Origin of the sequence: Streptomyces fildesensis, assembly GCF_016107395.1 — a bacterium.
In the GTDB taxonomy this organism is placed as follows: Bacteria; Actinomycetota; Actinomycetes; order Streptomycetales; family Streptomycetaceae; genus Actinacidiphila; species Actinacidiphila fildesensis.
This window is the reverse complement of sequence record NZ_JAAIKO010000054.1, coordinates 1-44,059: the sequence shown is the minus strand read 5'-3', so window position 1 is coordinate 44,059 and position 44,059 is coordinate 1. Positions and strand designations below refer to the sequence as shown.

Below are 44,059 nucleotides of genomic sequence, written 5' to 3'. Positions count from 1 at the left end.
GGCCAGCCGGAACAACCTCGCCAGCGCCTACCAGGCAGCGGGGAACCGGGCGCGAACGATCCCGCTACTGGAGGCCGTCCTTACCCAACGCGAGCAAATACTGGGCGACACCCACCCCGACACTCTGACCAGCAGGAACAACCTCGCCAGCGCCTACCAGGCAGCGGGGAACCTGGGACGGGCGATCCCGCTACTGGAGGCCGTCCTTACCCAACGCGAGCAAGTACTGGGCGACACCCACCCTCATACTCTGGCCAGCAGGAACAATCTCGCCAGCGCCTACTACGCGGCGGGAGACCTGGGGCGCGCGATCCCGCTGTACGAAGAAGCGCTCGCCCAATCCGAGCAAGTACTGGGCGATACCCACCCCAACACTCTGGCCAGCAGGAACAACCTCGCCAGCGCCTACCAGGCAGCGGGGAACCGGGCGCGAGCGATCCCGCTACTGGAGGCCGTCCTTACCCAACGCGAGCAAGTACTGGGCGACACCCACCCCGACACTCTGACCAGCAGGAACAACCTCGCCAGCGCCTACTACGCGGCGGGAGACCTGGGGCGCGCGATCCCGCTACTGGAGGCCGTCCTTACCCAACGCGAGCAAATACTGGGCGACACCCACCCCGACACTCTGACCAGCAGGAACAACCTCGCCAGCGCCTACTACGCGGCGGGAGACCTGGGGCGCGCGATCCCGCTACTGGAGGCCGTCCTTACCCAACGCGAGCAAATACTGGGCGACACCCACCCCGACACTCTGACCAGCAGGAACAACCTCGCCAGCACCTACCAGGCCCTCAGAGCCACGGAAGCAGAAACCCACCTGCGGGAGACGTCCGATGACGGGTGAATCCAGGCGGGCCAGAATTGTCATTGTTGAACTTAGCGAAAACGACACAACAAACATCTCCGAGCTGATTCATGAAATTTCGTCGCGAGCCCCTCTGGGTGCGCTCATAATACAAGAGGTGAAACACATGGGAGATACGTACAATGTTTCTGGGCAGGCGGGAAACGTTGGGCCGGACGGGAGTGCCGAGGGGAATTATTTCCACCAACGGGGATCTGGGTCAGAGTCAAGCGTCGATCTTGCACAACTAGTGATTCAGCTGAAGTCTCTGCGATCGGCGATGAAGAGCGAGGCGAGCACGCCCGAGCACGACATGTCCGTTGGCTCAATCGCCCAAGCGGAAGTGACAGCCTCACAGGGTGACGCGGAAAATACGCTCTCACACCTGAAATCCGCTGGAGAGTGGGCCCTGAAAGTGGCTAGGAGAATTGGAGTCGAGGTTGCCGCCCTGGCCATTGCGCATTCGCTCGCAGGCGGATAGGGGAAATCTTCAACATTTCCCCATTGTAGGGAAATTCCAGATTGCACATCTTGCCTCCATATTCACTCGTTGGCAGTTGGTGATGCAATGAATTCGAGTGGCAGGGCGGAGGGAATAGAAATGGAGATTAGTGAGCTAGCGGAACAGGCTGGGCCGTATCTAACGGCGGCGCTAGGTGCCTACGGCGTGGGAATCCTCCGCCGAACTGAGGACCCGGCGGTGAGCGCAACCGCGAACGTCGGACGTCGGATGCTGCATGTGATTTGGCACGGCCTCGACGCGCGGGGCCGGGCAGCGCTGGATGCCGCGGTGCGGGACGCGGTCTTGGAGCCGGACGACGCAGACGCAGCGGGGGCGTTGCGGCAACAGATCAAACGGGCCCTGCGAGAGGAGCCCGAACTGCTCTGGGAACTGTCTAGCTTGCTGCCTGTCGGTGGGTCCGTAACAGTGGTGGCGTCTGGTAACCGTGCCATCGCGGCCCACACGATCGGTACCGCGATCACCGGCGACAACATCACAATCCGGCCGTGAGGCAGCTCGGCCTCTACTCGCTCCATCAGGGCCCCAGTCTCAGTTTCCGTCTCATTCAGCTTGGTTCGCGGGCGTTCAGGACAGGCCGGAAGCCGGTACCGATAGAGCCGCCAACCTCGTGCGAACGCAGATGAACAGCCTCGTACACCAGGTCGTGCAACATCAACAGACTTGGAAAGCGTGTTGGCTCCGGACCGGTGCATCCCTTGGTAGCGCGATTTTGGCCCCGCGCGGGCGAGGTGTGGATCGATACGCCCATCAAGGCGGCTCAGGTGTCGGATGCCGCAGTTCGATGCCCGATGGCGGCCGTCCCTGACGATGGGTTCGCTGGGCCGTCTGTGGGCCGTCCGGGGACGGCCCAGCACGACCGACAACGACCGATGCCGACCGGGAAGCGGTGAGCTTCGCCGGTCGGCATCGGGGTGTTTGTGCAGCTAGATCCAGGAGTCGAACCACATCCGCGCCCGCCAGGCGTCCATCGAGATGGGCATGCCCGTGTAGATCGGGAAGAAGTAGATGAAGTTCCAGACAATCAGCAGGACGAGTGTGCCCGCGCCGACCGCGCCCCACATCCGGCGGCGTTCGTCGGAGCCCGGGGGGCCGAGGATCGCGCCGATCATCATCGCGACGGCGAGGCAGAGGTAGGGGACGAAGGCGACCGCGTAGAAGAGGAAGATCGTGCGGTCCTGGTACATCATCCAGGGCAGCCAGCCGGCGAACGCGGCGCACAGGATCGCGCCCGCCCGCCAGTCGCGGCGGAAGCCCCAGCGGTAGAGCAGGTACAGCAGCGCGAAGCAGGCCGACCACCACAGCAGGGGGGTGCCGATGGCGAGGATCTCGCGGGCGCAGCCCTTGGCCGCGGTGCAGCCGGCCTCGCCGTTCTTCGGCGACTCGTAGAAGTAGGAGACGGGCCGGCCCAGGACCATCCAGCTCCACGGGTTCGACTGGTACATGTGCGGCGTGGAGAGGCCGATGTTGAACTGGTAGACCTGGAACTCGTAGTGCCACAGGCTGCGCAGCGCGTCCGGCATCCACGTCATGTCGAACTGGTGCAGGTCGATCCGGCCGATCAGCGGCAGTTTGATGTGGTCGGGGGACAGGCCCTTGCGGTGTGCCGCCCAGTCCCGGCCGTAGCCGCCCTTGGTCACGAACCAGCCGGTCCAGGAGACCAGGTACGTGCCGATGGCGACGACCACGACGGACAGGAACGCCCAGCCGGTGTCCTTGCGCAGCACCGCCACGTACGGGCGCCTGGCGCCGGCGACCCGGCGCGAGCCGGCGTCCCACAGGATGGTCATCAGCCCGAACGCCGCCAGGAAGTACAGACCGTTCCACTTGCTCGCGCACGCCAGGCCCAGGAACAGCCCGGCCGCGAGCCGCCACGGCCGCCAGCCCATGCTGCCGCGGTCCCCGACCCGGCGGTCCGGGCGCGCCACACCGTCCTCGCCGACCGGCAGCGCCGCCGCCAGCCGGGCCCGCGACCAGTCGCGGTCCACGACCAGACAGCCGAACGCGGCCAGCGCGAAGAACATGATGACCAGGTCGAGCAGGGCCGTACGGCTCATCACGTAGTGCAGACCGTCCACCGACAGCAGGAGGCCGGCCAGGCAGCCCAGCGCGGTGGAACGGAACAGCCGGCGGCCGATCCGGCACACCATCAGCACCGACAGGGTGCCGAGCAGCGCGACCATGAACCGCCAGCCGAACGGGTTCAGGCCGAACAGCTGCTCACCGACCGCGATGACCCACTTGCCGACCGGCGGGTGCACCACATAGCCCGGATCGCGCGACAGCGGGATGATCTGGGGATCGGCCAGGATCTGCGCATTGGAGATCTTGCCGTCGGTCCAGGTGCCCTCGTAGCCGAACTTGAGCAGCGACCACGCGTCCTTCGCGTAGTACGTCTCGTCGAATATCACCGCGTGCGGGGTGCCCAGGTGCCAGAAGCGGATGAGGCCCGCCATCAGCGCCACGAGCAGCGGACCGCCCCATCCGGTCAGCCGCGCCACCCTCGACGCCGCCGCCTGGCCCAGGCCCAGCGAACCCCAGAGCCGGGTCCCGGGCTCCGGGAACGGCACCACGAGGCGGTCGCGGACGTCCACGTGCGGCCGGTCCGTATAGCCGAAGCGGCGCAGCCGTCGCTGCCATGCGCTGGGCTGCGGCTCCGGGTGGAGGAGGCCCTCGTCCCGCTCGGCCTGAGTCGCGGTGTCACTGGTCACCGGGCCATCGTAGGGATGTCGCATGCCGGTTCGGGTCCCGGGCATGCGGATTCCACCCTCGAACCCACCCTCCGATGACAGGAAGCCGCCCTTTTCCCCTTTCCTGTGCGTTTCCTGTCAGCGGTTCAGCCCCTGGGGGCACCTCCCAAGGGTGGCTGGGGGAGTTCGAGGCGACCGTTCGGCCCGGCCGGCGTTTGGCGGCCACGGTCAGGGCTGCCTGCGTCCCACCCCGTTTTTTCAGCCCGGCCGGCGTTCGAGGCCACTCCACCCCCACCCCCAGGCCGCCCGCCGATTGAGGGCAAAGGGCGGGCGGGTGGGAAGCTGGACCCGTGACTAGCTCAGCGGCAGGCGTAGGCGTACTGGTTCTGGCGGGGACCCCCATCGGCGACATCCAGGACGCGCCACCGCGCCTCGCCGCCGAACTGCTCGCGGCGGAAGTGATCGCCGCGGAGGACACCCGGCGGCTGCGCCGGCTGACGCAGGGCCTCGGCGTGCACACGACCGGCCGGGTCGTCTCGTACTTCGAGGGCAACGAGAGCGCCCGCACCCCCGAGCTGGTCGAGGCGCTGGAGAACGGCGCCCGCGTCCTGCTCGTCACCGACGCGGGCATGCCGTCGGTCTCCGACCCCGGCTACCGGCTGGTGGCGGCGGCCGTGGAGAAGGGCATCAGGGTCACGGCGGTGCCGGGCCCGTCGGCGGTGCTGACGGCGCTGGCGCTCTCCGGGCTGCCCGTCGACCGGTTCTGCTTCGAGGGCTTCCTGCCGCGCAAGGCGGGGGAGCGGCTGGCGCGGTTGCGCGAGGTGGCCGACGACCGTCGCACCCTGGTGTATTTCGAGGCGCCGCACCGGATCGACGACACGCTGGCGGCGATGGCTGAGGCGTTCGGTCCCGACCGGCGCGCGGCGGTGTGCCGTGAGCTGACGAAGACGTACGAGGAGATCAAGCGCGGCCCGCTGAAGGAACTGGCCGCCTGGGCGGCGGAGGGCGTGCGCGGCGAGATCACCGTCGTCGTGGAGGGCGCCCCGGAGCGGGGGCCGTCGGACCTCGGCCCGGCCGAACTGGTGCGGCGGGTGATGGTGCGCGAGGAGGCCGGGGAGCGCCGCAAGGAGGCGATCGTGGCCGTGGCGGCGGAGCTCGGCCTGCCGAAGCGCGATGTCTTCGACGCGGTGGTGGCGGCGAAGAACGCGGCCAAGGCGGCGGAGAAGGGGCCTGGAGCGCCTGCGGGGGCCTGAGAACCGGACCCCCGCGCGCCTCCCCGTCCTACTGACCCATGACGTACTTGACCGTCGGACCGGCCGTCCAGCCGCCGTCCACGGCGAGCTCGGCGCCCGTCACGTACGAGGCGGAGTCCGAGAGCAGGAAGATCACGGCGCCCGCGATCTCGTCTGCCTCGCCGACCCGGCCCATCGGGGTGTTCGGGAAGTTGCCCTCGCCCCGCTGGATGCCGACGGACGCCGTCATGGCCGTGTACGTCATACCGGGGTGGACGGAGTTGACGCGGATGCGGGAGGTGCCCAGCTCCACCGCGCCGATCTTGGTGAGGCCGCGCACGCCCCACTTGGACGCGCCGTAGCCCGCGGTGAGGGCGATGCCCATGAGCCCGGCGGCGGACGAGATGTTGACGATCGAGCCCGCGCCGCGCTCCTTCATGGCGGGGATCACGGTCTTCATACCGATGAAGACGCCGGTGAGGTTGATGTCGAGGACGTTGCGGAAGTATTCGACGGAGGCGTCCTCGATGAACTTCCCCTCGGCTATCCCGGCGTTGTTGACGAGGCCGTCGACGCCGCCGAACTCGGTGACCGCGAAGTCCGCGACCGCCGCCCAGCCCTCCTCCGACGTGACGTCGTGGTGCAGGAAGCGGGCCCGGTCGCCGAGCGCGGCGGCGGTGGCCCTGCCGTCCTCCTCCAGGACGTCGGTCAGGACGACGTTGGCGCCTGCCGCGACCGCCTGACGGGCGGTCTCGGCCCCCAGGCCGCGGGCCGCGCCGGTGATGATGACGGTCTTGCCGGTCAGGTCGTTCATTTTCAAGCTCCCTGTGGAGTCGGGGTCGTCGTTGGAGGAGTGGCGTCGGTCTCGGGGTCGGTCCGGGGTGCGGACGCGGTCTCGGGGACGGGCGCGGGCGCGGTCTCGGGGACGGTCTCGGGCGCGGGCGCGCGCAGCATGGCGGTGGTCATGCCGACGAGGTCGGCGAGGAACAGCGGCTCGTCGGTGAGGGTCCGCGTGCCGTCGAGGTACTGGCGGGCCCGGTCGCCCAGGGCCGCGCCGATCAGGGTGAGCGCGAGGTCGAGGCGTTCCAGGCGTACGGGTTCCGGCAGCCCGTCGAGGCGGTCCTCGATGAGGCAGATGAGCCGCCAGTAGCCGGTGCCGGCCAGCGTCGGATGCGGGGTGCGGGTGCGTACCCCGCTCTCGTGGCTGAGCTGTGCGGAGATCAGCAGGCAGTGCCGTCCGCCGTCGGTGGCGAGCTCGGTCGCCTCGGCGTCGACGAGCGCGGCGACCAGCGCACGCAGGTCCGGCCCGGGGGCCTCCCGCGGGTCCGGCCCCGGGGCCGCGTCCGCGAGCAACTCGGCGAGCCGTGGTGCGAGCGCCGCTTCCGTCCGGTCCTGGCGGCCGGCCATGACGGCGTCGAGCAGGCCCTGCCGCGATCCGAAGTGGTACTGCACGGCGGAGGGGTTGGACTGGCCCGCGAGACGGGTGATGTCGCGGGTCAGCGCGCCGTCGACGCCCTTGAGGGCGAAGAGTTCCCCGGCCGCGCGGAGCAGTTTGCGGCGGGTCTCGGGTCCGGATGTTCTCGCCATGGGAACATGCTAATGCACAGCATTATTAAGTGTCGTGACGTACGTCACGTGCCTAAACTCGGACGAGGGCAAAGCAAAGTAGCGCACTACCCACTTACGGCCCAAAACTGCCCCAAGAGTCGTATACCCCTGCTGCGGTATCGGCCGGAAAGGCGTTCGCTGGTAGTGGGAAGACCCGCTCCGGACGCCTCGTCCGGAGGGCAACAGGAGCTGCCATGAGCGAGATCGTCGGATCCGACACCACCGTCTCCGAGGCGTACGCCTTCGCGTGCCTCAATTGCGGCCACGGCTGGGAGCAGTCGTACGACATCGAGCACCATGTCGACGCGAAGGGTCAGCCCTTCGTCACCTACACGACCGCCGGCGAGAAGGTGCCGTCCCCGCTCACCCGCCCGACCTGCCTGAACTGCGGAGGGCACAAGGTGCGGATCATGCGGTCGGGTCAGGTCTCCGATGTGATGTCGCTGTGGAACACCCCCACGGGCGAGCGTGCCGTGCACCGCACGCACCACTGGTCCCTCCTGCACCGGCTGCACCGCAAGCACGGAGAAGCCGACACGGCCTGACGGCGGTCTGACGCCGGGCCCGTCTGAATCCCCGGCCGGCCTGACCCCGGGCCGTAAGCGCCGACCCCCTGTCCGCCCGGCCTCCCGTCCCGCCCGCTCCCCGGGTCTCCATAGGATCGGGGCATGTCCCCGAAGAACGAGAAGTCCGCGGCCCCGCCGGTGCCCGAGCCGCTGCGGGTCCCGGTCGCCGACTCGCACACCCACCTCGACATGCAGGAAGGAACGGTCGAGGAATCGCTGGCCAAGGCCGCCTCCGTCGGGGTCACCACCCTCATCCAGGTCGGCTGCGACCTGAAGGGCTCGCAATGGGCGGCCGACACCGCCGCCCAGCACCCGAACGTGTGGGCCACCGTCGCCCTGCACCCCAACGAAGCGCCCCGGATCGTCCACGGCGATCCGGACGGCTGGTCCCGCCAGGGCGCCCGCACCCCCGGCGGCGACAAGGCCCTGCGGGACGCCCTCGACCGGATCGCCGCGCTCGCCGCGCTTCCCCAGGTCCGCGGCGTCGGCGAGACCGGCCTCGACTACTTCCGCACCGGCCCCGAAGGCGTCGAGGCCCAGCAGTACTCCTTCCGCCGGCACATCGACATCGCGAAGGGCGTCGGCAAGGCGCTCGTCATCCACGACCGCGAGGCGCACGCCGACGTGCTGCGCATCCTCGACGAGGAGGGCGCGCCCGACACCGTCGTCTTCCACTGCTACTCGGGCGACGCCGCCATGGCCCGGATCTGCGCCGACAAGGGCTACTACATGTCCTTCGCCGGCAACGTCACCTACAAGTCCGCCCAGGACCTGCGGGACGCCGTCGCCGTGGCCCCGCTCGACCTCCTGCTGGTCGAGACGGACGCGCCCTTCCTCACTCCGGTGCCGTACCGCGGTCGGCCTAACGCGCCGTACCTCATTCCGGTCACTCTGCGGGCGATGGCCGCGGCCAGGCAGCTCCCCGAGGACGAGCTGGCGTCCGCCATCGGGGCGAACACGGCGCGGGCCTTCGGCTACTGACGGCCGCCGCCATCCCCGTCGGCCCCGCAGGCCTCCCCGTCGCCCCCCCGTCGGCCCTCCGGCCGACACCCGTCCCGAAACGCGTGATCACGACACAGCGTGCCCGGATGGTTTTGGAGAGTGACGAAACGTGGGCTAGGGTCCCGGTCCGGATCGGGGACCGTCGGACCTGTGGAGTCGTCGTGAGCAATGCGCAGGGCACCCACCGAGCAGCACGCGGTGCGGCGACCCCCGTGCCGGGGGTCGTACCGGAGGCCGCGGGCACCCGGCTGCCGCACCAGTCCGACTGGGACGCCGTACCGAACTCGTCGTGGGCCGACGAGGCGGCGGCGACCGGCTGCCTTCCGCTGATCCCGGAGCAGGAACCGGCGCCCGCGGCAGCGCCGGTCGGCGCCAGGACCGCCGCGCGCCGCGCCGCCAGGAACGGCAGACGGCCGGAACCGGCGTCCGCGGCCTCTCCCGCGGGAGGTTCCCGGCGCGATTCCCGCCCCGACTTCCGGCCCGACTCCCTGCGCAAGCTGCTGCCGCAGGCGCTCGTCGTCGCGTTCCTGGCGGGCGGGACCGTCGCGTTCCTCGCCGGTGACAAGGACGTGCAGCTCACCGTCGACGGCGAACCGCGCACCCTCCACACCTTCGCCGACGATGTCGGGGAGGTGCTGGCGCAGCAAGGCGTGACCGTGGGCGAGCACGACCTCGTCGCGCCCGGCCCGCAGGCCGAGCTGCACGACGGCGACCAGGTCGAAGTCCGTTTCGGCCGTCCCGTCACGCTCACCCTCGACGGCCACCGCCGCCTGCTGTGGACCACGGCGGACACCGTCGACGAGGCCCTGCGGGAGCTCGGCGTCCGCGCCGAGGGCGCGCATCTGTCCGCGTCGCGCGGCTCGTCCATCGGACGGCACGGCCTCGACCTGGACGTACGCACCGAGCGGACCGTCACGCTGCTCGCCGACGGCCGTGAGCGGACGGTACGCACCAACGCCGCCACCGTCCGCGAGGTCGTCGCCCAGTCCGGGATCACCCTGCAGAACCAGGACACGACCTCCGTCGACCCCGAGAGCTTCCCCCGCGAGGGCCAGACCATCTCGGTGCTGCGCATCTCCGGCACCGAGGAGGTGCGCGAGGAGCCGGTGCGGTTCCGCACGGAGAAGCACAAGGACGCCAAGCTGTTCCACGGCACCGAGGCCGTCGATACTCCGGGCAAGGCGGGTGTCCGCCGCGTCACGTACGCCTTCCGGACGATCAACGGGGTGAAGCAGCGGCCCAGGATCATCCGCTCCGAGATCGTCAGGGAGCCCGTCACCCAGGTCGTCCGGATCGGCACCAAACCGCTGCCGACCTCGGTCGCCGGGGCCGACGGCCTGAACTGGCAGGGCCTCGCGCACTGCGAGGCCGGCGGCCGCCCGCACGCGGTCGACCCGTCCGGCACCTACGGCGGCCTCTACCAGTTCGACACCCGGACCTGGCACAGCCTCGGCGGCAGCGGCCGCCCCCAGGACGCCCCCGCGGGCGAACAGACCTTCCGCGCCAAACGGCTCTACATCCAGCGCGGCTCCAGCCCGTGGCCGGTCTGCGGGCGCAAGCTCGGCGGCTGAGCGGTGGCCCGGCCGCTGGTCCGCGCGGCCGGGGCACGGCTCGAGGGCGGCTGCCGGGCCCGTACGCTGAGTACGTGAGCACCACTGAGCCCGACGCACTCCTCGGTCCCGCCGACATCCGCGAACTGGCCGCCGCGCTGGGCGTACGCCCCACCAAGCAGCGGGGCCAGAACTTCGTCATCGACGCGAACACGGTGCGGCGCATCGTGCGGACGGCCGGCGTCCTGCCGGACGACACCGTCCTCGAGGTCGGACCCGGCCTCGGATCGCTGACGCTGGCGCTGCTGGAAGCGGCCGACCGCGTCACGGCGATCGAGATCGACGACGTGCTCGCGGGCGCGCTCACCCCCACCATCGTGGCACGGATGCCTTCCCGGGCCGACCGGTTCGCGCTGGTGCACAACGACGCGATGCAGGTCACGGAGTTGCCGGGGCCGCCGCCGACCGCGCTGGTCGCGAATCTGCCGTACAACGTGGCGGTGCCGGTGCTGCTGCACATGCTCGCGACGTTCCCGACGATCGAACGCACCCTCGTCATGGTCCAGGCCGAGGTCGCGGACCGGCTGGCCGCCAAGCCCGGCAACAAGGTCTACGGCGTGCCCTCGGTGAAGGCGAACTGGTACGCGGACGTGAAGCGCGCCGGATCCATCGGCCGCAACGTCTTCTGGCCCGCGCCGAACGTCGACTCCGGTCTGGTCGCGCTGGTGCGCCACGAGCCGCCGCCGACCACGGCCACCCGGCGCGAGGTCTTCGCCGTCGTCGACGCGGCCTTCGCCCAGCGCCGCAAGACCCTGCGGGCCGCGCTCGCCGGCTGGGCCGGCTCGGCTCCCGCCGCCGAGGCCGCGCTCGTCGCGGCGGGCATCTCGCCGCAGGCGCGCGGTGAGGCACTGACGGTCGAGGAGTTCGCGGCCATCGCCGAGCACAAGCCGGTCGCGGCCGTCGTGGCGGAGGACAAGCCGGCCGCGGACGTCGTGGTGGAGGACGAGCAGTGAGCGTGCCCGCCGCCGCGTCCGCCTCCGTCACCGTCCGGATCCCCGCCAAGGTCAACGCGCAGCTGGCCGTCGGCGGTCTGCGGCCCGACGGTTTCCACGACCTGGCGAACGTGTTCCTCGCCGTGGGCCTGTACGACGAGGTCACCGTCACCCCCGCCGACAGCCTGCGGATCACGGCGTCCGGCCCGGACGCCGCGGAGATCCCCCTGGACGGCACGAACCTGGCCGCCCGGGCCGCCGTCGCGCTCGCCGCGCGGCACGGCATCGAGCCCGCCGTCCACATCCACATCGCCAAGGACATCCCCGTCGCGGGCGGCATGGCGGGCGGCAGCGCGGACGGGGCGGGCGCACTGCTCGCCTGCGACGCCCTGTGGGGACTGCACACCCCGCAGGCCGAACTCCTGGACATCTGCGCCGAGCTGGGCAGCGACGTGCCGTTCAACCTGATCGGCGGCGCCGCGCTCGGACGCGGCCGGGGCGAGATCCTCACCCCGCTCGACGTGCGGGGACCGTTCCACTGGGTCTTCGCCGTCGCGGACGGCGGTCTGTCGACTCCGGCCGTCTACCGCGAGTGCGACCGGCTGCGCGAAGCGTCCGGCACCGGCGCCACCACGGCCGACATCGCGGACCCCGAACCGGCCCCGGCCCTGCTCGAAGCCCTCGCCTCCGGCGACCCCGCCGCACTGGCCGCCGCCCTGGGCAACGACCTCCAGCCCGCCGCCCTCTCCCTGCGCCCCGCCCTCGCCGACACCCTCCGCGCGGGCACCGGGGCCGGCGCCCTGGCCGCCCTGGTCTCCGGCTCGGGCCCGACGTGCGCCTTCCTGGCCGCCACCCCCGAAGAAGCCGAGAAGATCGCCGAGGCCGTCCTGGCCTCCGGCACCTGCCGTACGACCCGGGTCACGACGTCCCCGGCCCCGGGGGCGACGATCCTGCCCGCCTGACGCTGCCGGGTGTGGAACAGCCGGTGCTGGAGGGGGCATGTAACGCTTTCGGGCGGCCGAGCCAAGTAGAGATGTAAGGCATTGCTCGTCCGTTCAAGGAGTCGTCCGTGAAAGCGGAGCATTCAGCAGCGCCACCCGTGCGTGATCCGGTCGGGTTCGCCGTGTTCTACCAGCAGCAGTTCGACACTGTGCTCGGTTTTGTCACCCGGCGCACCGACAGCCCGCACCTGGCCGCGGACCTGACCGCCGACATCTTCCTGACGGCGCTCGAACAAGCGCACACCTACGACGCCCGCCGCGGCGCACCGGTCGCCTGGCTCTACGGCATCTCCCGCAACGTCCTGGCCGCCCACTTCCGGGGCAGTGCCCGCGAGCGGCAGGCCACCGCCCAGCTCGCCGGCCGGCGGCTGCTGGACGACGAGGACGTCAGCGCGATCGAGGGCCGTATCGACGCCGCCCGCGACGCCCGGCAGCTGGCCGCGCGGCACGCCGCCCTGTCCGAGCCGCTGCGCGCGGTGCTGGACCTGGTGGCCCTGGACGGACTGACCACCCGCGAGGCCGCACAGGCCCTGGGCATCAGCTCGGCCGCCGCCCGGGTGCGCCTGCACCGCGCCCGCATGGCCCTGCAGCGCGTCGACACCAAGACCACCTCATCCCTGCACGCTGTCTCGGAGGCCCACTCATGACCACCCCCGTGCACTTCCAGCAGCAGCTCGCCGAGGAGCTCACCGCCCGCGCCGCGGCCCTGCCGCCCGTGGCAGCGGTGCCGGTGCGGCCGCGCCACACCCGGCGGATCGCGGTCACCGCGCTGGGACTGGCCGCAGCCGCCACCGCAGTGATGCTGATCCCGCACTCGGCCGGTACCACCGACACCCCGCAAGCCGGAACGGGCCAGAGCACCGCCCAGGTCCCGGGCGGTGCGCCGGTCCTGAGCAACGCCGCCTACACGGTGGTTCCGCGCAAGGACGGGACCGTCAGCATCCAGGTGACGGGCGCTGAGGTGTCCGGGCTCCAGGCGGCGCTGCGCAGCCTGGGTGTGCCGGCCGTGGTCCTGCGGGCCTCGGAGTCCTGCCACGCCAAGGTCCGCACCGACAACGCCAACCTCGAGACGGTCTCCTCGCAGGATCCGAAGAACGGACGCGTGATGGTGATCCGGCCCAGCGCCATCCCGCACGGGGACTCCCTGGTGCTGGTGCAGCCCTCCCTCAAGGGTGTCCTGCACCCGGACAAGATGTACTCCATGGAGGTCATGCTGTCCCCGGGCGAGCCCAGCTGCTTCCCCGCCTCCCAGAGCAGCATCGGCGTGGGCTAGAGACTGTCCCGCCCCGTCCGGACCCGGTCGTACCGGGTCCGGAGGGGGCGCGCACCGAACAAGGGGCCGCGCCCGCATCCCCCGCACCTGAGAAGCCGCAGAGGATCACAGCCATCACAGCCACCATGCGAACAGGATCCGATCCGGGCCATGGCGCGGCGCCCGGACACCTCCGGCGTCCCGCGGTCCGCACCATCGGCCAGGACGCGCGGGGCACGACCGTCGTCGAGTTCCACGGCGAGATCGACATCGCAACCACCGGCGAGAGCGACCAGCACCTGGACGCGGCAACCGCCCGCAGCGCTCCGTCGGTGCTTGTCGACCTGCGCGGGGTGACCTTCATCGACAGTGCCGGGCTCGGCCCCATCTGCCGGGCCTGGCGCCGAGCCGTGGACCGCGGCGGCGACCTCACCCTGCTCTGCACCGACACCAGGATGCTCACCATCCTGCGGCTGACGGGCGTGACCCCCGCCATCGCCGTCACCCGCTCCTCCCCTGGGATGGCCAACCGGCCAGGGTGCGAAGCGAGCTGATGGAGCCTCAGCCGTAAAGCTCCATCACCAGTGCCCACACCGTGAACTGCGCTGCCATCGCGATCACCCACAGGACCGGTCGCCACGGGCGGCGGGACATCGCGCCGTAGCTGCCCACGGCTGCTGCCGCCAGGGCGACAACCATCGGCCCGAGGGACAGAACGTCCCTGCCCCAGCCGTTGCAGAGGGCGTGGTCGCCCGGATCGCATTCGTTCCCGGCGGACAGGCCCATCAGCGACACGGCGGTCAGCCCGACGAGGGAGCACAGACAGACGACCGCCACACCCAGTACCCGGACACCCTGCTCGACGATCTCTCTGTGCGTCACGTGCGGCACGGTAGCGGTTCGCCCTGACGTCACGCCACGAGTTCGAACGGGTGTCAGGTCTCACCCGGATCGTCGGGGCGCCGCCGCAGCGCGATGAACACCCGCCACCGGTGCAGGAAGGATTCCAGCGCGGCGGCACTGCCCGTCCGTTCCGCCTCCTGCCGCGCGGCGCTCAGTTCGCGGTCGAACCGATCCGCCGCGGCGAGATCCAGCCCGCTGACGGTCACCCGCAGGGCCGCCTCGACGAGCGGATCGCCGGGTTCCGCCATCAGGCGGCCAACTCGAACCACAGCAACTTCCCGCACACCCCGAACACTTCCTCGCCGAGCGCGTACCCGCCCCACCGGTCCGCGCACTCCCGCACGAGCAGCAGCCCCCGCCCCCGCTCGGCGCACTCGGGCGGCCCGGGCGGGTGCAGTGCGCCGCGAAACGGCGGCGGAATCGTCGGGTTGGTGTCCCACACACCCACCCGTACGTGCGTGGTGCGCGGATTGCTCAGCCGGATCCACGACGGCCCGTCGGAGTACAGCAGCGAGTTGGTCACCAACTCGCTCGCCAGTAGCTCGGCCACGTCGGTGACCTGCGGGATCCCGTACGTCAGCAGCACGGCTCGCACCGTCGCCCGCGCGATGCGGACGGCTCTGCCGTCGTGCGGGAGTTGGAGGGTGTACGTCCAGAACTCGTCGGGGTGCGGCGTGTTCGCCGCTACGTTGTTGTCGTTGTGCATGGGGGACCGCCTCCGGTCGGGTGGCCCGGTGGCGGTGTCGCCCCTGGCGGGGCGGTGCTCTTCCGGCGCCATCGAGTGGCATGCGTCACACTGTAGGACGTTAACTGTGAAGTATTCGGCGATTCACTTGAATATATTCAGGATGCGCTCGTGTGGGTGACCCGCCGCACTGTGCACGGATCGAGGAGGGCGCAGCGATGCCACCCAGCAGTACTCCGACGTTGCGACAGCAGCGTCTCGGCGCTGAGCTGCGCAAACTGCGTGAGCGCGCGGGGTTGTCCGCGACGGCCGCCGCAGCCCTGTTCGGCGTCAACCAGTCGCGCATCAGCAACATCGAGTCGGGCCGGCACCCAGTGAGTGCCGACCGGGTTCACGCGATGGCCCGTGGCTACAACTGTTTCGGTGAGGACCTGATCGAGGCGCTTGTTGCGATGACCGGGAAGCGCCCGCGCGGCTGGTGGGAGGAGTACCGGGAGACCTTCCCCGTCGGGTTGCTCGATCTGGCGGAGATGGAGCACCACTCAACAGCGATCCGGGTCGCCGTGGCGATCCACATGCCGGGTCTGCTCCAGACCGTTGATCACGCCCGCGCGACGATTTGCCAGAGTGTCCCCGCGCTTCGGCCGCATGAGGTGGAGCACCGGGTCTCGTTCCGGATCAAGCGGCAGGCGATCCTGTTCCGCGACGAACCGGTCTCGTACTCCGTGGTCATCCACGAGGCGGCGCTGCGGATGGGGCTGGGCGGGCCCGACACGGTACGAGCGCAGCTCGCTCACCTCATCGAGATGAGCGAGCACGACCACATCTCCCTCGTGGTGATCCCGTTCGGTAGTGCGTCCTTCACACCATCCGGCCAGCCGATCACCTACGCCTACGGTTCCGTGCCGCAGCTGGACACCGTGGAACTCGACACCGATCACAGCTGCGAGTTTCTCGACGCGGAGGCGCTTCTACAGTGGTACCGGTCCGTTCTGGACCGGATGGAGGGGTCCGCGCTCAAGCCCGACAGGTCGCGCGACTTGATTCGCCGCATCGCACAGGAGAGCTGAGGAGCGCGCATGCCCACGATGGACTGGCAGAAGTCCTCGTACAGCAATCAGGGGGCGAACTGCCTCTACATAGCCCGCACCTCCGACGGAACGATCCGCCTCCGTGAGAGCGACGACCCCGACGTGATCCTCCGCACCACCCCCGCCGCGCTCCGCGCGTTCCTCCAGGCCCTGAAGGCCGGGGCGGACCGGTCCTAGGACGAGGCCAGTGTCGCGTTGATGATCCAGACCACCAGGAGCAGGACCAAACCCAACGTGGCGGCCACCGCCGTGCCGTTGCGGCGGAGGGTGCCGAACAGGCCGGCCGTCACGATCAGTGGGGCGGCGATCTGGGGGAGCAGGACGATGAGGTTCTGGCGGGCGGGGTCGCAGATGCCCTCGTGGGAGTCCGGGAAGCACGAGTCGCTCGCCATGACGAAGATGGGCGCGAGCAGGTAGGTGAACAGGCCGGCGACGACGAGCAGCACCGCGAGCAGCCCGCGGACCAGTGGGAGCGGGGTTCGTGCGGCCGGTGTGCTCACGGGGATGGTCATGCCGATGACGCTAGGGCGCAACCGGGCGGGCGGCATGAGCGGGGCTACTCACCCCGGGGTGAGTAGCCCCGCCTGCGGCATTCCTGGGGTGCAGTCAGCGGACGGTGGGGACCGGCGTTCCCGGCGTGCGTAGCCAGACCTGCTGGCCGCCGGTCTTCGTCACGGTGAGGCCGAATTCGTCGCGCTCCGGCCGGCCGTTCTCCAACCACCAGGAGTAGGCGGTCCCGACCTCGTCCCAGAGGCGGCGTGGGCCGTACTGATCCACCTCGAACGACGTTTCGCCGGGTACGTAGTCGATGGAGGCCCAAGATCGCCGGTCGTCGGGTCTCGTCATCGAGATACACGGTGGGAGAGCCGCCGGACTTGCTCTCCGGGTCCTTGCCGAGCAGGTGTAACGCCATGGTGTCCTCCGCTGGCGAGCCGGATGGGATCGCTGCCAACGAGCTTGCACCGCGCCCACCGGCGCGCGACAGCAACTTGCGCGAACTTGCTCGATCAACTTCGCGCGGCGGCAGTTTCGCGCGGCGGCAGCGAGCGGCGGACCGCTCCTGCCTGCGAGTGGCACACCGGGTGACCGAAAACACACGCTGTGTGGTGCTACCGGCAATGGATGCGGGCGGAGGGGGTGGTCGGTGGTGGCGACTACCCTGGGAGATCGATCGTTCCGCACCAGCATGGAGTAAAAGTGGCCGTCAACCTCGTCAACGTCGAGGCCGTAGGAAAGGTCTACGGCACCCGGGCGCTGCTCGACGGTGTTTCCCTCGGCGTTTCGGAGGGCGACCGTATCGGGGTCGTCGGCCGTAATGGTGACGGGAAGACGACCCTGATCCGGATGCTCGCGCAGCTGGAGGAGCCGGACACCGGGCGGGTCACGCATGTGGGCGGGCTGCGGCTCGGGGTGCTGACGCAGCACGACAGCCTGGACCCGAAGGCGACCGTCCGGCACGAGGTGGTCGGGGACAAGGCGGACCACGAGTGGCTCGGGGACGCGAAGATCCGCGATGTGCTGACCGGGCTGTTCGGCGGGCTGGACCTGCCGGGGTTCCCGCAGGGGCTGGACACGGTGATCGGGCCGCTGTCCGGTGGTGAGCGGCGCCGGATCGCGCTGGCGAAGCTGCTGATCGACGAGCAGGACCTGGTCGTGCTCGACGAGCCGACCAACCATCTCGACGTCGAGGGCATCGCCTGGCTGGCCGGCCACCTGCAGACCCGGCGCTCCGCGCTGGTCTGCGTCACTCACGACCGGTGGTTCCTGGACCAGGTCTGCACCCGGATGTGGGACGTGCAGCGCGGTGACGTGCACGAGTACGAGGGCGGCTACAGCGACTACGTCTTCGCGCGGGCCGAGCGCGACCGGCGGGCGGCCACCGAAGAAGGCAAGCGGCAGAACCTCATGCGCAAGGAGCTGGCGTGGCTGCGCCGCGGCGCCCCGGCGCGGACCAGCAAGCCGCGCTACCGCATCGAGGCCGCGAACGAGCTGATCGCGGACGTGCCGCCGCCGCGCGACAGTGCCGAGCTGATGAAGTTCGCCAACTCCCGGCTCGGCAAGACCGTCTTCGAGCTGGAGGACGTGACGATCCAGGGCGGCGACAAGGTGCTGCTCAAGCACCTGACGTGGCAGCTGGGTCCGGGCGACCGGATCGGCCTGGTCGGGGTGAACGGCGCGGGCAAGACGTCGCTGCTGCGGGCGCTGGCGCAGGCCGCGTACTCGCACGGCGACGACCAGCCGCCGGCCGGGAAGATCGTCGTCGGCAAGACGGTGAAGCTCGCGTACCTGTCGCAGGAGGTCAGCGAGGTCGACCCGACGTGGCGGGTGCTGCAGGCCGTGGAGAGCGTGCGGCAGCGCGTGGACCTCGGCAAGGGCAAGGAGATGACGGCGGGCCAGCTGTGCGAGCAGTTCGGCTTCTCGAAGGAGAAGCAGTGGACGCCGGTCGGTGACCTGTCGGGTGGTGAGCGGCGCCGGCTGCAGATCCTGCGGCTGCTGATGGACGAGCCGAACGTGCTGTTCCTCGACGAGCCCACCAACGATCTCGACATCGAGACGCTGACGCAGCTGGAGGACGTGCTCGACGGATGGCCCGGTTCGATGGTGGTCATCAGCCACGACCGGTTCTTCCTGGAGCGCACGACCGACAACGTCTGGGCGCTGCTCGGCGACTCGACGCTGCGGATGCTGCCGCGCGGGGTCGACGAGTACCTGGAGCGCCGCCGCCGTATCGCGGCGGACTCGGCGCCCGCGCCGGTCGTGTCGAAGGGCAAGGCGGCGGGAGCCGCCGGGTCCCGGGACGAGCGGGCGGCGAAGAAGGAGCTGCAGAAGGTCGAGCGCCGGCTCGACCGCATCGGCCAGGAAGAGGCCAAGGTGCACACGCAGATCGCGGACAACTCGACGGACTTCGACCTCGTCGCCAAGTTGGACACCCAACTGCGCGCGCTGCGCGACGAGCGCGACGAGCTGGAAATGCGCTGGCTGGAGCTGGCGGACGACGAGTAGGGCGGCCGGAGCTGTCGACGCCGGGGCGTGCGCGCCCCGGCGTGTGGGGCTTGTAGCGGGCGCGTAACGGTCGTGGACCGGCAGGTGGGGCGGCAGGGACGCAGTGATAGAAAGAGAACTCCCGCTTACCTGACCCTTACTGGTATTGCCTGAATGAGGACCTGCTGATGACGCAGCCGCCCCCGCCGCCCGGCAACCCGCCCAACTTCGGGAAGCCCGAGGGCGCTGTGCCGCCTCCGCCTCCCCCGCAGGGTCCGCCGCCGCAGGCGCCGCAGTACGGCTACCCGCAGCAGGGGCCGCCGCCCGCGCAGCAGTCGTACGGGTATCCGCCGGCCCCGCCCGCGGGCCAGGTGCCGGACAACCCGTACGCGCAGCCGGTCCCGCCGGGGCAGAACCCGTACGCGCAGCCGGCGCCGCAGCAGCCCGAACAGCCGCAGCCGCAGTACGGCTACCCGTCGCAGGGGCAGCCGCCCGGCCAGCCTCCGCAGACCGTCTACACGCAGCCCGGTGGCTACACCCAGCCCGGCGGGTACCCGCCGCAGGGTGGCGGTCAGGGCGGCGGCAACAGCAAGATCGTCATGATCGTCGCCGCGGTGGTCGCCGCGGTGCTGGTCATCGGTGGTGGCGTGTACTTCCTGACCAAGGGCGACGACGGCGACAAGAAGCCGATCGCGGACAAGACCTCGGCCGGTGCCAACGGCGGCGCCAGCGGCGGCAACGACGGCAAGCCGACGGGCGTCATCAACGCCAAGGTGGGCTGGAGCAAGACCGCCACGCGGCCGCCCGTGGACGAGATCACCGCCCGGGTGCCCAACACCTGGTTCAGTGGCGACACCGTCGTCAAGACGCTGCCGGACTCCGTGAAGGGGTACGCGCTCAGCGGCGGCGCGGAGAAGTGGTCGATCCCGATCACCGGCAAGTCCTGCCCGGCGTCGGACGACGTCTCCGACAACCGGGTCGCGATCCAGTTCGGCGCCAACTGCGAAATGCTGATGGCCGTCGACATCTCCAAGGGCACGAAGCTCTGGGAGGTGCCGCTGCCCATCGCGCCGGGTTCGAGCAGCTCCACGTTCCTCTACTCGACGGTCGCGGTCAGCGGCGATGTCGCGGCGATCTCCTGGCTGCACGGCTACGCCGGGTACAAGCTCAGCACCCATGCGCAGATCTGGGCGCCCAACCCGGCGTCCAGCTGCCAGGACAAGAGCTACGCGGGCGGCAAGCAGCTCGTCGTCTCGGTCGAGTGCGGCAAGGACGTCTTCGTCCGGGGCATCGACACCACGACCTACAAGACCAGCTGGTCCTGGCAGGTCTCGGCGGGCACCGAGCTCTCCAGCATCGTGTCCACCGACCCGGTGGTCATCGGTATCGGCGCCACCAACAGCCTGATGTCCGACCTCATGTACCTGGAGGGCGGCAAGCTCGTCGGCCACACCTCACTGGGCAACGGCGGCTATCAGGGCAACTACGGGATCCACTGCCGGATCGCCGGTGAGGGCCCCTGCTTCAACTTCGCCATCCAGGGCACGACGCTCTACACCCCGACGAAGTCGCACAAGGCGGACGGTGGCGCCTACGGCCAGACCAACGAGATCGCGGCCGTGGACCTGAAGACCGGCAAGCCCCTGTGGACCGTCAAGCCGGCCGTCTCCGGCGAGTCGACCGTGGTCGGCATCGAGAACGGCAAGGTCATCGCGTACCAGGAGTCGGGGTACGACAAGCCCGGCGGCCTCTACGCGATGGACCCGACGACGCAGAAGAACACGCCGTACATGGTGTTCAGCGCCGACACGAAGAAGACCGAGAACGAGTTCCTGGACACGTACCGCTACACGTGGCTGCACAACGGGCACTTCTTCCTCACCGGCGTCACCGTCTCCGCCCGGGACTCGCTGTCGGCGCTGGTGATCGCGGACTTCAGCTGAGCCACCGGCCGGGGTAAAACCCCAGTACCGCACTGACGGGCCCATAACGAGACACCTGTCCCGTTGTGGGCCCGTCCTGTGCACGATGAGACGCCCGGGTGTGAACCGGCCATCAATGACGGGTATTTCGGAATTGAGGGGTGCTTCTTACCGGTAAGGGGCGCGCCGCGTCGAACAAACGTGTAGCTTCCGGGGCTAGGGCCTGTCCGGCCGATCATGGGCGGTCCAGACGTCGTCTGGTGCGGTGCCTCGCAAGGCGCCGGAGCACCCGCATACCGGTTGTATATGGGTGTTTCGGCAACGCCGCGAGGGGCCGTGCCAGGCGGCGGAGGGGCCGTTCGTGATCGGCCGGACAGGCCCTGGACCCGGGCCCGCTGTGGGTCAACCGCCGGGACAACGGGCGGGCCGTGCGCTACGTACAAGTGGGGGCAGGACGTGGAGCCGCCGGGACCGGTCCCGATCGGTCCTCAGGGGGATAGGGGAACGCGACATGGGCGTACGTCTTGTCGTCATCGACGACCACCGGCTGCTGGCGGAGGCGCTCGCCTCGGCACTGAAACTGCGCGGGCACCGGGTGCTCGCCGCAGCCTCGCCGGCGGCGGGGGCGGCGGATCTCGTACTGAGCAGGTCGCCGGAGGTGTGTCTGATCGGCACGTCGTCCCCGGCCGATCCGGGGGTGTTCGAGACCGTCTCAAGGGTCAAGCGCGAGCGGCCGGCGGTGGCCGTGGTCGTTCTCGGGCCGGTGCCGAGCCCGCGCGGTATCGCGGCGGCGTTCGCGGCCGGTGCCTCGGGCTATGTGCGGCAGGACGAGCGCATCGAGGGCGTCGAGCGGGCCATGGTCAAGGCCAGGGCCGGTGAGGTCGCGGTCTCTCCGCAGCTGCTGCAGAGCGCGTTCGCGGAGCTGTTGAATCCGGTGGAGGAGCCCGACGACGAGGGCAGCCGGCTGCTGCAGATGCTCACACCGCGCGAGATAGAGGTCCTGATGCGGGTCGCCGAGGGTGAGGACACCCGGCTGATCGCCGCCGGGATGAGCATCGCCCCCAGCACCGCGCGCACCCATGTGCAGCGGGTGCTCATGAAACTCGGCGTCGGCTCCCGGCTGGAGGCCGCCGCGCTCGCGGCCCGTACCGGGCTGCTGGACCGGGTCGCGGCCGGGAGCTTCCCCTCCGGAGGCTGACCGGGCCGCCGTAGCCCGGGGCCCGAGCCCCTGCCCGCGGTCCGATGCTCCACCCGCCGATGCTCCACCCGTCGACGCTCCACAGGCCGATGCTCCACGCACCGCTGCCCCCGCGCCCTGTGTGGGGGCAGCGGCATGTCGTCGTGCCCTCACTCACCGATCTGGCCAGGTCCTGGCTGGTGCATTGACGTCACTGTTGTTTTGTGGTTCATTGTGCGCGGTTATGTTGAGTAGGTTTGATGAGGGGTCTCCGGAGTGAAGAAGACGACGACCCGCCTGGCGGACGGCCGTGAGCTGCTCTACTACGACTCCCGTGACGACGTGGTGCGCGACGCCGTGGACCGGCGCCTGCTGGACGCCGTCGCCACCTCGGCCGAGCTGCGCCGCGATCCGCTGCTGGGCGACACCGTCGCCGTCGCCTCCCACCGGCAGGGCCGCATCTACCACCCGCCGGCCGACGAGTGCCCGCTGTGCCCGTCGCGCGACGGCCGGCTCAGCGAGATCCCGGCCGCCGACTACGACGTCGCCGTCTTCGAGAACCGCTTCCCCTCCCTCGCGGGCGACGCCGGCCGCTGCGAGGTCGTCTGCTTCACCTCCGACCACGACGCCTCGTTCGCCGACCTCACCCCCGAGCAGGCCGGACTGGTGCTCGACGCCTGGACCGACCGCACCGCCGAGCTGTCCCAACTCCCCGGCGTCGAACAGGTCTTCTGCTTCGAGAACCGCGGCAAGGAGATCGGCGTCACCCTCGGCCACCCGCACGGACAGATCTACGCGTACCCGTTCATCACCCCGCGCACCGAGCTGATGCTGCGCTCGCTGGCCGAGCACCGGGAACGCACCGGCGGCAACCTCTTCGACGACGTACTCGCGGATGAGCGTGCCGACGGCCGCCGTGTCGTGCTGGAGGGCGAGCACTGGACGGCGTTCGTCCCGTACGCGGCGCACTGGCCCTACGAGGTGCACCTCTACCCGAACCGCCGGGTGCCGGACCTGCTGCAGCTCGACGAGGACGCCCGCACAGAGTTCCCACATGTCTATCTGGAACTCTTGAAGCGCTTCGACCGGATCTTCGGGGAGGGCGAACCGCGCACGCCGTACATCGCGGGCTGGCACCAGGCACCCTTCGGGGCGGCCGACCGGTGTGACTTCGCGTTGCACCTTGAGCTTTTCACCGTCCGCCGCACTTCCGGCAAGCTGAAGTTTCTCGCGGGTTCCGAATCCGGCATGAGTGTGTTCATCAACGACGTGCCCCCGGAAACCGCGGCACAGCGACTGCGAGAGGTAGCGAGCCAGTGAGCACCCCCCTGAAGGTCCTGGTGACCGGCGGCGCCGGTTACATCGGCAGCGTCGTCACCGCACACCTGCTGGAAGCCGGCCACCGGGTCACCGTCCTGGACGACCTGTCGACGGGCTTCCGGGAGGGCGTGCCGGCGGGCGCGGACTTCGTCGAGGGGCGGATCCAGGACGCGGGCAAGGTGCTCGACTCCTCCTACGACGCCGTGCTGCACTTCGCCGCCTCCTCGCAGGTCGGCGAGTCGGTCGCTGACCCCGGCAAGTACTGGCGCAACAACGTGGCGGGCACCATGGAGCTGCTCGCCGCGATGCGCGAGTGCGGGGTCCGCCGGCTGGTCTTCTCCTCCACGGCCGCGACCTACGGGGAGCCGGCGTCCGTCCCGATCACCGAGGACGACGCGACCGCGCCGACCAATCCGTACGGCGCCACCAAGCTCGCCGTCGATCACATGATCACCGGCGAGACCGCCGCGCACGGGCTGTCCGCCGTCTCGCTGCGGTACTTCAACGTGGCCGGGGCGTACCGCTCGCTCTCCGGCGAGATGATCGGCGAGCGGCACGACCCCGAGTCGCACCTCATCCCGCTGGTCCTCCAGGTCGCGCAGGGCCGCCGCGAGGCGATCTCCGTCTACGGCGACGACTATCCGACGCCCGACGGGACCTGCGTCCGCGACTACATCCACGTGGCCGACCTCGCGCAGGCGCATCTGCTGGCGCTGGCCGCCGGCGCCGAGGGCGAGCACCTGATCTGCAACCTGGGCAACGGCGAGGGCTTCTCCGTCCGCCAGGTCGTCGAGACCGTCCGGCAGGTCACCGGTCACCCGGTCCCCGAGGTCACCGTCCCGCGCCGCGGCGGCGATCCGGCCGTACTCGTCGCCTCCGCCGACCGGGCCCGCCGGGTCCTCGGCTGGCGTCCGTCCCGGCCGGATCTCGCCGAAATCGTCCGGGACGCCTGGGCGTTCGCCCAGCGCGGGGAGAACCAGGAGACCGCCAAGTGACCGTGTTCGAGAAGGTGTTCGGCACCGCTCCGGAGGGCGTGTGGGCCGCCCCCGGCCGGGTGAACCTGATCGGTGAGCACACCGACTACAACGACGGCTTCGTGATGCCGTTCGCGCTGCCGCACACCACCGTGGCCACCGTCGCCCGCCGCGATGACGGCCTGCTGCGGCTGCACTCCGCCGACATGCCCGGCGGCATCGTCGAACTGCGGCTCGACGAGCTGACACCCGGCAGGGACGACGGCTGGGCCTCGTATCCGGCGGGTGTGGTGTGGGCGCTGCGCGAGGCGGGCCACCGGCTCACCGGCGCCGACATCCACTACGAGAGCACGGTCCCCACCGGCGCCGGCCTGTCCTCGTCGGCCGCGCTGGAGGTCGTCACCGCTCTCGCCCTCGACGACCTGCACGAACTCGGCCTGGAACGGCCCGCGATGGCCCTGCTGTGCCAGCGCGCCGAGAACGTCTACGTCGGAGCGCCCACCGGCATCATGGACCAGACGGCGTCCGCCTGCTGCACCGCGGGCCACGCCCTGTTCGTGGACACCCGCGACGGCTCGCAGCGCCAGGTGCCGTTCGACCTCGCCGCGGAGGGGATGCGGCTGCTCGTCGTGGACACCCGCGTCAAGCACGCGCACAGCGACGGCTCGTACGCCGAGCGCCGTGCCGGGTGCGAGGCCGGCGCCGCCGCCCTCGGGGTCCCCGCGCTGCGCGACATCCCCTACGACGGCCTGGCCGCGGCCCTCGACCGGCTGCGCGCGGGCGGTCAGGACGACACGATCCTCGGTCTCGTCCGCCACATCGTCACCGAGAACCACCGGGTCGAGCAGGTCATCGAGCTGCTGGACGCCGGCCGTACCCGGGACATCGGGGCGGTTCTGACGGCGGGCCACGTCTCGCTGCGCGACGACTTCCGTATCTCCTGCGCCGAGTTGGACCTCGTCGTGGACAGCGCGAACGCCTCCGGTGCGCTGGGCGCGCGGATGACGGGCGGCGGATTCGGCGGCTCGGCCATCGTCTTCGCGGAGAGCGACGCCGCGGAGAAGATCACCGAGGCGGTCGTCTCGGCGTTCGCCGCCGCCGGCTACCGGGAGCCGCGGGTCTTCACGGCGGTCCCGTCGGCGGGCGCCCGCCGCCGGTAGCCCGCCACGTGTCGTCCGGCCGGCCGGGCCACCGGCCGGCTGTCCGGGCGTTCCGGCGTCCCAAACCCCGGCCGGCCGGAAAGAGCGGGGGACCCGAAGCACCAACGTTCCCGCGCGCCCCGCGTGTTGGCCGAATGCATCCGCTGCTACCGGCCGACTTCTGCCAATCGGGCGCTATTGGCGTCCCCGGCCCCTACGCTTCTGACACAGCGCCGGTGGGGGCCGGCGCCATCAGGGGGCGAGACGCAAGGATTCGGCACCCGGAACGGGTACCGCAGGCGGGGCACGACGGCGGTCGTGCGGTACTGCGGTGGAAGATCCTGTTTCCGGGCGCCGGATCCCATGCGATCGCAACCCCAACCGTGGGGGAGAGCAACATGCCGGGAGTGGGGCCCGTGGGACGCATTCGTGTTCTCGTCGTCGACGACCACCGGATCTTCGCCGAATCACTGGCGGCCGCACTCGCGGCGGAGCCGGACGTCGATGTGTCGGCAGCCGGCAGCGGCCCTGCCGCGCAGCGCTGTCTGGAGCGCGCGGTGGCCGACAACCGAAGGTACGACGTGCTGTTGGTGGACGCCGACCTCGGTGCGGTGTTCCGCCCGCCGGGAGGCGCGGTGGGCGCGGCAACGCTGACCGCGGTGCCGCGGATCGTGCCGGAGCCCCGTCAGGCGGACCACCCGGGCGGCCCGGCCGCCCCCGCGATCCCGGACCATCTGATCGACGGGATCGGCCTGGTGGAACGGGTCCGCGCCGAGCATCCCTCGACGCGCACCGTGGTGCTGGCCGAGCGGGACGACGCCCGGCGCGCGGCCCGCGCGCTGCAGGCGGGGGCCTCCGGCTGGGTCGCCAAGGACTGTTCCCTGTCACGGCTGCTGGCCGTGATGCGCGGGGTGCTGCGCGACGAGACGCATCTGCCGCCCGCGCTGCTCACGGGCGTGCTGCGGGAGCTGACCGCGGCTCGCCGGCACCGCACCGAGAGCGAACGGCTGGTGGAGTCGCTGACGCCGCGCGAGCAGGAGGTGCTGCGCTGCATGGTGGCGGGGCTCGGCCGCAAGGCGGTCGCCGAGCGGCTGTTCCTGTCCCCGCACACCGTCCGCACCCATATGCAGAACGTGCTGGGGAAGCTGGGCGTGCACTCGACGCTGGCGGCGGTCGCGCTGGCGCGCCGGGCCGGCGTCGGACCGGTGGAACTGGTCCCGTCAGCCGGGGATGTTGTCGAACGGAGCGGTCAGCTGTCGTAGCAGCGCCGCGAGGTCGCCGCGCTGGCGGTCCGTCAGTTCACCGAGGATGGACCGCTCCTGGGCGAGCAGCCCGGCCAGCGCCTGGTCGGCGCGCTCGCGCCCCTCGGGGGTGAGCCGGACGAGCACCCCGCGCCGGTCCGAGGGGTCCGGCAGCCGTTCCACCAGGCCCTTCTTGGCGAGTCTGTCGATCCGGTTGGTCATCGTGCCGGAGGTGACCAGCGTCTGCGTGAGCAGCTGCCCGGGGGAGAGCTGGTACGGGTCGCCGGTGCGGCGCAGCGACGTGAGCACGTCGAACTCCCACGGCTCCAGGCTGTGCTCGGAGAAGGCGAGCCGCCGGGCCCGGTCCAGGTGCCGGGCCAGCCTGCTGACGCGGCTGAGCACCTCGAGTGGTTCCACGTCGAGGTCGGGGCGCTCTCGGCGCCATGCAGCGACCAGCCGGTCGACCTCGTCCTCCATGACGATCAGTGTAGTGGTTCTGTCGATATGAAGTCTCTTGACGTCAAGATAAAAATTGAGGCACCGTAGAGGACGTCAGCAGATCCACCGGATCCGTCAGGGAGGCAGAAACGTGCCGGCAGCAGCACCCGCCTGGGACCCCCAGCAGTACCTGCACCACACCGACCACCGCACCCGCCCCTTCCACGAACTGCTCGCCCGGGTGCCCGCCCTCCCGGGGCAGGCGCCGCGCATCGCGGACATCGGCTGTGGTCCCGGCAATGTCACCACGCTGCTGAGCGGCCGCTGGCCGGCCGCCCGCGTCACCGGCTTCGACAACTCGCCCGAGATGCTGGACGCGGCCCGCGCCTACGCCGGCCCGACCCCCGGCGGCGGACAGCTGGACTTCCGGCCCGCCGACGCCGCGCACTGGGCTCCCGACGAGACCTACGACCTGATCATCGCCAACGCCGCCCTGCAGTGGGTCGAGGGCCATGCGGAGCGCTTCCCCGACTGGCTCGACCACCTGGCCCCCGGCGGCACCTTCGCGTTCCAGGTCCCCGGCAACTACGACGCTCCCAGCCATGTGCTGCTCGCCGAGCTGTGCGCGTCCCCGAGGTGGCGGGCCCGGCTGGGCGGCCGCGCCGACCGCCGCGTGCTCACCCTCGAACCCGAGGAGTACTTCCAGCGCCTGAGCTGCCTGGGCTGCGAGACCGACGTCTGGGAGACCACGTACCTGCACCATCTGCAGGGCCCCGACCCGGTGCTCGAATGGACCAAGGGCACCGCGCTGCGCCCCGTGCTGACCGCGCTCGGGAACGACGCCGCCGCCCGCGAGGAGTTCCTCGCCGAGTACGGCGAGCTGCTGCGCACGGCGTATCCGGCCGGTCCGCACGGCACCGTCTTCCCGTTCCGGCGGATCTTCGTCGTCGCGCGCAAGGCAGGGGTGGCCGCGTGATCAGCGCTCTCGACCACGTACAGCTCGCGGCACCGCCCGGCAGCGAGGACGCGCTGCGCGCCTTCTACGGGGACGTCCTCGGCATGACCGAACTCCCCAAGCCGCCGGTGCTCGCCGCCCGGGGCGGCTGCTGGTTCGGCTCCGGCGCGGCCCAGATCCACATCGGGGTCGAGGAGGGCTTCCGCCCGGCCAGGAAGGCGCATCCGGGCATCAGGGTCGACGGCATCACCGCGTACGCCCGGCGGCTGGAGGAGCGCGGCGCGACCGTCGTGTGGGACGACAACCTCCCGGGGCACCGGCGCTTCTACTCCGACGACCCGTTCGGCAACCGCCTGGAGTTCCTGGAGCCCGACCCCTCCTGAGCGGCGCGCTGCGCAGGCGCCCGCTACAGCAGGGCGAAGGCGGCGACCATCAGGGCCGCGCCCGCCAGGCCGGCCGTCCAGGCGCTGCGGGGCATCCGCAGGCCCCCCGCGAGCACCAGGGCGGCCAGCAGGAGGGCGCCGCCGAGCGGGACCCAGGCGTACAGCACGCCGGCCCAGCCGGTGCGTACGACGTCGTCGGTGCCGGGTTCCACGGCGACCTTGAGCTTCTCGCCGGTGCGGTGGGTGACGGACCGGGTGATGGTGACCCGGGGCCGCGCCGTGGCGGCCCCGGCGGGGGCGAAGGGGCCGGTGCAGGTCTTGTCGCCGCAGGCCGCCACCGTCATGGTGCCGCGCTCGCGGCCCTTGGAGAGCATCACGTGCTGGGCCGTCCCCCAGGACACCCACACACCCGAGGCGAGCAGCAGGGCGACCGCCGCCGACAGGATCACGGCCTTGCCGACGAGCAGCACGCCCCAGGCACTCTCCGCCATCCGGCGGGACCGGCTCCGTTTGACCATGCGGGCGATCTTTGGCCATGACACGCCATGGAGTCAACCGCCGCGGCCGACGGCGGCCGGAGTCAGCTGTTGTACGTACTCTGGGCCCGCTCCAGGCCGTCCGAGATCAATGCCTCGACCGCGTCGGCGGAGCGGTCGACGAACCAGTCCAGCTCCTTGCGCTCGGCCGAGGAGAAGTCCTTGAGCACGAAGGCCGCCACATCCATCCGGCCCGGCGGCCGTCCGATGCCGCAGCGCACCCGCAGATAGTCGGGACCCAGCGACTTGGTGATCGACTTCAGGCCGTTGTGGCCGTTGTCGCCACCGCCCAGTTTCAGCCGCAGTGTCGGGTAGTCGATGTCCAGTTCGTCATGGACGGCGATGATCTGCGCGGTGGGCACCTTGTAGAAGTCGCGCAGTGCCGTGACGGGCCCGCCGGAGAGGTTCATGAACGTCATCGGCTTCGCCAGCACGACCCGCTGTCCGCCGATCCGGCCCTCGACCACCTGGGCGCGGCTCTTGTGGGTCTTGAACCTGCTGCGGATCCGCTCCGCGAGCAGATCGGCCACCATGAAGCCGATGTTGTGCCGGTTGCCGGCGTACTCGGGGCCGGGGTTGCCGAGCCCGGCCACCAGCCAGGGCCCCTCGGGGGCGGGTGAACTGCTCATGCTCATGCCGTCCATTCAAGTCCACTGACGTCGCAACCCGAACCGCCGCCCCGCTCCGGTGGGAGCGGGACGGCGGTACGGGACAGCGGAGGCCAGGAGGATCAGGCCTCGGTGGTCTCGCCGGCCGGGGTGGCGGACTCGTCCGCCGGCTCCTCGGCCTGCGGGGCGACGATCTGGATGACGACGGTGTCGCCGTCGATCGTCAGCACGGTGCCTTCCGGCAGCGTGATGTCCTTCGCGAGGATGGCGGCGCCGGCCTCCAGGCCCTCGATGGAGACGGAGACGGAGGTCGGGATGTGGGTGGCCTCGGCCTCGACCGGGAGGGCGTTGAGGACGTGCTCCAGCAGGCCGCCGCCCGGGGCGAGCTCGCCCTCGGTGTGCACGGCCACCTCGACGTTGACCTTCTCGCCGCGCTTCACGGTGAGCAGGTCGACGTGCTTGAGGAAGCCCTTGATGGCGTCACGCTGGACGGCCTTGGGGAGCACGAAGGTGGTCTCACCCTCGACCTCGAGGCTGATCAGGACGTTCTTGGTGCGGAGCGCGAGCAGCAGCGCGTGACCCGGAAGGTTCACGTGCACCGGGGTGGCGCCGTGGCCGTAGACGACACCGGGGACCAGGTTGGCGCGGCGCGCACGACGGGCGGCACCCTTGCCGAATTCGGTGCGGACCTCGGCGCTGAGCTTGACCTCGGATGCGGACATGAGAATCACTCCTCGTAAAGAGACGACTGGCTGGGACACATGTCGCCCGGCCCACGACGGGGGCCGATCCACTTACGAGGAGCGCGCCGATAACGGAGACGAAAAAGCCTCCCTCGCCGAGCAAACTCCAGGAGTCTACCCGGCGGGGAGGCCTTGACGAAATCGATCAACGTCCGGTCAGGACCGGACGCGGTCGATCAATGGTTCAGTGCGAGGCGCCGTCGAAGAGGCTGGTGACCGAGCCGTCCTCGAAGACCTCGCGGATCGCGGAGGCGAGCGTCGGGGCGATCGACAGCACCGTGATCTTGTCCAGCTCCAGCTCGCCCGGGGTCGGCAGCGAGTTGGTGAAGATGAACTCGCTCACCTGCGAGTTCTTCAGCCGGTCGGCGGCCGGGCCGGAGAGCACACCGTGCGTCGACGCCACGATGACGTCCTCGGCGCCGTTCGCGAACAGGGCGTCCGCGGCAGCGCAGATGGTGCCACCGGTGTCGATCATGTCGTCGACGAGCACGCAGATGCGGCCCTTGACGTCACCGACGACCTCGTGGACCGTCACCTGGTTCGCGATGTTGGGGTCGCGGCGCTTGTGGACGATCGCCAGCGGGGCGCCGAGCCGGTCGCACCAGTTGTCGGCCACGCGGACGCGGCCGGCGTCCGGGGAGACGATGGTGAGCTTGGAGCGGTCAACCTTGGCACCCACGTAGTCCGCCAGCAGCGGCAGGGCGATGAGGTGGTCCACCGGGCCGTCGAAGAAGCCCTGGATCTGCGAGGCGTGCAGGTCCACGGCGAGCAGCCGGTCGGCACCCGCGGTCTTGAACAGGTCGGCCATCAGCCGGGCCGAGATCGGCTCGCGGCCGCGGTGCTTCTTGTCCTGGCGGGCGTAGCCGTAGAACGGCAGGATCACGGTGATGCGCTTGGCGGAGGCCCGCTTCAGCGCATCGATCATGATCAGCTGTTCCATGATCCACTTGTTGATCGGAGCGGTGTGGCTCTGGATCACGAACGCGTCGCTGCCGCGCGCGGACTCCTCGAAGCGGACGTAGATCTCGCCGTTGGCGAAGTCGAACGCCTTGGTCGGGACGAGGTCGACACCGAGCTGGTGGGCCACCTCCTCCGCGAGTTCCGGATGAGCGCGTCCGGAGAAGAGCATCAGCTTCTTCTCACCGGTCGTCTTGAGCCCGGTCACACCGTCTCCTTGGTTGTACGGGTCTACGGGGGTTTCGGGGGCAACCCCCGTGAAGACTCAGTTAAGACTCAGTTCGCGGGTTCGTCCTGTGGACGTCAACCTGCGGCATTCTGTGCATCTCTTACGGTACGCCCCGCCGGGGCGGGTCGTGACCCGGCGGGAGTGCCGTTACTCACCCTGACCGGCTCGTTCGGCGGCCTCCGCGGCGGCGCTTCCGGGGCGCTTGCGGGCGACCCAGCCCTCGATGTTCCGTTGCTGGCCACGGGCTACGGCCAGCGAACCGGCCGGTACGTCCTTGGTGATCACGGAGCCCGCGGCGGTGTAGGCGCCGTCCCCGACTGTGACCGGCGCCACGAACATGTTGTCGGAGCCGGTCTTGCAGTAGCTGCCGATCGTGGTGTGGTGCTTGACCTCGCCGTCGTAGTTCACGAAGACGCTCGCGGCGCCGATGTTCGTGTACTCGCCGATCGTCGCGTCGCCCACGTACGACAGGTGCGGCACCTTGGTGCCCTCGCCGATCGTCGCGTTCTTCATCTCGACGTACGTGCCGGCCTTCGCCTTCGCGCCGAGCCGGGTGCCGGGGCGCAGGAAGGCGAACGGGCCGACGGTGGCGTGCTCGCCGATCTCGGCGCTCTGCGCGACCGTGTTGCTCACCTGGGCGCCCGCGCCCACGGTGGTGTCGGTCAGCGTGCAGTTCGGGCCGACCTCGGCGCCCGTGGCCAGGCTGGTGGCCCCGTACAGCTGGGTGTTGGGCAGCACCAGGGTGTCGGGCGCGAACTCGACGGCCACGTCGACCCAGGTCGAGGCCGGGTCGACGATGGTGGCGCCGGCCAGCATCGCCTCGTTGAGCAGCCGGTCGTTGAGCGTGCGGCGGGCCTCGGCGAGCTGCACCCGGTTGTTGATCCCGGCGATCTCGCGGTGGTCCGCGGCGACCGCGGCGCCCACCCGGTGGCCGGCCTCGCGCAGGATGCCGAGGGTGTCCGTGAGGTACTCCTCGCCCTGCGCGTTGTCCGTCGTGACCTTGCCGAGCGCGTCGGCGAGCAGCTGCGCGTCGAAGGCGAAGACCCCGGAGTTGATCTCGGCGATGGCCAGTTGGGCCTCGTTGGCGTCCTTGGTCTCGACGATCCCGGACACCGAGCCGTCGGCGGCCCGCACGATCCGGCCGTAGCCGGCCGGGTCCGGCACCGCGGCGGACAGCACGGTGACGGCGTTGCCGTCGCCCTCGTGCGTCGCGACCAGGGAGCGCAGCGTTCCGGCGGTCAGCAGCGGGGTGTCGCCGCAGGTGATCACGACCGTGCCGGCGAGGACGACGCCCTGGCCCGACAGCGCCTCCAGCGCCATCCGGACCGCGTGCCCGGTGCCGAGCTGCTGGTCCTGCACGGCGGTGCGGGCGGCGGGGTCGATCTCGGCGAGGTGGGCGCCCACCTGCTCGCGGGCGTGGCCGACGACCACGACGAGGTGTTCCGGGTCGAGCGCGCGCGAGGCGGCCACGACATGGCCGACCAGGGTGCGCCCGCAGATGGCGTGCAGGACCTTGGGGAGGGCCGACTTCATGCGGGTGCCCTCACCCGCGGCGAGGACGACGACAGCAGCCGGGCGGTTGGGGCTCACGGAAGGGGCTCCTCGGCTTTGGGTGACGGACACCCGCAGGATACCGGGGGGTATGGGCGGGGAAACACGGGCGGGTCCCGGCCGTGAAGACCGGGACCCGCTACCACAAGCTCCGCCGCCAGGACTCGAACCCGGACAAAGGGCACCAAAAGCCCCGGTGCTGCCAATTACACCACGGCGGACCGACACGCCTGAGCGCGCCTGCGCGTCCCTACTATGCCGCAAGCGACCACGTGAACGCGACGAGGTTCCGGGGTACACGAGCTACAGGGCGTCAGCCCTCCGGGCCTATTGCCTGCTGACGCGACGCTGACATACTTACGTCGCCGTAGGTTACGGTTCCGTAGTAAATCCCCCCATACACCCCCGGTGAGGGACCCTCATGACCGCACAGGCCGACGTGATCACCGAGCCCCGAGACCCCGGGCCCGGCCAATTCGTAACCCTCGCCACCCTTGGTGGCGACAACAAGGGGATGACCGAGCGCATCACCCTCGGCGCCTTCATCGGTGTCCCCTTCGTGGCGCTCGTCGCCGCGATCCCGCTGGCCTGGGGCTGGGGGATGAGCTGGCTGGACCTCGGTCTGATGGTCGGCATGTACTACATCGGCTGCCACGGCATCACCATCGGATTCCACCGGTACTTCACGCACGGCGCCTTCAAGGCCAAGCGCCCGCTGCGGATCGCGCTCGCGGTCGCCGGTTCGCTGGCCGTCGAGGGCCCGGTCGTGCGCTGGGTCGCGGACCACCGCAAGCACCACAAGTACTCCGACGCGGACGGCGACCCGCACTCGCCGTGGCGCTACGGCGAGACCGTGCCGGCCCTCATGAAGGGCCTGTGGTGGGCCCACATCGGCTGGATGTTCGACACCGAGCGGACCCCGCAGGAGAAGTACGCGCCGGACCTGATGAAGGACCCGGCGATCAGGATGATCTCCCGGCAGTTCCTGCTCTTCACCCTCGTCTCGCTCGCGATCCCGCCGCTCGTCGGCGGACTGCTGACGATGACCTGGACCGGCGCGTTCACCGCGTTCTTCTGGGGATCGCTCATCCGGGTGGGCCTGCTCCACCACGTCACCTGGTCGATCAACTCGATCTGCCACGCCGTCGGCGACCGCCCGTTCAAGTCCCGTGACCGGTCCGGCAACGTGTGGTGGCTGGCCGTGCTGTCCTGCGGCGAGTCCTGGCACAACCTGCACCACGCCGAGCCCACCTCGGCCCGGCACGGCGTGCTGCGCGGCCAGCTCGACTCCAGCGCCCGCATCATCCGCTGGTGCGAACAGCTCGGCTGGGCGAGTGACGTCCGGTGGCCCAGCAAGGAGCGGATCGCCGCCCGGCGTAAGGAGAGCGTCAGTGAAGCGGCATGATTGACGCGTGAGCGACGGCAGCAGTACGAGCGGCGAGGGCCCGGACGGAACGACGGGTACGAACGCTCGGCGCGTGCGCCGGGTACGGATGACGGGCAAGGAGCGCCGCGAGCAACTGCTCGACATCGGCCGCACGCTCTTCGCCGAACGCGGCTTCGAAGGCACCTCGGTCGAGGAGATCGCCCATAAGGCCGGGGTGTCCAAACCGGTGGTCTACGAGCACTTCGGCGGCAAGGAAGGGCTCTACGCCGTCGTGGTCGACCGCGAGATGCGCCGGCTCCTGGACATGGTCACCAGTGCTCTCACCGGCGGCCATCCGAGGGAACTTCTGGAACAGGCGGCGTTCGCGCTGCTCGACTACATCGAGCAGTACACCGACGGGTTCCGGATCCTCGTCCGGGACTCGCCGGTCGCGCAGTCCACCGGCACCTTCGCGTCCCTGATCAGCGATATCGCCACCCAGGTCGAGGACATCCTCGGCATGGAGTTCAAGAACCGCGGCTTCGAACCCAAGCTCGCGCCGATGTACGCCCAGGCGCTCGTCGGGATGGTGGCCCTGACCGGCCAGTGGTGGCTCGACGCGCCGCAGCGGCCCGAGAAGGCCGAGGTCGCCGCCCACCTGGTGAACCTGTCCTGGAACGGGCTGTCGGGCATCGAGCCCAAGCCGCGCCTGATCGGGCACCGCAAGAGCTGAGCAGGCGAAAGCCCCCGGACGTCGCGTCCGGGGGCTTTCACCTGTCCTGTGCCGTGCCCGGTGCCGGGTCAGCCGGTGTTGCGCAGACCCGCCGCCACACCGTTGACGGTCAGCAGCAGGGCACGTGACAGCAGCGGGTCCGCCTCCTCGCCCCGGGCGGCCGCCTCGCGCTGGCGCGAGAGCAGGGCGACCTGGAGGTACGAGATCGGGTCGAGGTACTGGTCGCGGATGTGGAACGTCTGCGCCAGCGCCGGGTCGCCGGCCAGCAGCTCCTTCTCACCGGTGATCCGCAGCACTTCCTGGACGGTGAGCGCGTGCTCGGCCTCGATGGTGTCGAAGACGTGCTTCAGCTCGTCGGGCACCAGGGTGTCCACGTAGTGCCGGGCGATCCGCAGATCCGTCTTGGCCAGCGTCATCTCGACGTTGGACAGGAAGTTGCGGAAGAAGTGCCAGTTGGCGTGCGCCTCGTCGATGACGGAGCCGAGACCGGCGTCCCGCGCGGCCTTGAGCCCGGAGCCGACGCCGAACCAGCCCGGGACGATCTGCCGGGACTGCGTCCAGCCGAACACCCACGGGATGGCCCGCAGCCCGTCCAGGCCCGCGCCGGAGTCCGGACGGCGGGAGGGACGGGAGCCCAGGTGCAGCTCGGCGAGCTGGTCCACCGGGGTGGAGGCGAAGAAGTACGACGGCAGGTCCGGGTCCTCGACGAGGCGCCGGTACGCGTTGTGCGCCGCGTCCGAGATGGTGTCCATCGCCGCGTCCCAGCGGGCCAGCGCCTCGTCGGACTGGCGCGGCGAGGTGTGCAGCGCGGAGGCCTGCAGTGTCGCCGCGACGGTCAGTTCGAGGTTCTCGCGGGCCAGCGACGGGATCAGGTACTTGTCGGAGATGACCTCGCCCTGCTCGGTCACCTTGATCTCGCCCTCCAGCGTGCCCCACGGCTGCGCGAGGATCGCGGTGTGCGAGGGGCCGCCGCCACGGCCGACGGTGCCGCCGCGGCCGTGGAAGAGCCGCAGCCGTACGCCGTAGCGGTGCGCGACATCGCGCAGCCGGCGCTGGGCGCGGTGGATCTCCCACTGCGAGGTGGTGATACCGCCGAACTTGGAGGAGTCGGAGTACCCGAGCATGACCTCCTGCACATCGCCGCGCAGCGAGACCAGCCGGCGGTACGACGGGTCGGCGAGCATCTCGTCGAGGATCCGGTCCGCCTCCTTCAGCTCGTCCGTCGTCTCCAGCAGCGGGACGATGCCGATCTGGGCGACGCCGCCGTGCAGGTCGATCAGACCGGCCTCACGGGCCAGCACCGCCGCGGCGAAGACATCGTCCGCGCCCTGGCACATCGAGATGATGTACGACTCGACGACCTCGGGGCCGAAGCGCCCGAACGCCTCGCGGATGGTGTGGAAGACACCGAGGGTCTTCGCGCCGGCCGCGTCCAGCGGGGCCGGGGTCCCGGCCAGCGGACGGCGGGAGCGCAGCTCCTTCGCGAGCAGCTTGCGCCGGTAGTCGCGCGGCATGTCCGCGTACCGCCAGGACTCCTCGCCGAGCCGGTCGAAGAGCTGGCCGAGCGCGTGGTGATGGGCGTCCGCGTGCTCGCGGACGTCCATCGTGGCGAGCTGCAGCCCGAAGGCGGCGAGCGTGCGGATGGTGCGTTCCATCCGGCCGTCCGCCATCAGCTCACCGCGGTTGGCACGCAGCGAGGTCTGGATGAGCGCGAGGTCCTGCAGCAGCTCCGCGCTGCCCAGGTAGTCGCGGCCCGCGACGTGCGCGCTGCCGGCGGCGAGCCGCTCGCGGGTGTTGACGAGCTTCTGCCGGACGCACGTGGCCTTGAGGCGGTACGGCTCCTCAGCGTTCAGCCGCTTGTAGCGCGGGCTGATCTCCGGAAGCGCCGCCAGGTCGGCGTCGAGCGAGGTGAGCAGCTCCGGGGTCGCGCCGCAGTTGCGGATCGAGTTGGAGAGCGCGCCGCGCAGGAAGTCGACCAGTTCCAGGGCGTCGGTGATGCCGTGCTCGTGCTGCAGGATCAGGACGTCCCAGGTGACCTCGGGGGTCACGTTCGGGTTGCCGTCGCGGTCGCCGCCGATCCAGGTGCCGAAGGTCAGCGGGCGGGTCTCGGGCGGCAGCGGCACACCGACCCGCTCCAGCTCGGCCGACAGGTCCTCGAGGACGTCACCGACGGCCCCGGCGTGCAGCTCGTCGAGGTAGTAGATCGCGTTGCGCGCCTCGTCGGCGGGCTCCGGGCGCACCACGCGCAGCTCGTCGGTCTGCCACAGCAGGTCGATGTTCTCGGCCAGCCGCAGGTCGGCGCGGCGGCGGTCGCCGGTCCCGTCCTGGTGCGCGTCGAGCAGCTCGGCGATGCGGCGCAGCTTGTTCAGCACGCTGCGGCGGGCCGCCTCGGTCGGGTGCGCGGTGAACACCGGCCGCACATTGAGGTGCTTGACGGTCTCGCGGACGTGGTCCGGGTCGGCGTCCTTCATCAGGTCCGCCGTCTGGCTGAGCAGACCGCCCTCGGAGGCGCGGCGGGCGCGCAGCTCACGGCCGCGGTGCACCTGCTCGGTGACGTTCGCCAGGTTGAAATAGGTGGAGAAGGCCCGCACCAGCTTCGCGGCGGTCTGCAGGTCCGTCTTCCCGAGGAGGGCGGCGGCGGCCTCGCCGTCGGAGCGGGTCAGGGCCCGCACCTTCTCGACGAGGTCGAGTAGCTCCTGGCCCTCCTGGCGGACGAGCGTTCCGCCGAGGAGTTCGCCCAGCCGGCGGATGTCGGCGCGCAGGGCTGGGCTGTCCGTTGCGTTGTCGGCGCTGCTCACAGGTGCGGCTCCTAGTGCAGGGGGATGGGCGACGGCTGATCTCCCCGCCGGTGGATGGGCGGAGTGGGGCGGACCGCGCTGTCCGACCCGACCAGGATAGGTCGGGTCACCGCCGGGCACGGCCCCCGCCCATCTGGCGGACACCCCTATGCGCCGACGGCCGCCCCCCTGGCCGCCCCAGGACACCGGACCCCTGCCCGCGCGGTACACGGCCTAGGCTGGACCGTATGAGTACGACGGGGGCGCACGTACCGGATGACAGGGGTGGGGGCCGGGCCCGGCCCGGCCCGTGGTGGTGGCCGAGGCGGCGCAGCCTCGTGCTCGACGCGACGCTGGCCGCTGTGTCGGCGCTCGAATGCTTTGTCGAAGGGGCGTCCTTCGCGGAGAAGGCCGGGATCGAGCCCGGCATCGGCGCCGTCTTCGGGCTGCTCGTCGGCGCGTCGCTGCTGCTGCGCCGCCGCTGGCCGATCGCGATCGTCCTGATCGCCATCGCGGTGACCCCCGCGCAGCTCGGGTTCCTGCTCGGCATCGTCGGCCTCTACACGCTGGCGGCCTCCGAGGTCCCGCGCCGCATCACCGCCACCCTGGCCGGGATGAGCGGGGTCGGCACGATGATCGTCGCGTTCATCCAGATGCGCGACAGCCTGCGGCAGGACAGCAACACCCCGATGCCGGTCATCGTGATCACCTCGGTCCTGATGGCCCTCGGGCTGACCGCGCCGCCGGTGCTGCTCGGGCTGTACGTCCGGGCCCGGCGCCGGCTGGTGGAGAGCCTGCGGGAGCGTGCCGACGGTCTGGAGCGGGAACTGACGCTGCTCGCCGAGAAGGCGACCGAGCGGGCGGAACGGGCCCGTTCCGACGAGCGGACCCGGATCGCCCGGGAGATGCACGACGTGGTCGCGCACCGGGTGAGCCTGATGGTGGTGCACGCGGCGGCGCTCAAGGCCGTCGCCCTGAAGGACCCGGAGAAGGCGTCCGCGAGCGCGGAGCTGCTGGGGGACATGGGGCGGCAGGCGCTCAACGAGCTGCGCCAGATGCTCGGCGTCCTGCGGACGGCGCAGGTGGTGAACGGCGCGGGCACCGGGAGCACCCTGGCCTTCACGGAGCTGGGCAGCGGCAACGCTTCCGGGGCGGCGCTGACCGCCGGGCCTTCCGACGGGGCGGGCAGCGGGCCGCAGGCCGGCGCCCGGCAGCCGGACGGCCCGTGCCTCGCCGAACTGGAGGCGCTCGTCGAGGAGTCCCGCGCGGTGGGGATGCGCGTCGAGCTGACCGTCGAGGGCGAGGTCCGGGCGTGCGAGGACCAGGTCGAGCGGACCGCGTACCGCGTCGTCCAGGAGGCCCTCACCAACGTTCACAAGCACGCCCCGGGCGCCGGTACCGAGGTGCGGCTCGCCTACCGGGAGGCCGAGGTCGCCGTCCGCGTCGAGAACGGCCCGTCCGACGGCTCACCTGCCGCGGCACTGCCCAGCGGCGGCCACGGCCTCGTCGGGATGAAGGAGCGCGTCACCGCGCTCGGCGGCGGCTTCGTCGCGGGGCACACCGAGGCCGGCGGCTTCCGGGTCTCCGCCATGATCCCGGCGCTGCCCGTCGTCGCGGTGCCCACCGGACCGCCGGCCGCCGGCTGAGCGGACGGCCGGGCGGGCGTGCCGGGCAGCCGTCAGGCGGTGGTCAGCCGGTTCGGCCGGCCGCCGCTGACCAGGGTGGTCAGGGCGCTGTCGATGTCGGCGCCGAGATACCAGTCCCCGGTGTGGTCGATGGCGTAGACATGGCCGTTCGCGTCGATCGCGAGCAGCGAGCCCGAGCCCATCTCCTCGCCGAGCGGGGACACCTCGGTCTCCAGCGCACGGCCGAGGTCGGCGAGGGTCCTGGCGAGATGGAGTCCGCGCAGCGGGTTGACCAGGACCGGCGTCGGGGCGATCTGCCGGCCGGGGCCGGTGGTGGCGGGTATGGCGAGGCCGCCGAACTCCGCCCAGGCCTCCACGGCCGCCGGGGAGACGGCGTGCGTGTGCCCGGCGGGGGAGGAGTGCGCCCGCAGTGCGTCCGCCCACACCTCGGCCTGCTTGATGTCCCAGCGGCCGGGCTGCCAGCCGGCCGACCGCAGGGCGGCGTCCACACCGACCGGGAACCGGGTGCTCGGGGAGCTCGGCATACCGGCGGCGTGGTTCACACCGTTCACGCTGTTCGGGTCCCGCAGGGCGTTCGGGTCGCTCACGCCGCCTCCGCCGACGGGTCGACCGGCCGCACGCCGAAATGCGCCAGCAGCGGCCCGCAGGAGCGGCAGGGCGGCGCGTACGAGCCGTGCTCGGGGTCACCGTCCTCACGTATACGGCGGGCGGTGAGCCGCGCGCCACGCAATGCCTTACGGGCCTCACTCTGCGTGAGCGGCTTGCGGGCCGCGCGCTTGCTGCGCGAGGCGTCCACGGCGGAGAGGAACCGGGAGAGCAGCACGGGCTCCGGACAGCGTCCGGTGAAGCGCTCGCGCTGGGCGACCGGCAGGGTGTCGAGGAAGTCCTGGACGATCGGATGCAGCGCCGGTGCCTGCTCGGCCTTGCTCCCGGTGCAGGTCAGCACCTCGTCGCGGATGGACAGCGCGGCGGCGACGGCCGGCAGGATGCCGTCCCGCCGGTGCCGCAGAACGGGTGGCCCCGCGGTGTCGGCGCCCATGGCACTCCAGGTGAGCCGCGGATCCGCGGCGTCCGTTGTCTGCATGGTGGTGCGTCCTCCTGTCCGCCCGCCGGAGCGGGCGATCCCCCGTTTACAAGACTCAGAGTGCCAAAGGTGTCAGGAGGTGGGGAAGTCGGGTGCGGTGTGCGGAACATCCTGTGTGTCCCATGTCACCGTGGTGTGACGGATCGTCGGCGGAGTGGAAACGGCTTGGACGGGGCAGCAGATGGGCCGGAAGGATGGGCCGCAGCTCGCATTCGCGGGCGGAACGTTCCGTCCACGAGGGAGAGTTGCCGGCATGCGCGCTCGGTCCCGCACCACCACTCGCACCAATGTCCGTATCCGCCAAGCCGTCACGGCCGCCGCCGTGCTGCCCGTTCTGGCACTGGCCGCCGCCTGTTCCGGCGATGACGGCGGGAGCGGCGACGGGAAGGGCAAGGACGGCGCGACGACGGCTCCCGCGACGTCCGCGGCCGGGTCCTCGACGGGGGCCGCCAAGGCGCCGCTGACCGCAGCGCAGTTGAGGTCGGCGCTGGTCAAGGACACCGAGGTGCCCGGCTACAAGATCGAGGCGTCGAAGAACGAGGCGATGAGCCCCGACGACGTGATGACGACGGACAAGCCCGAGTGCCAGCCGCTCGCCGATCCGCCCAGCACCCGGCCGAAGTACGCGCGCAAGGCGTTCGTCGGCGCCTCGGTCGGCAAGATCGACCCGGCCAATCTGCCGGCCGGCGTCGAGCTGACCCAGATGCTGCTCGCCAGCCACGCCCCCGGTGAGGCCGGGAAGATGGTCGCCGACATCCGGCAGGCGCTGGACAAGTGCACCGCGTTCACGGCCACCGACGGCACCGGCAAGAAGATCCCGTTCGCGATCCGGAAGGGCCCCGCGGTCACCGTGGGCGACGAGGCCGTCTCGTACGTCATGGCGGACACCGGCGACAAGGAGGGCGGCACGGCACTGGTCACCGTCGTGCGCACCGGCGACGCCAGCGTCACGTATCTGTCGGTGAAGGGGACCGGCCAGGCGGGCGACCCGCCCCTCGTCGTCGCCCGCAAGCAGGACACGAACCTGAAGGCCGCGGAGGCCGCCGGCTGAGCCGGACGGGGGCGGAAGCCGACCTTGCCACACCCCATAGGCTGTGTTCATCAGCCAGACGTAGCAGGGGGCAACCGCCATGACGACAGGTCGGCCAGGGCTGGGGGCACCTCCCAGCCCCCGGACCGGGGGACGGACCGTGCCACCGAACGCGGCCTACGCCGGTCAGGTCGTGCACTTCCCGGACCCGGTGCGCGCCGCCCGGCACCCCCAGGGTGTCTGGGTCGACGACGACGGCTACCCGGATTTCTCGGCGTTCGCGAGAGCGGCGGCGGAGATCGCGGAACCGCCCGAGGGCTTCGGCGTGGACGAGCTCCGGCTGACCGATTGCGTGTCGGCCAACGCCGCGATGCACGCCGCGGGACACGAGTTGTGGGGCAGCCTGCCGCCCGTCGCGACCCCGCACGGCTGGACCTGGCACCACGTCGCGGGCACCCGGCGGCTGGAGCTGATCCCCGTCGAGGTCAAGGCCCTGCTGCGGCACCACGGCGGCCTCGCCGTCTCGACCGCCGACCACTCCAAGCGCGGCACCCGCCCGCTCCAGGAGACCCGCCCCGTGCACTTCGGGCTGCCCAAGGCGACGCCCCACCAGAGCGGTGTGGCGGTCACCGAGCAGCAGGTCCTGGACGTCGAGGAGGAGCTGGGCTACCGGCTCCCCGGCGCCTACCGCACCTTCCTGAAGGCGGCCGGCGGCTGCGCCCCGGCCGGGGTCGCGCTCGACCCGGACCTGGGACTGCTGCTGGACCAGCCGTTCTTCACGGTGCGTGACGAGGCCGCCGTCAACGACCTCGTGTACGTCAACAAATGTCTGCGCGACCACTTCACCAAGGACTACCTGGCCATCGGCTACGTCCAGGGCGGAGTGCTCGCGGTGAAGGTCAAGGGCGACAGCACCGGCTCGGTCTGGTTCTGCGCCTACGACGACGCGCGGGACGGCGACCACTGGTCGTCCCCGCAGGAGCGGGTCGCGGAGCTGCTGCTGCCGTGCGGTGACTCGCTCGACGCGTTCCTGCTGCGGCTGGCGGGAAATCCGCCGGAGTTGGAGACAGTGGCGAACCTGATGGTGGACGGTGGCTTCGCCAGTGCCGTCCCGGTGGAGGGGTGAAGCAGGGAATGGTCACTTTCGCGCAGGCGCAGGAGCGCGCCGAGCGGTGGATCAACGGTGACGTCCCGGCGTACCAGGCCCGCGAGGTGCGGGTGCGGGAGTTCGACCTGGGCTTCGTCGCCTGGTCCGAGCCCCGCGAGGACGGTCCGTCGAGCGATGACGGACAGGTGCGGCTGGTCATCGCGCGGGACAGCGGAGAGGCCACGCTGTGGCCGGGTCTGCCGGTCGGCGAGGTCATCCGCCGCTACGAGGAGGAGTACGGCGCGGTGCCGAACGACACCCCGCCGACGCCGCCCCAACGGCTCGATCTGGAGGCGACGTCCTTCCTGATCAGTCCACCGCAGTGGCTGCAGGACGCGGCGGACAAGATGGGCATCCCGGACCGCCGCCCCGGCGCGGCTCCGGCCGCGGCCCCCGACGCACCGGTCGTGCCGGCCCCCGCGCCGGTGCCGTCCCAGGCGTCCGTCGAGATCGACTCCGGGGCCTGGTCCGGCCGCACCACCAGTGCCCCGGACGACTCCGTCTCCGTCCCCATCCCCGCCACGGTCTTCGCCCCGCCGATCTCCGACTCCGACGAGGCGCACACCCCGCCGCCGATGGCCGGCGCCGAGGCCAAGACCGAACTGATGCCGCAGGGCAGCTCGCTGCCCGCGACGATCATCGCCCCGCCGGAGGGCGCCGGCTTCCCGATCGCGCCCGCGACGCCCGGCGCCGGCGGTCCCGGCCGGCCGCCGGGCCCCGGTTACGCCCGTCCCGGCCTGCCGCCGCCGTCAGGTCCCGGCGTGGCGCTGCCGCCGCCCGCGGGTCTCGCGACCCCGGGCGGACCCGGTGGCCCCGGCACTTCGGGGAGCGCAGCAGCGGACATCGCCGACGCGGAGACCGCGAAGGCGGTGCGCGGCAGCGTGCCGTCCGCGGGTCCCGGACGGCGCAGCCCGGACGCCCCGCCGCCGCCCAGCGGGCCCCACGCGCCCGGAGCCCCGGGTGCTCCCGGCGCTCCGGCCGGCGGGGGATACCTGCCGACGCAGCTGGTGCCGGCGCGCGGTCGGAACGACCCCGGTCCGGCCGCTCCCGGTGCCCCCGGCACCCCGGGCAGCCCGCCGTCGTCCGGCGGTGTGAACTACGCGGCGACGATGCTCGCGGGTCCTGGCGTCGGTGGTCCGGGTGCTCCCGGTGGTCCTGGTGGTCCGCCGCCTCCTCCCGGTG

General features: G+C 71.1%; 46 protein-coding genes and 1 tRNA gene. 29 read left to right on the top strand and 18 right to left on the bottom strand.

Features of this window, described 5'->3' with window-relative positions; all coding sequences use genetic code 11:
• The 3 genes from C6N31_RS37885 to C6N31_RS37875 form a co-directional block, all read left to right on the top strand.
• Nucleotides 1-847: tetratricopeptide repeat protein (locus tag C6N31_RS37885; RefSeq protein ID WP_198359263.1), on the top strand; the 847-nt coding region annotated here is incomplete at its 5' end.
• On the top strand, nucleotides 837-1,328 hold the full coding sequence (locus tag C6N31_RS37880; RefSeq protein ID WP_198359262.1) for a hypothetical protein: 492 nt from the start codon (nucleotides 837-839) through the stop codon (nucleotides 1,326-1,328). The genes C6N31_RS37885 and C6N31_RS37880, both read left to right, overlap by 11 nt.
• 219 nt (nucleotides 1,329-1,547) lie before the next feature.
• Nucleotides 1,548-1,859, top strand: coding sequence for a hypothetical protein (locus C6N31_RS37875; RefSeq protein ID WP_232486143.1), 312 nt, complete (start codon nucleotides 1,548-1,550; stop codon nucleotides 1,857-1,859).
• A gap of 434 nt (nucleotides 1,860-2,293) precedes the next feature.
• Here C6N31_RS37875 and C6N31_RS37870 read toward each other — a convergent pair whose 3' ends face one another.
• Entirely contained in the window at nucleotides 2,294-4,102 is a 1,809-nt protein-coding gene (locus tag C6N31_RS37870) for a dolichyl-phosphate-mannose--protein mannosyltransferase (RefSeq protein WP_138354768.1), read from the bottom strand.
• Between the two features lie 305 nt (nucleotides 4,103-4,407).
• Here C6N31_RS37870 and rsmI point away from each other — a divergent pair, with 305 nt between their 5' ends.
• Nucleotides 4,408-5,310 carry a 16S rRNA (cytidine(1402)-2'-O)-methyltransferase gene (rsmI, locus tag C6N31_RS37865; protein ID WP_138354711.1) on the top strand — a complete coding sequence of 301 codons (903 nt, stop codon included), beginning with the start codon at nucleotides 4,408-4,410 and terminating at the stop codon, nucleotides 5,308-5,310.
• A 28-nt stretch (nucleotides 5,311-5,338) separates the two neighbouring features.
• Here rsmI and C6N31_RS37860 read toward each other — a convergent pair whose 3' ends face one another.
• A complete protein-coding gene (locus tag C6N31_RS37860; protein ID WP_138354710.1) occupies nucleotides 5,339-6,103 on the bottom strand; it encodes a glucose 1-dehydrogenase in 765 nt (254 codons plus the stop codon).
• Between the two features lie 2 nt (nucleotides 6,104-6,105).
• Nucleotides 6,106-6,876: a TetR/AcrR family transcriptional regulator gene (locus C6N31_RS37855; RefSeq protein ID WP_138354709.1), complete on the bottom strand. Its 771-nt coding sequence runs from the start codon at nucleotides 6,874-6,876 to the stop codon at nucleotides 6,106-6,108.
• A gap of 215 nt (nucleotides 6,877-7,091) precedes the next feature.
• Between C6N31_RS37855 and C6N31_RS37850 the strand changes: the two genes are divergently transcribed.
• From C6N31_RS37850 to C6N31_RS37815, 8 genes are all read left to right on the top strand, one after another.
• On the top strand, nucleotides 7,092-7,442 hold the full coding sequence (locus C6N31_RS37850; protein ID WP_138354708.1) for a hypothetical protein: 351 nt from the start codon (nucleotides 7,092-7,094) through the stop codon (nucleotides 7,440-7,442).
• Nucleotides 7,443-7,565: 123 nt separating this feature from the next.
• Complete coding sequence (locus C6N31_RS37845; RefSeq protein WP_198359261.1) at nucleotides 7,566-8,444, top strand: TatD family hydrolase; 879 nt, start codon at nucleotides 7,566-7,568, stop codon at nucleotides 8,442-8,444.
• Nucleotides 8,445-8,626: 182 nt separating this feature from the next.
• A complete protein-coding gene (locus C6N31_RS37840; RefSeq protein WP_244809206.1) occupies nucleotides 8,627-10,036 on the top strand; it encodes a resuscitation-promoting factor in 1,410 nt (469 codons plus the stop codon).
• Nucleotides 10,037-10,110: 74 nt separating this feature from the next.
• Nucleotides 10,111-11,028, top strand: coding sequence for a 16S rRNA (adenine(1518)-N(6)/adenine(1519)-N(6))-dimethyltransferase RsmA (gene rsmA, locus C6N31_RS37835; protein ID WP_138354705.1), 918 nt, complete (start codon nucleotides 10,111-10,113; stop codon nucleotides 11,026-11,028).
• A complete protein-coding gene (locus tag C6N31_RS37830) occupies nucleotides 11,025-11,969 on the top strand; it encodes a 4-(cytidine 5'-diphospho)-2-C-methyl-D-erythritol kinase (RefSeq protein WP_138354704.1) in 945 nt (314 codons plus the stop codon). The genes rsmA and C6N31_RS37830 overlap by 4 nt, the downstream gene beginning before the upstream one ends.
• 107 nt (nucleotides 11,970-12,076) lie before the next feature.
• Nucleotides 12,077-12,655: an RNA polymerase sigma factor gene (locus tag C6N31_RS37825; protein WP_244809205.1), complete on the top strand. Its 579-nt coding sequence runs from the start codon at nucleotides 12,077-12,079 to the stop codon at nucleotides 12,653-12,655.
• Nucleotides 12,652-13,281, top strand: a complete 630-nt coding sequence (locus tag C6N31_RS37820) for a hypothetical protein (RefSeq protein ID WP_138354703.1) — start codon at nucleotides 12,652-12,654, stop codon at nucleotides 13,279-13,281. The genes C6N31_RS37825 and C6N31_RS37820 overlap by 4 nt, the downstream gene beginning before the upstream one ends.
• Before the next feature lie 125 nt (nucleotides 13,282-13,406).
• The gene (locus C6N31_RS37815) at nucleotides 13,407-13,814 is read left to right on the top strand and encodes an STAS domain-containing protein (RefSeq protein ID WP_138354702.1); all 408 of its coding nucleotides are present in this window, start codon (nucleotides 13,407-13,409) and stop codon (nucleotides 13,812-13,814) included.
• Nucleotides 13,815-13,821: 7 nt separating this feature from the next.
• Here the strand turns inward: C6N31_RS37815 and C6N31_RS37810 are convergent, their stop codons facing one another.
• From C6N31_RS37810 to C6N31_RS37800, 3 genes are read right to left on the bottom strand one after another with little or no spacing between them, the layout of a single operon-like run.
• Nucleotides 13,822-14,142 (bottom strand): hypothetical protein, encoded by a 321-nt coding sequence (locus tag C6N31_RS37810; protein ID WP_164294414.1) that lies wholly within the window; start codon nucleotides 14,140-14,142, stop codon nucleotides 13,822-13,824.
• 53 nt (nucleotides 14,143-14,195) lie between these two features.
• Entirely contained in the window at nucleotides 14,196-14,411 is a 216-nt protein-coding gene (locus tag C6N31_RS37805; RefSeq protein ID WP_138354701.1) for a hypothetical protein, read from the bottom strand.
• Nucleotides 14,411-14,869: an ATP-binding protein gene (locus C6N31_RS37800; RefSeq protein WP_198359260.1), complete on the bottom strand. Its 459-nt coding sequence runs from the start codon at nucleotides 14,867-14,869 to the stop codon at nucleotides 14,411-14,413. The genes C6N31_RS37805 and C6N31_RS37800 overlap by 1 nt, the downstream gene beginning before the upstream one ends.
• 197 nt (nucleotides 14,870-15,066) lie before the next feature.
• Here C6N31_RS37800 and C6N31_RS37795 point away from each other — a divergent pair, with 197 nt between their 5' ends.
• Together C6N31_RS37795 and C6N31_RS37790 are read left to right on the top strand one after the other, a co-directional pair.
• A complete protein-coding gene (locus C6N31_RS37795) occupies nucleotides 15,067-15,918 on the top strand; it encodes a helix-turn-helix domain-containing protein (protein WP_138354699.1) in 852 nt (283 codons plus the stop codon).
• Between the two features lie 9 nt (nucleotides 15,919-15,927).
• A complete protein-coding gene (locus tag C6N31_RS37790) occupies nucleotides 15,928-16,116 on the top strand; it encodes a DUF397 domain-containing protein (protein ID WP_138354698.1) in 189 nt (62 codons plus the stop codon).
• Here C6N31_RS37790 and C6N31_RS37785 read toward each other — a convergent pair.
• Both C6N31_RS37785 and C6N31_RS37780 read right to left on the bottom strand, forming a co-directional pair.
• Nucleotides 16,113-16,451, bottom strand: a complete 339-nt coding sequence (locus C6N31_RS37785) for a hypothetical protein (RefSeq protein ID WP_138354697.1) — start codon at nucleotides 16,449-16,451, stop codon at nucleotides 16,113-16,115. The two genes, C6N31_RS37790 and C6N31_RS37785, sit on opposite strands and share 4 nt — an antisense overlap.
• A 94-nt stretch (nucleotides 16,452-16,545) precedes the next feature.
• Nucleotides 16,546-16,785, bottom strand: coding sequence for a hypothetical protein (locus C6N31_RS37780; protein ID WP_187144903.1), 240 nt, complete (start codon nucleotides 16,783-16,785; stop codon nucleotides 16,546-16,548).
• 351 nt (nucleotides 16,786-17,136) lie between these two features.
• Between C6N31_RS37780 and C6N31_RS37775 the strand changes: the two genes are divergently transcribed.
• From C6N31_RS37775 to C6N31_RS37745, 7 genes are all read left to right on the top strand, one after another.
• Nucleotides 17,137-18,942, top strand: coding sequence for an ABC-F family ATP-binding cassette domain-containing protein (locus tag C6N31_RS37775; RefSeq protein ID WP_138354695.1), 1,806 nt, complete (start codon nucleotides 17,137-17,139; stop codon nucleotides 18,940-18,942).
• Between the two features lie 167 nt (nucleotides 18,943-19,109).
• Nucleotides 19,110-20,864 carry a DUF3824 domain-containing protein gene (locus tag C6N31_RS37770; RefSeq protein ID WP_198359259.1) on the top strand — a complete coding sequence of 585 codons (1,755 nt, stop codon included), beginning with the start codon at nucleotides 19,110-19,112 and terminating at the stop codon, nucleotides 20,862-20,864.
• Between the two features lie 490 nt (nucleotides 20,865-21,354).
• Nucleotides 21,355-22,041, top strand: a complete 687-nt coding sequence (locus C6N31_RS37765; RefSeq protein WP_138354692.1) for a response regulator transcription factor — start codon at nucleotides 21,355-21,357, stop codon at nucleotides 22,039-22,041.
• A 255-nt stretch (nucleotides 22,042-22,296) separates the two neighbouring features.
• A complete protein-coding gene (gene galT, locus C6N31_RS37760) occupies nucleotides 22,297-23,340 on the top strand; it encodes a galactose-1-phosphate uridylyltransferase (protein WP_138354691.1) in 1,044 nt (347 codons plus the stop codon).
• Entirely contained in the window at nucleotides 23,337-24,335 is a 999-nt protein-coding gene (gene galE, locus C6N31_RS37755; protein WP_138354690.1) for a UDP-glucose 4-epimerase GalE, read from the top strand. The genes galT and galE overlap by 4 nt, the downstream gene beginning before the upstream one ends.
• The gene (gene galK, locus C6N31_RS37750) at nucleotides 24,332-25,474 is read left to right on the top strand and encodes a galactokinase (RefSeq protein WP_138354689.1); all 1,143 of its coding nucleotides are present in this window, start codon (nucleotides 24,332-24,334) and stop codon (nucleotides 25,472-25,474) included. Before galE ends, galK begins: the two co-directional genes overlap by 4 nt.
• Before the next feature lie 395 nt (nucleotides 25,475-25,869).
• Nucleotides 25,870-26,715, top strand: coding sequence for a response regulator transcription factor (locus tag C6N31_RS37745; RefSeq protein ID WP_244809204.1), 846 nt, complete (start codon nucleotides 25,870-25,872; stop codon nucleotides 26,713-26,715).
• Here the strand turns inward: C6N31_RS37745 and C6N31_RS37740 are convergent.
• Nucleotides 26,674-27,171 (bottom strand): MarR family winged helix-turn-helix transcriptional regulator, encoded by a 498-nt coding sequence (locus C6N31_RS37740; RefSeq protein ID WP_138354687.1) that lies wholly within the window; start codon nucleotides 27,169-27,171, stop codon nucleotides 26,674-26,676. The genes C6N31_RS37745 and C6N31_RS37740 overlap by 42 nt on opposite strands.
• A gap of 112 nt (nucleotides 27,172-27,283) precedes the next feature.
• On the opposite strand from C6N31_RS37740, the gene C6N31_RS37735 reads away from it, so the two are divergent.
• Together C6N31_RS37735 and C6N31_RS37730 are read left to right on the top strand one after the other, a co-directional pair.
• Nucleotides 27,284-28,108 (top strand): trans-aconitate 2-methyltransferase, encoded by an 825-nt coding sequence (locus C6N31_RS37735; RefSeq protein WP_198359258.1) that lies wholly within the window; start codon nucleotides 27,284-27,286, stop codon nucleotides 28,106-28,108.
• Nucleotides 28,105-28,470, top strand: coding sequence for a VOC family protein (locus C6N31_RS37730; RefSeq protein ID WP_164294429.1), 366 nt, complete (start codon nucleotides 28,105-28,107; stop codon nucleotides 28,468-28,470). Before C6N31_RS37735 ends, C6N31_RS37730 begins: the two co-directional genes overlap by 4 nt.
• Before the next feature lie 23 nt (nucleotides 28,471-28,493).
• Here C6N31_RS37730 and C6N31_RS37725 read toward each other — a convergent pair whose 3' ends face one another.
• The 6 genes from C6N31_RS37725 to C6N31_RS37700 all read right to left on the bottom strand — a co-directional run bounded on the left by C6N31_RS37725 (nucleotide 28,494) and on the right by C6N31_RS37700 (nucleotide 33,315).
• The gene (locus tag C6N31_RS37725; RefSeq protein WP_138354684.1) at nucleotides 28,494-28,988 is read right to left on the bottom strand and encodes a hypothetical protein; all 495 of its coding nucleotides are present in this window, start codon (nucleotides 28,986-28,988) and stop codon (nucleotides 28,494-28,496) included.
• A gap of 62 nt (nucleotides 28,989-29,050) precedes the next feature.
• Nucleotides 29,051-29,650 (bottom strand): aminoacyl-tRNA hydrolase, encoded by a 600-nt coding sequence (gene pth / locus C6N31_RS37720; protein WP_187144902.1) that lies wholly within the window; start codon nucleotides 29,648-29,650, stop codon nucleotides 29,051-29,053.
• Between the two features lie 86 nt (nucleotides 29,651-29,736).
• Nucleotides 29,737-30,336: a 50S ribosomal protein L25/general stress protein Ctc gene (locus C6N31_RS37715; protein WP_138354682.1), complete on the bottom strand. Its 600-nt coding sequence runs from the start codon at nucleotides 30,334-30,336 to the stop codon at nucleotides 29,737-29,739.
• Nucleotides 30,337-30,541: 205 nt separating this feature from the next.
• On the bottom strand, nucleotides 30,542-31,522 hold the full coding sequence (locus C6N31_RS37710; RefSeq protein WP_138354681.1) for a ribose-phosphate diphosphokinase: 981 nt from the start codon (nucleotides 31,520-31,522) through the stop codon (nucleotides 30,542-30,544).
• 168 nt (nucleotides 31,523-31,690) lie between these two features.
• Nucleotides 31,691-33,133, bottom strand: coding sequence for a bifunctional UDP-N-acetylglucosamine diphosphorylase/glucosamine-1-phosphate N-acetyltransferase GlmU (gene glmU / locus C6N31_RS37705; protein WP_138354680.1), 1,443 nt, complete (start codon nucleotides 33,131-33,133; stop codon nucleotides 31,691-31,693).
• Nucleotides 33,134-33,243: 110 nt separating this feature from the next.
• Nucleotides 33,244-33,315 (bottom strand) — tRNA-Gln (locus tag C6N31_RS37700).
• A 200-nt stretch (nucleotides 33,316-33,515) separates the two neighbouring features.
• Between C6N31_RS37700 and C6N31_RS37695 the strand changes: the two genes are divergently transcribed.
• Together C6N31_RS37695 and C6N31_RS37690 are read left to right on the top strand one after the other, a co-directional pair.
• On the top strand, nucleotides 33,516-34,499 hold the full coding sequence (locus C6N31_RS37695; RefSeq protein WP_138354679.1) for an acyl-CoA desaturase: 984 nt from the start codon (nucleotides 33,516-33,518) through the stop codon (nucleotides 34,497-34,499).
• 88 nt (nucleotides 34,500-34,587) lie between these two features.
• On the top strand, nucleotides 34,588-35,193 hold the full coding sequence (locus tag C6N31_RS37690) for a TetR/AcrR family transcriptional regulator (RefSeq protein WP_138354766.1): 606 nt from the start codon (nucleotides 34,588-34,590) through the stop codon (nucleotides 35,191-35,193).
• A 68-nt stretch (nucleotides 35,194-35,261) separates the two neighbouring features.
• Here the strand turns inward: C6N31_RS37690 and ppc are convergent, their stop codons facing one another.
• The gene (ppc, locus tag C6N31_RS37685) at nucleotides 35,262-37,991 is read right to left on the bottom strand and encodes a phosphoenolpyruvate carboxylase (protein ID WP_138354678.1); all 2,730 of its coding nucleotides are present in this window, start codon (nucleotides 37,989-37,991) and stop codon (nucleotides 35,262-35,264) included.
• Between the two features lie 227 nt (nucleotides 37,992-38,218).
• On the opposite strand from ppc, the gene C6N31_RS37680 reads away from it, so the two are divergent.
• Nucleotides 38,219-39,616, top strand: coding sequence for a histidine kinase (locus tag C6N31_RS37680; protein ID WP_138354677.1), 1,398 nt, complete (start codon nucleotides 38,219-38,221; stop codon nucleotides 39,614-39,616).
• Between the two features lie 32 nt (nucleotides 39,617-39,648).
• Here the strand turns inward: C6N31_RS37680 and C6N31_RS37675 are convergent, their stop codons facing one another.
• Nucleotides 39,649-40,140 carry an SUKH-3 domain-containing protein gene (locus C6N31_RS37675; protein ID WP_138354765.1) on the bottom strand — a complete coding sequence of 164 codons (492 nt, stop codon included), beginning with the start codon at nucleotides 40,138-40,140 and terminating at the stop codon, nucleotides 39,649-39,651.
• 59 nt (nucleotides 40,141-40,199) lie between these two features.
• Nucleotides 40,200-40,700 carry a YwqJ-related putative deaminase gene (locus C6N31_RS37670; protein ID WP_138354676.1) on the bottom strand — a complete coding sequence of 167 codons (501 nt, stop codon included), beginning with the start codon at nucleotides 40,698-40,700 and terminating at the stop codon, nucleotides 40,200-40,202.
• 253 nt (nucleotides 40,701-40,953) lie between these two features.
• Between C6N31_RS37670 and C6N31_RS37665 the strand changes: the two genes are divergently transcribed.
• The 3 genes from C6N31_RS37665 to C6N31_RS37655 form a co-directional block, all read left to right on the top strand.
• Nucleotides 40,954-41,751, top strand: a complete 798-nt coding sequence (locus C6N31_RS37665) for a sensor domain-containing protein (RefSeq protein ID WP_164294436.1) — start codon at nucleotides 40,954-40,956, stop codon at nucleotides 41,749-41,751.
• A 79-nt stretch (nucleotides 41,752-41,830) separates the two neighbouring features.
• Nucleotides 41,831-42,856 carry an SMI1/KNR4 family protein gene (locus C6N31_RS37660; RefSeq protein WP_138354674.1) on the top strand — a complete coding sequence of 342 codons (1,026 nt, stop codon included), beginning with the start codon at nucleotides 41,831-41,833 and terminating at the stop codon, nucleotides 42,854-42,856.
• A gap of 8 nt (nucleotides 42,857-42,864) precedes the next feature.
• The coding region (locus tag C6N31_RS37655) for an SUKH-4 family immunity protein (protein ID WP_498063727.1) at nucleotides 42,865-44,059 on the top strand (1,195 nt) is incomplete at its 3' end.

Coding starts and splice junctions, on each gene's coding strand:
- C6N31_RS37880 (WP_198359262.1), top strand. CDS start 837: ATGACGGGTGAATCCAGGCGGGCCAGAATTGTCATTGTTGAACTTAGC.
- C6N31_RS37870 (WP_138354768.1), bottom strand. CDS start 4,102: ATGCGACATCCCTACGATGGCCCGGTGACCAGTGACACCGCGACTCAG.
- C6N31_RS37860 (WP_138354710.1), bottom strand. CDS start 6,103: ATGAACGACCTGACCGGCAAGACCGTCATCATCACCGGCGCGGCCCGC.
- C6N31_RS37855 (WP_138354709.1), bottom strand. CDS start 6,876: ATGGCGAGAACATCCGGACCCGAGACCCGCCGCAAACTGCTCCGCGCG.
- C6N31_RS37850 (WP_138354708.1), top strand. CDS start 7,092: ATGAGCGAGATCGTCGGATCCGACACCACCGTCTCCGAGGCGTACGCC.
- C6N31_RS37845 (WP_198359261.1), top strand. CDS start 7,566: ATGTCCCCGAAGAACGAGAAGTCCGCGGCCCCGCCGGTGCCCGAGCCG.
- C6N31_RS37820 (WP_138354703.1), top strand. CDS start 12,652: ATGACCACCCCCGTGCACTTCCAGCAGCAGCTCGCCGAGGAGCTCACC.
- C6N31_RS37815 (WP_138354702.1), top strand. CDS start 13,407: ATGCGAACAGGATCCGATCCGGGCCATGGCGCGGCGCCCGGACACCTC.
- C6N31_RS37805 (WP_138354701.1), bottom strand. CDS start 14,411: ATGGCGGAACCCGGCGATCCGCTCGTCGAGGCGGCCCTGCGGGTGACC.
- C6N31_RS37800 (WP_198359260.1), bottom strand. CDS start 14,869: ATGCACAACGACAACAACGTAGCGGCGAACACGCCGCACCCCGACGAG.
- C6N31_RS37795 (WP_138354699.1), top strand. CDS start 15,067: ATGCCACCCAGCAGTACTCCGACGTTGCGACAGCAGCGTCTCGGCGCT.
- C6N31_RS37790 (WP_138354698.1), top strand. CDS start 15,928: ATGCCCACGATGGACTGGCAGAAGTCCTCGTACAGCAATCAGGGGGCG.
- C6N31_RS37785 (WP_138354697.1), bottom strand. CDS start 16,451: ATGACCATCCCCGTGAGCACACCGGCCGCACGAACCCCGCTCCCACTG.
- C6N31_RS37780 (WP_187144903.1), bottom strand. CDS start 16,785: ATGACGAGACCCGACGACCGGCGATCTTGGGCCTCCATCGACTACGTA.
- C6N31_RS37770 (WP_198359259.1), top strand. CDS start 19,110: ATGACGCAGCCGCCCCCGCCGCCCGGCAACCCGCCCAACTTCGGGAAG.
- C6N31_RS37765 (WP_138354692.1), top strand. CDS start 21,355: ATGGGCGTACGTCTTGTCGTCATCGACGACCACCGGCTGCTGGCGGAG.
- C6N31_RS37740 (WP_138354687.1), bottom strand. CDS start 27,171: ATGGAGGACGAGGTCGACCGGCTGGTCGCTGCATGGCGCCGAGAGCGC.
- C6N31_RS37725 (WP_138354684.1), bottom strand. CDS start 28,988: ATGGTCAAACGGAGCCGGTCCCGCCGGATGGCGGAGAGTGCCTGGGGC.
- pth (WP_187144902.1), bottom strand. CDS start 29,650: ATGGACGGCATGAGCATGAGCAGTTCACCCGCCCCCGAGGGGCCCTGG.
- C6N31_RS37715 (WP_138354682.1), bottom strand. CDS start 30,336: ATGTCCGCATCCGAGGTCAAGCTCAGCGCCGAGGTCCGCACCGAATTC.
- C6N31_RS37695 (WP_138354679.1), top strand. CDS start 33,516: ATGACCGCACAGGCCGACGTGATCACCGAGCCCCGAGACCCCGGGCCC.
- C6N31_RS37690 (WP_138354766.1), top strand. CDS start 34,588: ATGACGGGCAAGGAGCGCCGCGAGCAACTGCTCGACATCGGCCGCACG.
- C6N31_RS37680 (WP_138354677.1), top strand. CDS start 38,219: ATGAGTACGACGGGGGCGCACGTACCGGATGACAGGGGTGGGGGCCGG.
- C6N31_RS37675 (WP_138354765.1), bottom strand. CDS start 40,140: ATGCCGAGCTCCCCGAGCACCCGGTTCCCGGTCGGTGTGGACGCCGCC.
- C6N31_RS37670 (WP_138354676.1), bottom strand. CDS start 40,700: ATGCAGACAACGGACGCCGCGGATCCGCGGCTCACCTGGAGTGCCATG.
- C6N31_RS37665 (WP_164294436.1), top strand. CDS start 40,954: ATGCGCGCTCGGTCCCGCACCACCACTCGCACCAATGTCCGTATCCGC.
- C6N31_RS37660 (WP_138354674.1), top strand. CDS start 41,831: ATGACGACAGGTCGGCCAGGGCTGGGGGCACCTCCCAGCCCCCGGACC.